53 protein-coding genes (1 of these 53 running past the window's edge) are annotated in these 56525 nt (G+C 74.1%); 29 read left to right on the forward strand and 24 right to left on the reverse strand.

The features are described 5' to 3' along the window. Positions 1–68 precede the first annotated feature (68 nt). Together treY and ACZ4SV_RS11760 are read left to right on the forward strand one after the other, a co-directional pair. Positions 69–2435 carry a malto-oligosyltrehalose synthase gene (gene treY, locus ACZ4SV_RS11755; protein ID WP_468003535.1) on the forward strand — a complete coding sequence of 789 codons (2367 nt, stop codon included), beginning with the start codon at positions 69–71 and terminating at the stop codon, positions 2433–2435. Positions 2436–2759: 324 nt separating this feature from the next. Next, positions 2760–4010 carry a M14 family zinc carboxypeptidase gene (locus tag ACZ4SV_RS11760; RefSeq protein ID WP_468003537.1) on the forward strand — a complete coding sequence of 417 codons (1251 nt, stop codon included), beginning with the start codon at positions 2760–2762 and terminating at the stop codon, positions 4008–4010. A gap of 39 nt (positions 4011–4049) precedes the next feature. Here the strand turns inward: ACZ4SV_RS11760 and ACZ4SV_RS11765 are convergent, their stop codons facing one another. The 3 genes from ACZ4SV_RS11765 to ACZ4SV_RS11775 form a co-directional block, all read right to left on the reverse strand. Beyond that, complete coding sequence (locus tag ACZ4SV_RS11765) at positions 4050–4463, reverse strand: SSI family serine proteinase inhibitor (protein ID WP_468003539.1); 414 nt, start codon at positions 4461–4463, stop codon at positions 4050–4052. A gap of 143 nt (positions 4464–4606) precedes the next feature. Then, complete coding sequence (locus ACZ4SV_RS11770) at positions 4607–5398, reverse strand: class I SAM-dependent methyltransferase (protein ID WP_468003541.1); 792 nt, start codon at positions 5396–5398, stop codon at positions 4607–4609. Positions 5399–5558: 160 nt separating this feature from the next. Continuing rightward, positions 5559–6110, reverse strand: a complete 552-nt coding sequence (locus ACZ4SV_RS11775; protein ID WP_365871819.1) for a DUF1707 and FHA domain-containing protein — start codon at positions 6108–6110, stop codon at positions 5559–5561. A gap of 176 nt (positions 6111–6286) precedes the next feature. Here ACZ4SV_RS11775 and treZ point away from each other — a divergent pair, with 176 nt between their 5' ends. After that, entirely contained in the window at positions 6287–8032 is a 1746-nt protein-coding gene (gene treZ / locus ACZ4SV_RS11780) for a malto-oligosyltrehalose trehalohydrolase (RefSeq protein ID WP_468003543.1), read from the forward strand. A gap of 8 nt (positions 8033–8040) precedes the next feature. On the opposite strand, the gene ACZ4SV_RS11785 is transcribed toward treZ, so the two are convergent. From ACZ4SV_RS11785 to ACZ4SV_RS11810, 6 genes are all read right to left on the reverse strand, one after another. Next, positions 8041–8970: a phosphotransferase family protein gene (locus tag ACZ4SV_RS11785; RefSeq protein WP_468003545.1), complete on the reverse strand. Its 930-nt coding sequence runs from the start codon at positions 8968–8970 to the stop codon at positions 8041–8043. A 53-nt stretch (positions 8971–9023) separates the two neighbouring features. Continuing rightward, complete coding sequence (locus ACZ4SV_RS11790; RefSeq protein ID WP_397948005.1) at positions 9024–10151, reverse strand: M24 family metallopeptidase; 1128 nt, start codon at positions 10149–10151, stop codon at positions 9024–9026. Positions 10152–10695: 544 nt separating this feature from the next. Further along, positions 10696–12870, reverse strand: coding sequence for a germacradienol/geosmin synthase Cyc2 (gene cyc2, locus ACZ4SV_RS11795; protein ID WP_468003548.1), 2175 nt, complete (start codon positions 12868–12870; stop codon positions 10696–10698). Positions 12871–13154: 284 nt separating this feature from the next. Next, entirely contained in the window at positions 13155–14345 is a 1191-nt protein-coding gene (locus tag ACZ4SV_RS11800) for a damage-control phosphatase ARMT1 family protein (protein WP_468003550.1), read from the reverse strand. Positions 14346–14369: 24 nt separating this feature from the next. Then, positions 14370–15017 carry a ScbR family autoregulator-binding transcription factor gene (locus ACZ4SV_RS11805; RefSeq protein ID WP_365883776.1) on the reverse strand — a complete coding sequence of 216 codons (648 nt, stop codon included), beginning with the start codon at positions 15015–15017 and terminating at the stop codon, positions 14370–14372. Between the two features lie 593 nt (positions 15018–15610). Then, complete coding sequence (locus ACZ4SV_RS11810; RefSeq protein ID WP_468003552.1) at positions 15611–16261, reverse strand: Tat pathway signal sequence domain protein; 651 nt, start codon at positions 16259–16261, stop codon at positions 15611–15613. 648 nt (positions 16262–16909) lie between these two features. Here ACZ4SV_RS11810 and ACZ4SV_RS11815 point away from each other — a divergent pair. From ACZ4SV_RS11815 to ACZ4SV_RS11830, 4 genes are all read left to right on the forward strand, one after another. Continuing rightward, on the forward strand, positions 16910–17608 hold the full coding sequence (locus ACZ4SV_RS11815; protein ID WP_468003554.1) for a DUF6230 family protein: 699 nt from the start codon (positions 16910–16912) through the stop codon (positions 17606–17608). A gap of 5 nt (positions 17609–17613) precedes the next feature. Beyond that, on the forward strand, positions 17614–18075 hold the full coding sequence (locus ACZ4SV_RS11820; RefSeq protein WP_468003556.1) for a DUF6114 domain-containing protein: 462 nt from the start codon (positions 17614–17616) through the stop codon (positions 18073–18075). Positions 18076–18372: 297 nt separating this feature from the next. Further along, the gene (locus ACZ4SV_RS11825; protein ID WP_468003558.1) at positions 18373–19371 is read left to right on the forward strand and encodes a sporulation protein; all 999 of its coding nucleotides are present in this window, start codon (positions 18373–18375) and stop codon (positions 19369–19371) included. 165 nt (positions 19372–19536) lie between these two features. Continuing rightward, positions 19537–19992, forward strand: coding sequence for a tellurite resistance TerB family protein (locus ACZ4SV_RS11830; protein ID WP_365871183.1), 456 nt, complete (start codon positions 19537–19539; stop codon positions 19990–19992). A gap of 110 nt (positions 19993–20102) precedes the next feature. Here the strand turns inward: ACZ4SV_RS11830 and ACZ4SV_RS11835 are convergent, their stop codons facing one another. The 8 genes from ACZ4SV_RS11835 to ACZ4SV_RS11870 form a co-directional block, all read right to left on the reverse strand. Further along, a complete protein-coding gene (locus ACZ4SV_RS11835) occupies positions 20103–21044 on the reverse strand; it encodes an ABC transporter substrate-binding protein (protein ID WP_365871181.1) in 942 nt (313 codons plus the stop codon). Between the two features lie 155 nt (positions 21045–21199). Beyond that, positions 21200–21868 carry an ABC transporter permease gene (locus ACZ4SV_RS11840; protein ID WP_468003561.1) on the reverse strand — a complete coding sequence of 223 codons (669 nt, stop codon included), beginning with the start codon at positions 21866–21868 and terminating at the stop codon, positions 21200–21202. Then, positions 21865–22518 carry an ABC transporter permease gene (locus tag ACZ4SV_RS11845; protein WP_397948011.1) on the reverse strand — a complete coding sequence of 218 codons (654 nt, stop codon included), beginning with the start codon at positions 22516–22518 and terminating at the stop codon, positions 21865–21867. The genes ACZ4SV_RS11840 and ACZ4SV_RS11845 overlap by 4 nt, the downstream gene beginning before the upstream one ends. Next, complete coding sequence (locus ACZ4SV_RS11850) at positions 22515–23645, reverse strand: ABC transporter ATP-binding protein (RefSeq protein ID WP_365871172.1); 1131 nt, start codon at positions 23643–23645, stop codon at positions 22515–22517. Before ACZ4SV_RS11850 ends, ACZ4SV_RS11845 begins: the two co-directional genes overlap by 4 nt. Positions 23646–23899: 254 nt before the next feature. Then, positions 23900–24307 carry a peptide-methionine (R)-S-oxide reductase MsrB gene (msrB, locus tag ACZ4SV_RS11855; protein WP_468003564.1) on the reverse strand — a complete coding sequence of 136 codons (408 nt, stop codon included), beginning with the start codon at positions 24305–24307 and terminating at the stop codon, positions 23900–23902. Positions 24308–24328: 21 nt separating this feature from the next. Then, complete coding sequence (gene murC / locus ACZ4SV_RS11860) at positions 24329–25729, reverse strand: UDP-N-acetylmuramate--L-alanine ligase (RefSeq protein WP_468003566.1); 1401 nt, start codon at positions 25727–25729, stop codon at positions 24329–24331. A gap of 113 nt (positions 25730–25842) precedes the next feature. Beyond that, on the reverse strand, positions 25843–26316 hold the full coding sequence (locus tag ACZ4SV_RS11865; RefSeq protein ID WP_365871164.1) for an indole-3-glycerol phosphate synthase: 474 nt from the start codon (positions 26314–26316) through the stop codon (positions 25843–25845). Positions 26317–26447: 131 nt separating this feature from the next. After that, positions 26448–27275, reverse strand: a complete 828-nt coding sequence (locus ACZ4SV_RS11870) for a pyrimidine reductase family protein (RefSeq protein WP_468003568.1) — start codon at positions 27273–27275, stop codon at positions 26448–26450. Positions 27276–27311: 36 nt separating this feature from the next. Here ACZ4SV_RS11870 and zapE point away from each other — a divergent pair, with 36 nt between their 5' ends. The 9 genes from zapE (at position 27312) to ACZ4SV_RS11915 (ending at position 35808) form a co-directional block, all read left to right on the forward strand. Further along, positions 27312–28409 (forward strand): cell division protein ZapE, encoded by a 1098-nt coding sequence (gene zapE, locus ACZ4SV_RS11875; RefSeq protein ID WP_397943120.1) that lies wholly within the window; start codon positions 27312–27314, stop codon positions 28407–28409. A gap of 196 nt (positions 28410–28605) precedes the next feature. After that, positions 28606–29001: a hypothetical protein gene (locus ACZ4SV_RS11880; RefSeq protein ID WP_468003571.1), complete on the forward strand. Its 396-nt coding sequence runs from the start codon at positions 28606–28608 to the stop codon at positions 28999–29001. Positions 29002–29106: 105 nt separating this feature from the next. Further along, entirely contained in the window at positions 29107–29685 is a 579-nt protein-coding gene (locus tag ACZ4SV_RS11885) for a carbonic anhydrase (RefSeq protein WP_365871155.1), read from the forward strand. An 8-nt stretch (positions 29686–29693) separates the two neighbouring features. After that, a complete protein-coding gene (locus ACZ4SV_RS11890; RefSeq protein WP_468003574.1) occupies positions 29694–31172 on the forward strand; it encodes a SulP family inorganic anion transporter in 1479 nt (492 codons plus the stop codon). Between the two features lie 130 nt (positions 31173–31302). Then, positions 31303–32133 carry a slipin family protein gene (locus ACZ4SV_RS11895; protein WP_468003576.1) on the forward strand — a complete coding sequence of 277 codons (831 nt, stop codon included), beginning with the start codon at positions 31303–31305 and terminating at the stop codon, positions 32131–32133. A gap of 117 nt (positions 32134–32250) precedes the next feature. Next, on the forward strand, positions 32251–33117 hold the full coding sequence (locus tag ACZ4SV_RS11900; protein WP_468003578.1) for a PPK2 family polyphosphate kinase: 867 nt from the start codon (positions 32251–32253) through the stop codon (positions 33115–33117). Between the two features lie 28 nt (positions 33118–33145). Next, a complete protein-coding gene (locus ACZ4SV_RS11905) occupies positions 33146–34699 on the forward strand; it encodes an FAD-dependent oxidoreductase (protein ID WP_398213225.1) in 1554 nt (517 codons plus the stop codon). 62 nt (positions 34700–34761) lie between these two features. Beyond that, positions 34762–35607 (forward strand): polysaccharide deacetylase family protein, encoded by an 846-nt coding sequence (locus ACZ4SV_RS11910; protein ID WP_468003581.1) that lies wholly within the window; start codon positions 34762–34764, stop codon positions 35605–35607. An 18-nt stretch (positions 35608–35625) separates the two neighbouring features. Next, positions 35626–35808 (forward strand): hypothetical protein, encoded by a 183-nt coding sequence (locus ACZ4SV_RS11915; protein WP_365871140.1) that lies wholly within the window; start codon positions 35626–35628, stop codon positions 35806–35808. Here the strand turns inward: ACZ4SV_RS11915 and ACZ4SV_RS11920 are convergent. The 3 genes from ACZ4SV_RS11920 to ACZ4SV_RS11930 form a co-directional block, all read right to left on the reverse strand. Then, a complete protein-coding gene (locus tag ACZ4SV_RS11920) occupies positions 35800–36471 on the reverse strand; it encodes an ABC transporter (protein ID WP_468003584.1) in 672 nt (223 codons plus the stop codon). The genes ACZ4SV_RS11915 and ACZ4SV_RS11920 overlap by 9 nt on opposite strands. Continuing rightward, positions 36468–37331, reverse strand: a complete 864-nt coding sequence (locus ACZ4SV_RS11925; RefSeq protein ID WP_468003586.1) for an ABC transporter ATP-binding protein — start codon at positions 37329–37331, stop codon at positions 36468–36470. Before ACZ4SV_RS11925 ends, ACZ4SV_RS11920 begins: the two co-directional genes overlap by 4 nt. A 100-nt stretch (positions 37332–37431) precedes the next feature. Next, on the reverse strand, positions 37432–37869 hold the full coding sequence (locus ACZ4SV_RS11930; protein WP_468003588.1) for a DUF6086 family protein: 438 nt from the start codon (positions 37867–37869) through the stop codon (positions 37432–37434). 142 nt (positions 37870–38011) lie between these two features. On the opposite strand from ACZ4SV_RS11930, the gene ACZ4SV_RS11935 reads away from it, so the two are divergent. Further along, on the forward strand, positions 38012–38722 hold the full coding sequence (locus tag ACZ4SV_RS11935) for a peptidyl-tRNA hydrolase (protein WP_468003590.1): 711 nt from the start codon (positions 38012–38014) through the stop codon (positions 38720–38722). A 140-nt stretch (positions 38723–38862) separates the two neighbouring features. Here the strand turns inward: ACZ4SV_RS11935 and ACZ4SV_RS11940 are convergent, their stop codons facing one another. Next, on the reverse strand, positions 38863–39594 hold the full coding sequence (locus ACZ4SV_RS11940; protein WP_468003592.1) for a helix-turn-helix domain-containing protein: 732 nt from the start codon (positions 39592–39594) through the stop codon (positions 38863–38865). A gap of 68 nt (positions 39595–39662) precedes the next feature. Here ACZ4SV_RS11940 and ACZ4SV_RS11945 point away from each other — a divergent pair, with 68 nt between their 5' ends. From ACZ4SV_RS11945 to ACZ4SV_RS11965, 5 genes are all read left to right on the forward strand, one after another. Further along, positions 39663–40316: a flavin reductase family protein gene (locus ACZ4SV_RS11945; protein ID WP_365871127.1), complete on the forward strand. Its 654-nt coding sequence runs from the start codon at positions 39663–39665 to the stop codon at positions 40314–40316. Between the two features lie 251 nt (positions 40317–40567). Then, entirely contained in the window at positions 40568–41956 is a 1389-nt protein-coding gene (locus ACZ4SV_RS11950) for an MbnB/TglH/ChrH family RiPP precursor modification enzyme (protein WP_468003595.1), read from the forward strand. Between the two features lie 294 nt (positions 41957–42250). Then, positions 42251–43018, forward strand: coding sequence for a DUF4142 domain-containing protein (locus ACZ4SV_RS11955; RefSeq protein WP_468003597.1), 768 nt, complete (start codon positions 42251–42253; stop codon positions 43016–43018). A 98-nt stretch (positions 43019–43116) separates the two neighbouring features. Next, entirely contained in the window at positions 43117–43896 is a 780-nt protein-coding gene (locus ACZ4SV_RS11960) for a TIGR04222 domain-containing membrane protein (RefSeq protein ID WP_468003599.1), read from the forward strand. Between the two features lie 170 nt (positions 43897–44066). Next, positions 44067–45746, forward strand: a complete 1680-nt coding sequence (locus ACZ4SV_RS11965; RefSeq protein WP_468003601.1) for an alpha/beta hydrolase — start codon at positions 44067–44069, stop codon at positions 45744–45746. Positions 45747–45813: 67 nt separating this feature from the next. Here ACZ4SV_RS11965 and hemQ read toward each other — a convergent pair whose 3' ends face one another. Then, entirely contained in the window at positions 45814–46545 is a 732-nt protein-coding gene (gene hemQ, locus ACZ4SV_RS11970) for a hydrogen peroxide-dependent heme synthase (RefSeq protein ID WP_365871116.1), read from the reverse strand. A 5-nt stretch (positions 46546–46550) separates the two neighbouring features. After that, positions 46551–48002 carry a protoporphyrinogen oxidase gene (hemG, locus tag ACZ4SV_RS11975; RefSeq protein ID WP_468003603.1) on the reverse strand — a complete coding sequence of 484 codons (1452 nt, stop codon included), beginning with the start codon at positions 48000–48002 and terminating at the stop codon, positions 46551–46553. Between the two features lie 110 nt (positions 48003–48112). On the opposite strand from hemG, the gene ACZ4SV_RS11980 reads away from it, so the two are divergent. Next, positions 48113–49513, forward strand: coding sequence for an FAD-dependent oxidoreductase (locus ACZ4SV_RS11980; RefSeq protein ID WP_468003605.1), 1401 nt, complete (start codon positions 48113–48115; stop codon positions 49511–49513). Between the two features lie 94 nt (positions 49514–49607). After that, positions 49608–50432 carry a rhomboid family intramembrane serine protease gene (locus ACZ4SV_RS11985; protein WP_397943148.1) on the forward strand — a complete coding sequence of 275 codons (825 nt, stop codon included), beginning with the start codon at positions 49608–49610 and terminating at the stop codon, positions 50430–50432. A 1-nt stretch (position 50433) separates the two neighbouring features. On the opposite strand, the gene hemE is transcribed toward ACZ4SV_RS11985, so the two are convergent. Continuing rightward, positions 50434–51501, reverse strand: a complete 1068-nt coding sequence (gene hemE / locus ACZ4SV_RS11990) for a uroporphyrinogen decarboxylase (RefSeq protein ID WP_468003608.1) — start codon at positions 51499–51501, stop codon at positions 50434–50436. A gap of 86 nt (positions 51502–51587) precedes the next feature. Here hemE and ACZ4SV_RS11995 point away from each other — a divergent pair, with 86 nt between their 5' ends. The 5 genes from ACZ4SV_RS11995 to ACZ4SV_RS12015 all read left to right on the forward strand — a co-directional run. After that, positions 51588–52259, forward strand: coding sequence for a DUF3000 domain-containing protein (locus ACZ4SV_RS11995; RefSeq protein WP_365871106.1), 672 nt, complete (start codon positions 51588–51590; stop codon positions 52257–52259). Between the two features lie 258 nt (positions 52260–52517). Then, the gene (locus ACZ4SV_RS12000) at positions 52518–53177 is read left to right on the forward strand and encodes a response regulator transcription factor (RefSeq protein WP_365871104.1); all 660 of its coding nucleotides are present in this window, start codon (positions 52518–52520) and stop codon (positions 53175–53177) included. Between the two features lie 302 nt (positions 53178–53479). Beyond that, positions 53480–54775, forward strand: a complete 1296-nt coding sequence (locus ACZ4SV_RS12005; RefSeq protein ID WP_468003610.1) for a ribonuclease D — start codon at positions 53480–53482, stop codon at positions 54773–54775. Positions 54776–55066: 291 nt separating this feature from the next. Beyond that, positions 55067–56284 carry a thiolase family protein gene (locus tag ACZ4SV_RS12010; RefSeq protein WP_468003612.1) on the forward strand — a complete coding sequence of 406 codons (1218 nt, stop codon included), beginning with the start codon at positions 55067–55069 and terminating at the stop codon, positions 56282–56284. Continuing rightward, positions 56281–56525 carry the 5' end (the start) of a 3-hydroxyacyl-CoA dehydrogenase NAD-binding domain-containing protein gene (locus tag ACZ4SV_RS12015; protein WP_468003614.1) on the forward strand. Its footprint extends 1885 nt past the window's final position, so 245 of the gene's 2130 nt are visible here — the first part of the coding sequence; it begins with the start codon at positions 56281–56283; the stop codon falls past the right edge of the window. The genes ACZ4SV_RS12010 and ACZ4SV_RS12015 overlap by 4 nt, the downstream gene beginning before the upstream one ends.

Consider the following 56525-nt stretch of genomic DNA (forward strand, 5'->3'; position numbering starts at 1 on the left):
GACACGCCCGCGGGATCCGGGGGCCCGTCGGTGACACGAAACGCGGCGAGCGGGGTACGTAGGTTCCCATGACTTCTGCGCGACCCGGGCCGGGGGTGCCCACGGCCACCTACCGGCTGCAGCTCCAGCCCGCGTTCCCGTTCGCCGCCGCCGAAGCGGCCGTACCCTACCTGGCGTCGCTCGGCGTCTCCCATCTGCACCTGTCCCCGGTCCTGGAGGCCGTCCCGGGCTCCACGCACGGCTACGACGTCGTGGACCACTCGCGCGTGCGCGAGGAGCTGGGCGGCGAGGCGGGCCTGCGCGCGCTGGCCCGCACCGCGCGGGAGCACGGGCTCGGCCTGGTGGCGGACATCGTGCCGAACCACATGGCGCTGGCGCCCCGGCACAACCGCGCCCTGTGGGAGGTGCTGCGCGACGGCCCCGAGTCGCCGTACGCGCGCTGGTTCGACATCGACTGGGAGGCGCAGGGCGGCCGGCTGCTGCTGCCGGTGCTCGGCGGCCCGGTCGGCTCGCAACTGGCGCACCTGGTGGCCGACGGCGACGTGCTGCGCTACCACGACCACGTCTTCCCGCTCCGTCCGGGCACCGCGCACCTGCCGCTGCCGGAGCTGCTGGACGCCCAGTGGTACCGGCCCGTGTGGTGGCGGCTGGCCCGCACCGAGCTGAACTACCGGCGGTTCTTCAGCGTCTCGGAGCTGATCGGGCTGCGGGTGGAGGACCCGGAGGTGTTCGACGCCACCCACGCCACGATCCTGCGGCTGCTCGCGGACGGCGTGTTCGACGGGCTGCGGATCGACCACCCCGACGGGCTCGCCGACCCGGACGGCTACCTCGCGCGGCTGCACGAGGCGACCGGCGGGCGCTGGACGGTCGTGGAGAAGATCCTCGCCGAGGACGAGCACCTGCCGCCCTCCTGGCCCGTGGCGGGCACCACGGGCTACGACGCGCTGCGCCACATCGACGGCCTGTTCACGGACCGCACCGGGGCGTACGAGCTGCTCGGCCGCTACCGGGCCTTCGCGGCGCCGCAGACGGACCGGGGCGGCAACTGGGAGGCCACGGTCCGGCGGGCCGCGTACAAGGTCCTCACGCACGAGCTGGCCGCGGAGACCGACCGGCTCACCCGGGTGGCCGCCCGGCTGTGCGCCGTCTCGCCCGACCTGTCGCTGCGCGACCGCGCTCCCTGGGCACTGCGCACGGCCGTGGAGGAACTGCTCGTCCGGATGCGGGTCTACCGGCCGTACGCCTCCGGTGACGCCGCCGCCGTGATCACCGAGGAGGCCGCAGCGGAGGCCCGGCTGGCGTTCGTGGTGCCTCAGGAGGCCGAGGCCGTCGGCATCGTGCGCCGGCTGCTGGTGGAGCCGCCCGACCCGTCGGCGCCGGACCACGCCGACCGGGTGGAGTTCCGCACCCGGTTCGCGCAGACCGCGTCCGCGCTGCGCGCCAAGTCGGTGGAGGACACCGCCTTCTACCGCTACGTGCCGCTGCTGTCGGCGACCGAGGTGGGCGGTGACCCGGGCAGCCCCGGGACGTACCCGGAGGACTTCCACACGTACTGCGCGCGCGTGCAGCGCGACTGGCCGCTCACCGGCACCGTCGTCACCACGCACGACACCAAGCGCAGCGCGGACGTGCGCGCCGCGCTGGCCGTGCTCACCGAGTGCCCGGACCGCTGGGTCCGGCTGCTCGCCGAGGTGAGCGGGGCCGAGGGGGGCGCGCCGGACGGGCAGCTCGCCTGGGCGGCCTGGCAGACGGTGTTCGGACTGGGCCCGGCGGAGGAGGACCGGGTACGGCAGGCGCTGCTGAAGCACGTGCGCGAGGCGGGCATGTACACGAGCTGGACCGAGCAGGAGCCGCCGTACGAGGAGGCGGTGGCGGCCTTCGTCGCCGCCGGTCCGTGCGGGCCGCCCGGCGAGCGGGTGACCGCCTTCCGCAAGGCGCTGGAGCCTCAGGTGCGGGCCAACGTCCTGGGCACCGCGCTGGTCCACCTGACGATGCCGGGCGTACCGGACGTGTACCAGGGCGCGGAGGGCGAGTTCCGGGCGCTGGTGGACCCGGACAACCGGCGGCCGGCGGCGTTCCCGCCCGAGGTGCCCGGCGAGAAGGACGCGCTGACGGCGGCGGCGCTGCGGCTGCGCGCCCGGCGCCCGGAGGCGTTCGGCGCGCGCGGGACGTACGAGCCGCTGACCGCCGAGGGCCCGGCCGCCGAGCACTGTGTGGCGTTCGCGCGCTCGGGCGAGGTGGTCACGGTGGTGACCCGGCTGTCGCTGCGGCTCGCGGAGGCGGGCGGCTGGCGGGAGACGCTGCTGCCGCTGCCGCCCGGCCGCTGGGCGGACGTGCTCGCACCGGGCCGGGAGTTCACCGGCCACGCGCGCGTGGCGGACCTGCTGGACGCGCTGCCGGTGGCCCTGCTGGAGCGGATCGCGGAGGACTGAGAGGAACTGGCGGGACGGCTTGAGGCGGGTCGCGGCGGGTCGCGGCGCGGAAAGAAGGCCGGGCTCGCGGGCCCGGACCCGCGTCGGCCTCCGGCGGGACGGAGCGCGTCGATCGCCGAGCGCACCGGTGCGCGCCGGAGGCGCGCTCACGCGCCGCCCGTCGCAGCCGTGGTCTGCCGCACCAGTGGTGCGCTCCCGGCCCGCGGGGACCCGGACGCCCGCGGGTCCCCGCTTCCGGGCGCCCCGGGGAGGCCCGCCGACTGCTTGACAGTTCACCCGCCGCGTGCGGGACTGGGAGGGCGAAACCGGGCGGACGAGTCGGGGGTGAGTCCACTGCCGGAGCCGCGCTATCCCAGTGTTCCCGAACTGGTCGCCCACGCCGCCGCGTTGGCGGCCCGGGAGCCCGGGCTGTGCGCGCTGCGCCAGGTGGGCGTCTCGCGCGCGGGAAGACCCCTGCACCTGCTGTCGGTGGGGCACGCCCGCCGTGCGGTGCTGGTCGTCGCCGGCGCCCACGCCAACGAGCCGACGGGCGGCTCCACGCTGCGGGTGCTCGCCGAACGCGTCTCGGGTGACCGGGAGTTGCGGGCGGGCACCTCCTGGCACTTCCTGCTGTGCGCGGACCCGGACGGCGCAAGCCTGCATGTGACGCCGGCGCCGCGCAGCCTGCTCGACTACCACCTCGGTTTCTACCGGCCGACGGGCGCGGAGCAGCCGGAGTGGTCGCCGTCGGTGCTGCCGCCGGACCGGCTGCCGCCCGAGACCCGGACGCTGACCGGGGTGATCGACGAGCTGCGGCCGTACCTCCAGGTGACGCTGCACGGCACCGATCTGGGCGGCAGCTGGGTGCAGTTGACCAAGGACGTGCCGGGTCTGGCCGAGCCGTTCGCCAAGTCCGCGGCGGAGCTGCGGATACCGGTGGAGACGGGTGCCTCGGACGCGGCGGGCTGGCCGGCCTCGGGTCCCGGGGTGCATGTGATGCCCGGCCCGGAGTCCGGCGCGGCCTATCCGAGCATGCCGGACGACGCCCGGCACAGCACCTGGTACCACGCGCACCGCTACGGCGGTCTGACGGCCGTGGTGGAGGTGCCGATGTGGGCCAGCGACCTGGTGGACGACCCGGCCCCGCATCCGGCGCCGGCGGCGGCGCTGCGGCAGCTCGCGGCCCGGCTGCTGCGGGACGCCCGGGAGGTGGAGCGGATCCTCGCCGAGTCGCTGCCCCGGCTGGAGGGCCTGGACGGGCCGCTGCTGCGGGCCGCCCAGTGGGCGCTGGAACTGATCCCGGGCCTGGCCGAGGACTGGACGCACACCGCCCCGGCGGGCTCCACGATGGCGTACGTCGGCAGTGTGGACGCCTTCGGGCGGCGGCTGCCGCTGCGGGCCGCGTCGATGCTGCTCCGGGTGTTGCGGGAGGCGGACGACCGGGCGGCGCCGCGTCTGGAACGGCTCGTGGCGGCCTGGTGCGACGCCTTCGCCCAGCGGTTCCGGGCCCGCTGGGTGCCGTTGGAGCACCAGGTGGAGCACCAGTCCCGGACGGTGCTGGTGGCGGCGCGGCAGGCGCGGGAGCGGGTGGCGTGAGCCGGGGCCGGCCCGCGCCACCCGGCCGGGGGCCGCGGGTCAGCCGTCGAGGGCGAAGACGTGCCGGGTGCGGGCCTTCAGGACGCAGGCGCTGGTGTAGGTCTCGCGGAAGTCGACCGCGTGGCCGTTCCACTGCCCGCGGGCCCGGGCGGTGACCGGGGCGTAGATCAGCGGGCAGAACACGTTCTGGGCCGGGATGCGGCCGATGTCGCCGCGGGCGGTGGTCAGTTCACGGCACGCGTCGGCCGCGTGGGCGTGTCCCCGGGGCGGGTCGCACAGCAGCAGCGCGCGCTGGGGAGCGCCGGTGCGGGGTTCGCCCTTGGCGACCGTCAGGTGGAGCCAGGTGCCCCGGAGGGCGTCGGGGGAGGCCGCCTGGGCGGGGCCCGTGGTGAGGAGGGTGGCGGCGGCCAGCAGGGCGCCGGCCGCCGCTGCCGCTCGGGTGAGGAGAGTCATGTCCGTTGCATCGGCACGGCGGCCGGTCTTCCGCAGCGCGGCTCACCCGATCGGGAGGATCCGCACCCGCGAGCGACCGTCCGTTCGAAGAGAACCGGCCGCGGGCCCGGCACTCCCCTTGGCCATGCGGTCCCACGGCCGGGTCAGCCTGGCTTGACCGCCAGCGTCGCGAAGTAGTTCGACATGTATGAAGCGGATGCGTTGGACTGGTGCGGCGCTTCCGCGAAGCCGGTGAGGACGAACCCCGCGGCGAGTTGCCCGCCGATCTGGTCGGTGAGGGTGTGGCTGTATTCGAGAGCGGCATCCGCGCCGAACTTCGTGGCGCGTTCCTCGGCGGAGTACTGCGTGACATCGCTGTAGGGCAGCTTGTGCACGACGATCATCTCGCCGCGCTCGTCGAGCGCCTCGTGGTCGAACAAGTACACATCGGGGTTGAGGAAGCCCGCGAGCAGAGTCCCGCCCGGTCGCAGGACGCGGAAGCACTCACGCCACACCGGTGCCAAGTCCGGTACGAACAGGTTGGAGACCGGATGGAACACGACGTCGAATGACGCGTCGCCGAAGGCGCTGAGGTCGCGCATGTCGCCCAGGACGGTGCGCAGTTCGAGTCCGTCGCGCGCCGCCACCATCCGGTCCTGGCCGAGCTGGCGGGGCGAGTTGTCGAACACGGTGACCCGTGCCCCTGCGGCGGCGAGGATCGGACCCTGCTGGCCACCGCCGGAGGCCAGGCACAACACGTCCTTGCCGGTCAGGTCCGTCGGCAGCCAGGAGCGGTCGACTGGCTCATGCCCGACGAGAACGACCGACCAGTCGCCCCTGCGGGCGCGCTCGACCACCTCGGCGCTCACCGGCCTCGACCACTCGCCGCCCTCTTGGACATACCTGTCCCAGGCCGCCCGATTGTGGGCCACGGGGTCGACAACAACGTCCTGCACGTTCAACTCCCTGCTACAGCCGGCAGACACCTGCGGTACTGACAGTCCGGTGCCGCCAGCCAACACGATGGCAGGGCGTGGGCTCAACGAAATTAGCGGGCACCCTGGGGACCAGGCCGGATCAAGGTCCGCAAGTCCGGTGTGGTCCGCACGAGAGGCCCTAGTGCAGTGCGAGCCGGAACGCCATTCTGCCGAAGGCGACCTGGTCGCCCTCGCGGACGACGACCGCGCCGGTCACCCGGCGGCCGTTGACGGTCGTGCCGTTGGTGGAGCCGAGGTCCCTGAGCACCCACAGGCCGCCCTGGCGGCGGAGTTCGGCGTGCACGCGGGAGACCGTGTCGTGGTTCAGGCGCAGCCCGTTGGCGGGGTCGCGGCCGATGCGCAGCGGATGGGTGTGCTCGGGATGCGGCAGCAGCAGCTTGGGCAGCCGCTCGGCCTGCCAGGCGCGGCGCAGCCGTACGGTGAACCCGGACACGGCCTCGACGGTGCCGAGGACCGCACGGGAGAAGCGATTCTCCTGGGGCAGGTCGGCGACGAGGACGGCGAGTTCGTCGGAGCGGCGCGCGGTGAGCGCCAGCTCCATGCGGCGCACGAACGTGTCGTGCGAGAGCCGGCCCATGGCGACGCCGTCGCGCAGCACCCGCAGCGCCTTGTCCCGTTCCTCGTCGGACAGTCGCGCGGGGTAGGTGGAGAACTCGAAGGACGACGTCACGCTGGTGATTGTCGGACAGCGGGGGGCGGGTGTCCAGAAAGGGGGAACCGGTGCGGGTGTAGGGGCACTTCCCGACGCCGGTCGGTGAAGGGCGGCGATTCGGGAACGGATTGATCGTCCCGGACGGCACGATGAGGTGCGGGACATCACGGTGAACAGACGAAGGGGAACCGTCCGTGCAGTTCGAGGTGTGGGCACCGCAGGCAGACCGAGTGACGCTCCATTGCGAGGGCGCCACGCACGCGTTGGCGCGCGATCCGGCGCGTGAGGGATGGTGGACGGGTGAGGCGGAGGCGGCGGACGGCGCGCGGTACGGGTTCGCGCTGGACGACGGCCCCGTGCTGCCCGACCCGCGCTCGCGCCGCCAGCCGGACGGCCCGGACGGGCTGAGCGCGGTCGTGGACCACGGCCGGCACGAGTGGCGCGCGCGCTGGTCCGGGCGCGGGCTTCCGGGTGCGGTGCTGTACGAGCTGCACGTGGGCACGTACACCCGCGAGGGCACCCTGGACGCCGCCGCGGAGCGGCTGGAGCACCTGGTGGACCTGGGCGTCACCCATGTGGAGCTGATGCCGCTGTGTCCGTTCCCGGGGCGGCACGGCTGGGGTTACGACGGCGTGTCGCTGTGGGCGGTGCACGAGCCGTACGGCGGGCCCGCCGCGCTGAAGCGCTTCGTGGACCGGGCGCACGGTCTCGGGCTGGGGGTCGTCCTGGACGTGGTCCACAACCACCTGGGCCCGTCCGGCAACCATCTGCCGCGGTTCGGGCCGTACTTCACGGACACGCACACCACTCCGTGGGGCTCGGCCGTGAACCTGGACGCGCCCGGGTCCGACGAGGTGCGCGCGTTCCTCCTCGGCAGCGCGCTGGCCTGGCTGCGGGACTACCGGCTCGACGGGCTCCGGCTGGACGCGGTGCACGCGCTGTACGACACGCGCGCGTGCCACTTCCTGGAGGAGCTGTCGGCGGCCGTGGACGCGCTGGCCGCCGAGGTGGACAGGCCGCTGTTCCTGATCGCCGAGTCGGACCTGAACAACCCGCGGTTCATCACCGCGCGCGCGGAGAACGGCCTCGGACTGCACGCGCAGTGGAACGACGACTTCCACCACGCCGTGCACACCACGCTGACCGGTGAGTCCCAGGGCTACTACGCCGACTTCGCGCGGGAGCCGTTCGCCGCGCTCGCCAAGACCCTCACCGGCGGCTACTTCCACGACGGCACGTACTCCTCCTTCCGGGGCCGCCGCCACGGCCGTCCGCTGGACCGCTCCCGGACGGCCGGGCACCGTCTGGTCGGCTACAGCCAGACCCACGACCAGATCGGCAACCGCGCCCAGGGCGACCGGCTCGCCGCGCGCCTCTCCCCCGGGCTGCTGGCCTGCGCGGCCACGCTGACGCTGACCGCGCCGTTCACGCCGATGCTGTTCATGGGCGAGGAGTGGGCGGCGGGCACGCCGTGGCAGTTCTTCACCGACCACCCCGACCCGGAGCTGGCGGAGGCGGTACGGCGGGGCAGGCGGCGGGAGTTCGCGGCGCACGGCTGGGCCGAGGAGGACGTGCCGGACCCGCAGGACCCGGCGACCCGGGAGCGGTCCTGCCTGGACTGGTCGGAGCCGGAACGCGAGCCGCACGCGCGCGTGCTGGCCTGGTACCGGCGGCTGATCGCGCTGCGCCACGCCGAGCCCGACCTCACCGACCCGGACCTCGCCGACACGAAGGTGGCCTACGACACGGAAGCCCGCTGGCTGGCCTTCCGGCGCGGGGACGTGCGGGTGGCGGTGAACCTCGGCGCGGGGACCGCGGCGATCCCGCTGGGCTCCGGCCGGGCGGAGGTGCTGGCGGCCTGGGAGCCGGTGGCGGCGCCGGGCCCGGACGGACTGCTCCAGGTGCCCGGGGAGTCGTGCGTGGTGCTCAGGCAGCTCTGAGCGGCTCCCTACGGTTCCGGCTCGTCCGCCGGGAGGTCGGTGACCCGCTCCAGCAGGATCGGCTCCCAGGCGCGCCGCAGGCGGCTCCGCAGCAGCGCCGGGGAGCCGCCCGTGCGGCCGTCCAGGCGGCCGGTGAGGGCGATGACCGTGTCGCAGCGGGCGAGCCACAGGCCGCGCAGGCAGGGGCGGACGCCGTAGCCGGCGAGGGTGGCGGCGCGGACGGCCGCCGGGGAGCCGACGGCGACGGCGAGCCCGGCGATGTCCTCGGCCGGGTCGCCGAGGGCCGCCGCGGTCCAGTCCAGGACGCCCCGCACCCGGCCGTCGTCGCTGACCACCACGTGCGCTCCGGTCAGCCCGTGGTGGGTGAGGACGGCGGTGCCGGCCTGCGCGGCGAGCTGGGCCGCGCCGGGCGGGGTGAGCTGGTGCAGCCGGCCGGCGTCGAACTCGTCGGCGGCGGCGAGCCGGCCGGCCGCGTGCACGGCCATCCGGCGCAGCGCCTCCAGCGAGCGGGGCGCGGCGCGGGGCACGCCGAGGGCCTCGGCCTGGCGCACGGGCACCGCGCGCAGTCCGCCGAGCAGCCCGGCCAGGTCGGCCTCGCCGACGGCGGAGACGTCGTGCTCGTCGGCCGTGCCGCCGGGCACCCGGGTGTCCAGGGTGTAGGCCAGGCCGGGCGCCCAGTCGCCGTGGGCGACGCTGACCGGGAGAGCGACCGGCACGTGCGGGCGGACCAGCTCGCGCAGGCGCAGTTCCCGGCGGCGGCGGACGGACGCCTCCCGGTCGGGCGCGAGCCGCAGCACATGGCGGTCGCCGACCCACCAGATGTGTGCGCGGTCCTCCGCCACGGGCCGCACCTCGGGTCCCACGCCGCCGCTCTCCTTGAGCAGCGAACGGACCAGTCTGCGGACGGTGTCCACGGTGGGGGTCGGTGCCTGGGTCATGGGTGCGCGCGTCGCCGTTCCGGTGTCGTCGGGGAGGGGTCGCCCTGGCCGTCTCACTCCACTATGACCATCTCGCGGGTGGTGTTGTTCAGGCGGCGGCCGCCGTCCTCGGTGACCGTGACGATGTCCTCGATGCGCACCCCGAACCGGCCGGGCAGATAGACGCCGGGTTCCACGGAGAAGCACATGCCGGGCACGAGCGGCTGCTCCTCGCCCTCGATCAGGTACGGCGGCTCGTGCGTGGTGACGCCGATGCCGTGCCCGGTGCGGTGGATGAAGTGCGCGCCGTACCCGGCGTCGGTGATCACCGCGCGGGCGGCGCGGTCGATCTCCTGGCAGGGCACCCCGGGGCGCACCGCCCGGTATCCGGCCTCCTGTGCGGCGCGCACGACGTCGTGGACGCGGCGCTCCTCCTCGGTGGGCTCGCCGACGTGGACCGTGCGGGTGGTGTCGGAGCCGTAGCCGTCCTTCAGGCCGCCGAAGTCGAGGACGACCATGTCGCCGGGCCGGATGACCCGGTCGCCGACCTCGTGGTGCGGGTTGGCGCCGTTGGGCCCGGAGCCGACGATGGTGAAGTCGACCTGCTCGTGGCCGAAGCGGCGCAGCAGCCCGGCCAGGTCCCGGCCGACGTCGGACTCGCGGCGGCCGGCGAAGGGCACCTTCCGGATCTCCTCGAACGCCGCGTCCGCGGCCGCGCCGGCCGCCGCCAGCAGCTCCCGTTCGGCGGGGTCCTTCACCGCGCGCAGCATGGGCAGGGCGTCGGTGAGGGCGGCGTACGAGGTGCCGGGCAGGGTCCGCTGGAGGCCCAGCAGGTGCATCGCCCAGGTGTTGTCGCTGATGCCGAACCGGCCGTGGCCGTCGAGGAGGGCGGCGGTGACGGCGTAGGGGTCCTTGCCGTCGGTCCAGTCGCACAGGGTCAGCGCGGCGGCGCCGGGCGCCCGCTCGGCGTCCGGGGCCTCCAGGGTGGGCACGACGAGCACGGGGTCCCGGCCGGGGGCGAGGACCAGCACGGTGAGCCGTTCCGTGACCGCGGTGGGCGTGTAGCCGGTGAGCCAGGTCAGGTCCGGGCCCGGGGCCACGAGCAGCCCGGCGAGGCCGGCGCCGGCCGCGGAGCGCACGGCGCGCTCCATGCGGGCCCGGTAGTCGGCGACGGTGAAGGGCGCGGGCGTGATACCGGTCATCCGGACCTCCGGGCGCTGCCGGGGCAGCGGGTCGATGGCGTCTCGGGCAGCATCCTGCCCGCCCGGACGGGGCCACGCGAGCCGGTCGCCGGAACAGGTGTTCCTCGATCCGCTGCGAAGAGGTGCGGCACGCACTCATGATGATCCGTGGGACGGAGGGTCACCAGCGGGTTTCGCGTCGTGCAGGGGGGCCGTTGGTGCGTGGCCGTCCGGCGCCTCGGGCGGCGCCGGGTCACCGGCGCGCCCGCCTCCCCGCCGCCGGTGTCCCCGCGCCCGGGGCGGACGGCGGGGCGTGTGCCGCCTCCGGGCGGCGCGGGTCGCGGCGAGACACGAAAGGGTGAGTCTGCCCGGCGGGCCACGCCCCCGCGCCTGCTTGCCGCCGTACGCCCCGCGGAAGCGGCCCCCCGCGACCGGCCTCCCCGCGCCGGGGAAGGCGTCCCGGGGGCCGCGCCCGGCGGGTGCGGGCGGTGTCGCCGTCCGCGCGCCGCACGGACGGTGTCGCCGTCCGCGTGCCGTACCGGACCGGGGTCCGTAGTGCCCTGTGTCAGCCGAACGACGGGGCAAGGGGCAGTCGCGGCGCGGCGGGCGGGCTGCCGGGCAGGAAGCCGTGGGCGCGGCGGCCGAGCCACTCGGCCTTGTAGCGGTTCACCTCCCGGTGCCAGTTGAGGATTCCGGCGAGCCAGTTGCGCAGGTCCGCCACATAGCCGTCCAGCGCGGCGCGGGCTTCGGCCGACAGTCCCAGGTCGTCGTGGAGCACGGGCAGTTCGTGCGTGGTCACGTGCTCGAACTGCCGCATGCGCTGGGTCATCAGGTCGTGGACGACGCCGAGCGCGGCCGGATAGCCGACGCCGAAGAAGTTCTGCACGACCAGGATGGCGTTGTGGATCTCGCCCTCGTACTCGATCTCCTTCTGGTAGGAGAAGACGTCGTTGAGGAGGCAGGCGTAGTCGATGGCGGCGTTCTCCAGGGAGCGCACCGGGCCGCTGGCGTACACCTCGGCGGGGATCGCGGGGCCGTGGCCCATGCGGCACAGGCTCAGGGTGAGGTCCGAGCCGAAGGTGGCGCGCCGCATCTCCAGGTAGTCGACCGGGTCCGGGACGCGGTTCTGGAGCTGGTTGGACAGCTCCCACACCCAGCTCTCGGTCATCTTGTCCACGGCCGTCTTCAGGGTGCGCCGCTGGGCGGTGGTCATGGCGGCCGTGGTGCGCGCCCACAGGTCGGTCAGCGCGCGTTCCATGGCGTTGCCGGGGACCAGGGACGGTTCGCCCTCGACGGTCATGCACGCCGAGAGGCGGGCCGTGGTCAGCCGGGCGGCGGCGAGGTCCCGGCGGTGGCCGTACACCAGCGGGTAGTAGTCGTCGCCGTAGGTGCCCCAGGCGAGCCAGCAGGCGCTGAGGTCGAGGGCCTCCGGGGTGGCGTCCGGGTCCAGGCCGGCGGAGCACAGCGCGAGGTCGTAGGCGGCCAGCTTGTCCTCGTCCCAGACGCCCTCCTGGAGGATGCCCATGCGGTGGCACCAGCCCACGAGGTGGTGCCGGGCCGCGTCCAGGTGCGGGCTGAGCCGGAGTTCGAACGGCATGTACAGGTCGGGGATGCGGGACGGGCCGACCTTCTGGTACGGCACGTGGGAGTAGGCGCGCAGGCGGTCCCGCGCGGCGGCGGCGAGGAGGGCGCCGATGTCGGCGGCGGAGGTGCCGGGGCCGCCGGGCGTCTGCCAGGGCGCGGCGGGCCGCGCGCCCTGGTTCATGTACCGGCTGGAGCGCAGGTGCCACTCGTGGCCGCCGGACTGCCAGTCCTGGAGTCCCTTGGTGTAGGCGGCGACCGCGGCGATCTCGCCGGGCGTGAGGCCCTTCTCCAGGGCGAGGGCGGGGACTTCGGTGAGCGCGGTGTGTTCGAACTGGTACAGCCGGGAGGTGAGGACGTCGTTGACGGTGTCGGCGGCCTCCTGCGTGGTGCAGTCGAAGAACGTCTCCAGGACGAGCACGCCGTTGCTGTTCTCGCCCTCGTCCTCGACCTCGCGCTGGTAGGAGAACAGGTCGTTGCGCAGGTGGACAGCGTCGGAGAACGTCTCCATGAGCACGCGCAGCGGCCGGGTGCCGGCGACGGCGGCGGGCACCTCGGCGGTCGCGTACTCCACGAGCCCGGCCGACCAGGGCGCGCCGCCCACCTTGCGGCGCATCTCGATGTACTCGACGGGGTTGGCGATCCGCCCCTCGTTGATGTTGGACAGCTCCCACATCGACTCGTTGAGCAGGTGCTCGGTGGAGACGGCGAAACGGCGGCGCCAGTGGTCGGACATCGCCGGCACCGTCCGCGCCCACAGGTCCTTCAGGCCCGCCTCCACCGGGTTCTCCGGCTCGGGCACGGGCGTGTCGGAGTCGAGCGGCATGAACAGCGGCAGGCGGTCCAGGTGCGCCTTGCCGGCGGCGCGGTCCTGGGTGCGCTTGAACATGTCGAGGAAGTGGTCGTCGAAGAAGAACACCCACACGTACCAGTCGGTGATGAGCGAGAGGGCGGTCGCGTCGCAGTCGGGATGGGTGTAGGCGCACAGGAGCCCGTAGTCGTGCGCTTCCAGGTCGGCCTGGTCCCAGATCCCGGAGCCCTCCAGCATGCCCATGTCGCGTGCCCACCGGGTGGAGTGGGTCCGGGCCTCGTCCAGGTGCGGGTTGAGCCGCGCGGGATACGGCATGTAGAAGCGCGGGAGTTCGAACGGCTGCGTCATGGCCGGGCCCTACCCGTGGTCCGGAACCCGCATCCGTCCGGCGGCACATGATCACACCATCGCGTGAACCGCCCGGGAAAGCGGGAACTCCGCCGGGGCGGTGTGGCGTTGGTGCCCTTGCCGGGTCCGCGCGCAGGCCACGGAGGGCGCATGGCCTGCTTCGTGCCGCCCCGCGAGGTGCGCGGCGACGGCGCCCGCGAGGTATCCGCCGTGGACGGCCGGTCCGCCCGCGCGCCCGGACCCGCCCGCGAGGGGCGGCACGGCGGCGCCCGGGGCGCGTCAGGTCACTGCCGCGGGCCGGCCTGGATCAGCGCGTGTGTGCCGCTCGTCCGCCAGCGCTGCCCCTCGGCCGCGACCAGCGCGGCCTCGGTCGCGGCGGACAGACCGGTGATCACCTCGGACTTCAGGGTGCGCAGCGCGACGACCGGGCCGGGGAAGTAGGCGGTGGTCTCCTGGAAGGACGTGGTGGGCGGCCAACGCCGGTCGCCCACCAGGCGACGGTAGTTGAGGTCGCCCTTGACGACGGTCACGGTGGCCGCGGCGAACTCCGCGCGCAGGTCGTCCGGCATCTCGGCGTACGGCAGCGGGGCGCAGGAGAAGGGATGGGCGCGGACGGTGAGCCGGCCGTCGGCCATGGCCGACCAGAGCACGCGCGCATGGCCGGCGGCCGGGCCGGGGGCCGCGCGCAGCCGGCGCAGGGCGTCGGCCACATCGGCGGTGGTGGCGTCGGAGACGTAGTACGGGTACGGCTTGACGTGCAGCACCGCCCGCGCCGCACGGCCCTCGGCCAGGAGGTGGGCGATCAGCAGGAGGTCGGGGACCAGTTCGCGGCCGGCGTTGTCGGCGACGAGCACGAGGGTGCCGCTTCCGCCGGGCGGCAGCAGCGACCACAGGGTCTCGCTGTCGTCGGCGACCAGCGCGGGAGCCGGTTCCCCCGCGTCCACGCCCGCGCTCGCGGCGGAGAGCCGGAAGCCGAGGTCGGCGCGGTTGCCCCAGAGCGAGCCGTGCAGCAGGGCGCGGGCCCGCTCGGGCTCCGGCAGGCCGGTGAGGTCCTCCAGGGCGGCCAGTTCCTCTGTGGTCTCCGGGGCGTCGAGTTCGGCGCGCTTGGCGGGACGGAAGGGGTCGACGCCCTGCCAGGCGCCCGGACCGAAGTAGCCGACGGCGTCGAGCAGCCGGCGGTAGAAGTAGCTCTCCGACCACAGCCAGGGCACGTCGTACCAGGACCGCCCGGTGTGCTCGGGCAGGCCCCACTCCCGCCACCGGTCCCGGTCCGGGGCCGTGTCGGCGAGCGGCTCGACCGTGCCCTCGGCGCAGCCGTGGAGCAGTGCGTCCAGCGCCCGGTGCTGTGCGGGGCCGTACGGGAGGTCGTCGCGCACCTGCCGGATGATCGCGGGGTGCCGCTCGGCCAGCACGCTGTGCGGGAAGGAGCCGGGTTCGTTGCCGAGGATCACGGGCGCGGACACGGTGTCGGGCATGCCCGTCACCGTACCGCTCCGGCGTCAGCAGGCACGGACCTCCCGTTCGAGCTGCGTGGCGAGGGTGACGTAGCGGGGGCGGCGGTGCACCGGGACCAGACCGCGGATCACCAGGTGCCACATCTCGGTGACCCGGCGCGGCAGCCGTCCGACCGGTTCCAGCGAACGGCCCGCGACCCGGGTGCCGATGAAGAAGCAGACGAGGGAGTGGGCGACGATCCCGACGTCCAGGTCCCCGTGCACATCGGCTTCCCGGACGGCTCCGCTGAACTTGCGGGTGGCGAACTCCAGCCACTCGGTGAACGGATGCCGCAGCGGCGGCCGTACGGTGATGTCCGCGGTCGCGAGGCGCAGCCCGGCACGCGGCACCGGGTCCTCCACGGCGAGCCGGGCGATCCCGAACGTGGTGCGCATCAGGGTCTCCAGCGACGAGCCGCCACGGCTCTCGACGTCGGCCACGAGCTGTCGCGCCGCTTTGGACTGGAGTTCCAGGATGGCGTGGGCCAGGTCCTCCTTGGCGGCGAAGTGGAAGTACAGAGCGCCCTTGGTGACCTTCGCGTGTGCGACGATATCGCTCAGGCTGGTGGATTCGTAGCCATGCCGGTCGAACAGGTCGGCGGCGGCCGTGATGATCGTTGCGCGGGTCTGTTCAGCGCGTAACTGCCTCGCCATCCCCGGACCCCTCCTCGCACCTCAAAAGAACGGGACATGCGGTTTGTTTCCAACCCCCCGCATACGATAACTCACCGCAGGCGTATGGGGATCCAGTGGCCCGCATCCGCCGGAACGACACGCGTCAGCGGCACACCCGGAAAGCGGCCGGCGCCGCGACAACCCGGGAAACAGGCGGGAACACCCCGATTCCTCCCCCGGTCGACGGCCACGGACCGCGGGCCCGGGGCAGCGGGTGCCGCATCCTTGATCGTCACGATACGAGGCGGACGCCCGGTCTTCAACGGGTCGTCGGAACAGACCCGAAACAGCAGAGCCGGTCGGTGTTCCCACGCCTCCGCAATTGCACGCGCCCGTCCGGGCGGACGGGGCGGCGGACGCACGGACCGCGGGAACAGCGACGCGCCGGACACGTGACGCTGGTGTCCGGCGCGTGGAGGTTCTGGAGCACGAAAGGCGCGACGACGGGCCGCGCGGGGCGGCCCGTCGGGTTGCGGTGCCGCCGACGGGCGACGCCGCCGCGGTGCCGGTGGGCACCGGGGGGCGCCGCCCGCCTGTCGCGGCGGTGACGCTGAACAGATGGTGCCGGGTGGTCAGTTCACGTAGACCCGGACGCCCGCGTCGGTGACGGGCGCGTACTTGGCCGTGAAGTAGCCGTTGGCGAAGCACAGCGACGAACCGGAGACCTTGGTGAACTGCTGGTTGGTGAAGGTGATGCTGCTGTCGGCGTTGTCGGCCTTGCCGGTCAGGCTGGGCGCCTGGTACACGCAGGTCACGGTGCCGAGCAGGGTACGCAGTTGGACCGTGGCCTGGATGACGGACCCGCTCGGGGGCGTGACGGTGAGGGTGCCGGCCGAGGTGACCGTCGCCGCGTAGGGCAGGTTGTTGATGGTGATGCCGTTGACGCCGACGACACCGGTGACGTTGCTGGTGCAGGTGCTGCTGTCGAAGGTGTGCCCGGTGACGGACTCGGTGGCCGTGCCGGGTGCGGTGGGGTTGCCGGTGACCTTGGCCGTGAACTGGGAGGCGGTGCACTTGACGCCGCTGGTGCCGGTCGCGCTGGAGTAGAACGTGGCGGGCGTGCCGGTGGCCAGCGGCGCGGTGAGGGTGTCACCGACGGCGACCGCGGTGCCGCCGGCGCTGCCGGTGGTGAGGACGGTGCCGGCCGCGGAGGCCGGGGTGGCCCAGGCGAGACCGAGGGCGGTGACGGTGCCGGCCAGGGCGAGGAATGAGCGCTTGCGCATGCGGGTGCCTCTCTTCCGAGGTGGGGGACGGACGAGGTGACGTGGGGGGTGGCGGTTCGGTGCGGGCATGCCGCCGGCACGGGGCCGTAGCGCCTTCTCCTTACGCGGCGGATCCGCGACGGCGGCACACCGGGCACCGGCCGGAGGTCTCGGGGGACGGCCTCCGGGCGGGCCGGACAAGGGGGCGGCGGGGCACGGGGAGAGCGAAGAAGAAGAGGAGCGATCCGTGCCGGAGCCGCGCTGCGCGATGGAGCGGTTGCCGTACCAGGGCCGGGAACACGGCTGGTGTGCGCCGCGGGACGCGGCCGGTGAGCGCCGCGGGACGCGACGGACGCGCTGCCGGATCCGGCGCCACGGATCCGTGGAAACAGGGGAAGTTGTAGACCTGATCGCCCGTCAGCGTCAAGGCCGTTAACGGGAGTTGTCGCACACGGGTGTGGCCGGTGCGCGGCCCACACCGTTTTCCCACATCTCCCTTGACCCTTCAAAGTAACCGGCGGTAACTTCCTCGAAGGCTACTGCCGCGTAACGTTGAAGCCCTTGCACCCGCCGGGGGTCGCGAGGAGCGTGCGCGGCATCCGCTGTCCGCGCCAGGACACCGCGCCACTGAAGCCCAACCCGCATTCATCTATGCACATGGGAGCAGCCATGGCCTCGTCCCCGGACATCCCGTCCGCCGGCAACACCCCCGAGAACCCGGGAAGCGACACCCCGCCCGAAGCCCCGCACACCGCCGGCACCAATGCCGGCGGCGCCAGACGAGGGCGGGTCAGGGCCCGCCGCGCCGCGGTGATGGCCGTACCCGCCACCCTGGTCGCGGCCGGCCTGGCGGTCCTCACCGCGCAAGGCGCGCTGGGTGTGCAGTTCGCCATCTCCGGCATGCCGTTCACGGTCACCGCGACGGAACTGAACGGCACCGGCTTCGAGCAGTTCGGCGCGCTCGACAACATGGCGGAGGGCAGTCCGAACGCCGGGGACAGCGGCGGACAGGTGCTCGTCGTCACCTCCGCCATGAAGAACGCCACCCTCACCAAGCTGTGTCAGAGCGTCGACCTCGGCGGCACCAACCTGCTGATCACCGCGGGCAGCGGGGCGCAGAAGGTCAGCGCGACCGATCTGACCACCGACTCCACCGAGCTGTCGGGCGACGCGGCGTTCGACAACATCGAGCTCGGCAACGACGCCAGCACCCTGACCAAGGCACGCGTGAAGGGCCCGATCGGCGTCTTCAGCCAGCAGGCCGACACGGTGCGGATCGCCCATCTGCGCCAGGTCAACTACGCGACGACGGCAGGTGTGTTCAAGCTGCCCGGACTCAAGCTGCGCTTCAGCGACTCGGGTTGCTGACGGCCGTGCCCGACCGTCCGCGTCCGGGACTCTCCTTCCGCGACTGGCGGGCCCGCCGGCCGTTCTGGGGCGGGCTGCTGCTCGCCCTCGGCGGCGGCGAGGTCCTGCTCACCGAGAAGGCCTCGCTGAAGGTCGTGCTGCACATCGGCATGCAGGGCCTGGCCGGCTATCTGCTGCCGGCCCTCATGGTGCTGCTGGGCCTGCTCATCCTCTTCAACCCGGCCCAGCGGCTGTTCTACTCCCTCACCGGCATCCTGCTCTCCCTGGGCACCTGGCTCACCTCCAACCTGGGCGGCTTCTTCATCGGCCTGCTCCTCGGAGCCGTCGGCAGTTGCCTCACCTTCGGCTGGCTCCCGGACCAGGAACCCCGCGCGAGCCGCCGGGAACGCCGCGCGCGCCGCCGGCGGGCCCAGGCGTCGGCGGCGGGGACGGTGGCGCCGGACGGGACGGAGAGGTCCACGGCCTGAGAGAACCGGCTCCGGAGGGGGCGCCGCGCCGAGACGCGGCGCCCCCTCCGGCACACGGCCCGCCGGCACACGGCCCTTCGGCACGCGCTCCTGCGGTCCTGCGGCCCTGCGGGCAACGCTGACGGCTCATCACTTACGGCTCGGCTCACGGCTCACGGCCGGTGCCGTCAAGTCGGTGAGTACGGGTCCTTCGATCAGGTGACTTGGGAACTTCTGCGCCGGCGTCGCGAGTTCATCGGGCAGCCGGACGGGTACGGAGCACCGTCCGGATGAAGCGATGAGCGAAGGAGCGACGGCATGGTGTTCAAGAGGCTGCTGGGTGCGATCGGGGTCGGCGGCCCCTCCGTGGACACCGTGCTGGACGGCGGCGCGGCCCTGCCCGGCGGCGCCCTGACGGGCCGGGTGCTGCTGCGGGGCGGCGGATCGGCCGTGGAGATCGAGCACATCGGCCTGGAGCTGATCGCCCGGGTGGAGGCGGAGCACGCGGAGGGCGAGAGCCAGGGTGCGGTCGCCTTCGAGCGGTTCACCGTCGGCGGCGGCTTCCGGCTCGGCGAGCAGGAGGAGCGCGAGCTGCCGTTCAGCGTGCCGCTGCCCTGGGAGACCCCGGTGACGGAGCTGTACGGCCAGCCGCTCGGCATCGTGCTGGGCGTGCGCACGGAGGTCGGGGTGGCCGGCGCCCGGGACAAGGGCGACCTGGACCCGCTGGCCGTCCGCCCGCTGCCGGTGCAGGAGGCCGTGCTGGAGGCGTTCGGCGGCCTGGGCTTCGGTTTCCGCTCGGCGGACCTGGAATACGGCCGCATCGGCGGCACGGGCCAGCAGTTGCCGTTCTACCAGGAGATCGAGCTGACCCCGGCCCCGCAGTACGCGCACGCGCTGAACGAGCTGGAGCTGACCTTCCTCTCCTCCCCCGGCGGCGTCGAGGTCGTCCTGGAGGCGGACAAGCGCGGCGGACCGTTCTCCGCGGGGCACGACGCGCTCACCCGTTTCGTGGTGCGCCATGAGGACGCGCGGGCCCTGGACTGGCAGACCGAGGTGGACGGCTGGATCCGCCGGATGACCGAGCACCGCGAGGTGTACGGCAGCCATGCGGCGTACGGCCACCCCGGCGCGCCCGGGATCGGACACCACTCCGCCGCGCACCACTCGGGCCCGGGTCTGGGCACGGCCGTGGCCGCGGGTGTGGCGGGCCTCGCCGTGGGCGTGGTGGGCGGCATGGTGGCCGCCGAGGCCGTCGATGAGATCGGGGACTTCTTCGAGGGAGAAGAAGACGAGGGAGATGAGGGGGACGAGGGGTAGCGGGACGACGACGCCTGACCGCTCGGCCGTCGGGCGCCCGCCGGCCGCGGCGGGACCCGGGCCGGTGCTCCGGAACTTTCCGGTCACCCTGCTAGTTTCTACAGTGTTGTAGAAGATTTGACCGGACGCCGTGCGGGCGTCCGGCGGCCGATACGAGGAGTGGGCATGGCCCTGTGGGACCGCATCAAGGACTCGGCGTCACAGATGCAGACGCAGTTGACGGCGAAGAAGAACGACCTGAAGAGCGGCGCGTTCCGCGATGCGAGCATGGCGATGTGCGCGCTGGTGGCCGCCGCCGACGGCACGGTGGATCCCTCGGAGCGGCAGCGGGTCGCCCAGCTCATCGCCTCGAACGAGGTGTTGCAGAACTTCCCGGCGGACGACCTCCGGCGCCGTTTCGACGACAACCTGAACAAGCTGACGGCCGACTTCGCCTTCGGCAAGGTGAGCGTGCTCCAGGAGGTCGCCAAGGCGAAGAAGAAGCCGGCGGAGGCGCGGGCGGTGATCCAGATCGGCATCGTCATCGGCGGCGCGGACGGCCACTTCGACAAGGACGAACAGGCCGTGGTGCGCGAGGCGTGCTACGCGCTGGATCTGCCGCCGCACGAGTTCGACCTCTGAGCGGTGCGACGGGCCCGCGGCCGGGTTCGTCGGCCGGACGCGGGTGGTCCCGGTGACCCGGGGCACCCGCGGTCCGGCCACGGGCAGGAGAGGCGGTGGGCGGTGGGGCGTCAGACGAGTCCGGCGGACTTCAGCCAGGCCTTGGCGACGTCCAGCGGGTCCTTGTCCTGCGCCTGCACCTCGGTGTCCAGCTTCAGCAGGGTCTCGGTGTCCAGCTTGGCGGAGACCGCGTCGAGCGCGTCGGCGCCCTTCTGCGACAGGGCGCCCTTGTGGACGAGCGGCTGGACGTTCTGGAAACCGAAGAGGTTCTTCGGGTCCTGGAGGACGACGAACTTCTCCTTGGTGATGTTCGGGTCCGTGGTGAAGATGTCCGCGACCTGCACGGCGTCCTTCTTCAGCGCCGTCCGCGTCAGCGGGCCGCCCGTGTCCAGCGCCTTGAAGGACTTGAACTCCAGGCCGTAGACGGACTTCAGGCCCACCAGTCCCTGCTGCCGGGCCTGGAACTCCGGCGAGCCGCCGATGACGAGGTCCTTGGCGACGGGCTTCAGGTCGGCGATGGTCGACTCGCCGGTGAGGTGGTACTTCGCCGCGGTGGCCGCGTTGACCGTGACGGAGTCCTTGGACTGCGCCGACGCCGGGTCCAGCAGGGTCAGCTTGGAGTCCAGCCCGGCGTTGATGGCCTTGGTGGTCTCCTCCAGCGTCTTCGGGGTGGCCTTCTTGTCCAGGTAGGCCAGCAGCGCGCCGTTGTACTCGGGCATCACCGAGACGGAGCCGTTCTTGATCATCCCGTAGGTGGTCTCGCGGCTGCCGATGTTCAGCTTGTAGGTGACCTTGACGCCCTTGGCCTTGAGCGCCTCGCCGTAGATGTCGGCGAGCAGGGTGCTCTCGGGGAAGTTGTTGGCTCCGACGACCACGCTGTCGCCGCTCGCCTCGTCGCCCGAGAGGGGGTTGTCGTCCTTGGAGGAACAGCCCGCCAGCAGAGCCGTCGCCGCCGCGAGGGCGACCACCGCCGCGCCCCTGCTCCTTCGGATGGATCCGCTGATCTGGGTCATATAAGTCACCCATCGATCCAAGCCAGCCGGTTCTCGGTCAGTCAAGTCCCATAGATCACCAATCGGTGTCGATCTGCGGTCACTTACGCGCACCGGCCTCGCGGACCCCGCAGCGGGCGGTGGCCGTCAGCGGGCCGCGCACCGGGCGGTGGCCGTCAGCGGGCCCGGCGTACGCCCGGTGACACCGTGAACCGGGCCGCGGCCCAGAACACGGCCAGGGTGACGAGGGCCAGACCGGCGACCAGGGTGGCGCCGCCGACGACCTTCTCGTAGTCCCTCTGGTAGAGGCCGTCGATGATGTAGCGGCCGAGTCCGCCGAGACTGACGTAGGCGGCGATCGTGGCGGTGGAGACGATCTGGATGGCCGCCGTGCGCAGACCGCCGAGGATCAGCGGCAGCGCGACCGGCACCTCCACCTGGAACAGCACCCGCGTCTCGGGCATCCCCATGCCTCGCGCGGCGTCCACCGGGGAGGGGTCGACGGAGCGGATCGCTTCGTAGGTGGTGACCAGGATGGGCGGTACGGCGAGCACGACCAGCGGGATCATCACCGGCAGCAGGCCGATGCCGATCCACATGAACATCAGCACCAGCAGGCCGAAGCTGGGCAGGGCCCGGCCGGCGGTGGCGAGGAGGGCGAGGGCGTTGCCGCCACGGCCTGTGTGGCCGGTGAGCAGGCCGACGGGCAGCCCGATCGCGGCGGCGATCAGCAGGGCCTCCAGGGAGTACCCGGCGTGCTCGGCGAACCGGGTGGGGATGCCGTCGTAGCCGTGCCAGTGGGCGCCGTCGCCGAAGAAGGCGCGCGCGAAGTCCAGGATGTTCACCGGCGGACCCCCTTCCTCGGCATCCACGGCGTGAGGAGGAGCCGGAGGGCGACCAGCGCGGCGTCGGCGAGCATGCCCAGCACCCCGATGGTCAGGACCGCGTTGACGGCCAGGGCGGGCCGGTCGTAGGTCTGGGCGGCGTACAGCATGTTGCCGAGGGCGCCCTGGTTGCCGATGAGCATGCCCACGCTGACCAGGGAGATGCTGGACACGGTCGCCACCCGCAGGCCGGCGATGATGGCGGGTACGGCGATGGGCAACTGGACCTGGAAGTACCGGCGTACGGCGCCGAAGCCCATGGCCTGGGCGGCGGCCAGGGTCTCCGGCGGCACCGAGCGGACGCCGTCCACGATCGCCGGGACCAGCACCACCAGGCTGTAGAGCGCGAGCGGGACCATCACCGTGGTCTCGCTCTGCCCGAAGTAGTCGATGAGGACGACGAAGAAGGCGAGCGAGGGGATGGCGTAGAGCACCGTGGTGATGCCGAGGACGGGCGGGTAGATCCAGCGGAACCGCACGCACAGCTGGGCCGCGGGCAGCGCGATCAGCAGTCCGGCCAGCACCGGCAGCAGGGCCTCGCGCAGATGCAGCGCGACGAGCCCGGACCAACTGTGCTGGAGGTCGCTCGGGAGGTTGAAGAAGCCGCTCATCGCCCGGCCTTCACGTCGGCCTGTTCCGCGACCCGGCTGTGGGCCTCGCGGATCGCCTCGCCGATGACCTGCTGGGAGACCACGCCGACGGCGCGTCCCTCGCCGTCCACCGCGACGGCCCACCCGGTCGGCGAGAGGACGGCGCCGTCGAGCGCGGTGCGCAGCGAGTCGGTGCCGGGCACGAACGGCCGCCCGAAGTCCAGCAGCCGGTCCCGGTCGACGGCGCCGGCGGTGAGCCGGTCCGGTTCGCTCCAGCCGAGCGGCCTGCCGTCGGCGTCGGTGACGAGGAGGTAGGGAGCCGTGGCCCGGGCGGCGATCCGGTCGGCGCCGGCGTCGGCCGCGACGATGGGCGCGGTCTGCAACTCCAGGCCGGCGGACGGGAAGAAGGAGAGCCGGCGGATGCCCCGGTCGGCGCCGAGGAAGTCCTCCACGAAGGAGTCGGCGGGTGCGCTGAGCAGTTCGGCGGGCGGCGCGAACTGGGCGAGCCGGCCGCCGGTGCGCAGTACGGCGACCTTGGTGCCCAGCTTGATCGCCTCGTCGATGTCGTGCGTGACGAAGACGATCGTCTTGCCCAGTTCGTCCTGGATGCGCAGGAGTTCGTCCTGCAGTCCCTTGCGGACGACGGGGTCGACGGCGGAGAACGGCTCGTCCATCAGCAGCACGGGCGGGTCGGCGGCGAGCGCGCGGGCCACGCCGACGCGCTGCTGCTGGCCGCCGGAGAGCTGGTACGGGTACCGCTTGGCGAGCGCGGTGTCGAGTCCCACCCGTTCCATCAGCTCCGCGGCCCGGGCCCGCGCCTTCTGCCTGGTCCAGCCGAGCAGGCGGGGCACGGTGGCGATGTTGTCGAGGATGGTGCGGTGCTGGAAGAGACCGGCGTTCTGGATGACGTAGCCCATGGACCGGCGCAGCGTGTTGACCGGCTGCTTGCGGATGTCCTGACCGTCGAGGAGGATGGCGCCCTCGGTGGGCTCCACCATCCGGTTGATCATCCGCAGGGTGGTCGTCTTGCCGCAGCCGGACGGTCCGACCAGGACGGTGATCGCGCGGTCGGGTATCTCCAGCGACAGCCGGTCGACCGCGACCGTGCCGTCCGGGTACCGCTTCGTGACTGCCTCTATCCGTATCAAAACGCCGCGTACCCTCCGGGTCCGACCGTGCCTGGGCTGGTGGAGGGAGAGTCTAGACGGCGAGTGTTGCGGCACTTCGACGCGCGGGTGCGCGACACCCTCCCTCCACACCACCACGCCACCACGCCCGCACGGACGGCCGGCCGCCGGCACCCGGTGACGGGCCGGGCGCCGCTCCCCCGGTCCTACGGCGCACCGGCCCCGGAGCGCTCCGGTGCGCGCGGGCGTGGCCGGGCCGGGTTCGGGGCGGAGGCTCAGCTCTCCCGGGGTTCCAGGCGCAGGGAGACCGAGTTGATGCAGTACCGCTGGTCGGTGGGGGTCGGGTAGCCCTCGCCGGCGAAGACGTGGCCCAGGTGGGAGCCGCAGCGGGCGCACCGGACCTCGGTGCGGACCATGCCGTGGGAGCGGTCCTCGATCAGTTCCACGGCGTCGGAGTCCTTCGGGTCGAAGAAGGACGGCCAGCCGCAGTGCGACTCGAACTTGGTGTCGGACGTGAACAGTTCCGCGCCGCAGGCACGGCAGGAGTAGACGCCCTTGGTCTTGGTGTCCGTGTACTCACCGGTGAAGGCCGGTTCGGTGGCGGCCTGGCGCAGTACGGCGTACTCGGCGGGGGTCAGCTCCGCGCGCCACTGCTCGTCCGGCTTCTCGACGTCGTACGACATCAGCTCTCAGCCCCTTCGCTGCTACTGCTGCTCCTGCGCAAGGCGGTCCAGGATCAGCGGGCCCAGGTCGGTCACATCGCCCGCGCCCATGGTGAGAACGAGATCACCGGGCTTCGCCATTCCCGCGATCACGGCCGGGATCTCCGCCTTGTCGTGCACGGCGGTCGCGCCGGCGCCGGCCGCGCGCGCGGCATCCAAGATCAGCTCGCTGGTCACACCGGGGATCGGGTCCTCGCGGGCCGGGTAGATGTCGAGGACGACGGAGGCGTCGGCGAGGGCCAGCGCCTGTCCCATCTCCTTGCCCAGCTCCTGGGTGCGGGAGAAGAGGTGCGGCTGGAAGACGACGAGGATACGGCCGTCACCGGCGGCGGCGCGCATGGCCTCCAGATCGGCCGTCATCTCGGTCGGGTGGTGGGCGTAGGAGTCGATCACCTGGACGCCGGCCGCCTCGCCCTTGAGCTGGAGGCGCCGCTTGACGCCGGTGTAGGCGGCGAGCGCGGGCGCCAGTTCGGCGGCCGGGATGCCGAGGGCGGCGCCGGCGGTGAGCGCGGCGACGGCGTTGAGCGCGTAGTGCCGGCCGGGGACGGAGACCGTGAAGGTCAGCTCCTGTCCGTCCAGCACCACGGTGACCCGGCTCTTCAGGCCCTGCGGGACGATCGACAGCACGCGCGCGTCGGCGTCCTCGGCCTCGCCGTAGGTCACCACCCGCACCGCGCCCGCGCGCACCCGCCGGGTCAGCTCCCGGGCACCCTCGTGGTCGGCGGAGACGACCAGCGTGCCGCCCTCGGTGATCTTGCCCACGAACGTCTCGAAGGACTCGTAGATCTCGTCGATGGAGGCGTAGTTGGCGTGGTGGTCCAGCTCGACGTTGAGGACGATGGCGACCTCGGGCGCGTACTTGTGGAAGCTGCGGTCGGACTCGTCCGCCTCTGCGACGAAGAGGTCGCCCGCGCCGTGCAGCGCGTTGGAGCCGGGCTCGTCCAGGTCGCCGCCGATGGCGTACGACGGCTTCAGGCCCAGCTCGGCCAGGGAGACCGCCAGCATGGAGGTGGTGGTGGTCTTGCCGTGGGTGCCGGCCACGGCGACCGGGCGCAGCCCGTCCATCAGCGCGGCGAGCGCGTCGGAGCGGTGCACCACCGGGATGCCCAGCTCGGCGGCGCGGGCCAGCTCGGGGTTGTCCTCGCGGATCGCCGACGACACGACGACACAACTGGCGTCGTCGGCGAGGTGCGCGGCGGCGTGCCCGATGTGCACGGTGACGCCGAGCGCCCGCAGCGCCCCGGCGGTCGCCGACTCCTTGGCGTCGCTGCCGGCCACCTCGGCCCCGCGCTGGGCCAGGATCTTGGCGATTCCCGACATTCCGGCGCCGCCGATGCCGATGAAGTGCGGTCGGTCCATGGCGGTAGGAAGGCCGGGTGCCATGCGTTTCTCCCCAGAGACGGTACGAGCCAGAGCATGCCTAGCCTATGCGCTGGAGGCCGGACCGCCGTGCAGCGAGGGGGCCGGCCCCGCCGCGGGGGCGCGGGGGCGCCGCATCACGCCTTGCTGTGCGAGAACAGCTTCAGCACCGGCACGCCCACCTTGTGCCGCGCCCGGGAGGCCCAGTCCCGGTGGAAGAACTCTTCCACGTAGTGCGGATCGGTCAGCACGATCACCTCGTCGGCGCCCACCTCGGCCACGAGCCCCTTGAGCGCGTCCAGCGGATGCTCCTCCACCAGCCGCCCCTCCGCCCCGCTCCCGGCCGCGCGCAGCGCCTGGAGCGACACGTCGAGGGCCTGCCGCCCCACGCTGAGCGCCTCGTGCCCCTCGGGCGTCCCGCCCTCCCGCACCGCCTCGTCGAGTTCGCCGAGCGCGATGTCGTCGATGGCCCGCAGCAGCCGGTCCGCCTGGTCGCCGCGCGGCTGGAGCAGTACGTGGAAGGAGACGGGCTCGTCTCCGTGCAAGGTGGTGACGAACTCCACGTCGGCGGACGTCAGGGCCTTCTCGATCATCAGAACGCTTGTGAACACCAGGCGCCTCTTCTTCCTAGAGGGGCCCGCCAGGGGCCCGTGCGGAAACCATCCTTCCCCGTGATCGCACGGGTACTGCCGCACTTAAGTCTGCCCGCCCGAAGCTGACCGGAACGGCAGATTCCGCTCCTTTAGGACCGGCAGTAGCGGCTGAACAGGAATCCCTCCTCCTCCAGCAGGGACACGAGGGCGAACCGGTGCGGGACGGCGACCGCCGGCCCGCCCGCGATGCGCTGCGCGCCGCCCGCGGTGAGCGTGGGCGAGACGGTCAGGCACAGCTCGTCCAGCACCTCGGCCGCGATGAGCTGGCCGAGCAGCCGGGGGCCGCCCTCGGTGAGCAGCCGGGTGTGGCCGAGTCCGGCCAGGGCCTGGACGGCGCGCGCGGGCTCCACGCCCATCCCCTCGCCGGCGACCACCACCCGCGCGCCGGCCTTCTCCGCGGCGGCGACCCGGTCGGGAGCGGCGGCGGCTCCGGTGAGGATCAGCGTCGGGACCAGGGGCGAGGTGAACAGGGGCAGCGTGAAGTCCAGCTCCAGACCGGCGCTGACGATGGCGACCGCCGGGACCGGGGCCTGCCCGGCGGCCGAGCGCGCGCCGGCGAACTCGGCCCGCACCCGGGCGGGGCGGTACCCCTCCTGCCGTACCGTTTCCGCACCCACCAGGATCACGTCCGCCAGCGCCCGCAGCGTGCCGAAGATCCGCATGTCGGCGGCGCTGGAGAGGGGCTGCGAGCGGCCCTCGTGCTGGGCGGCGCCGTCGAGCGAGGAGACCATGTTGGCCCGCAGCCACGGCCGCGGGGCGCCCGGCGCGGGTTCCGGGTAGGCGTAGGCGGCGGCCAGCTCGGCGAGGTCCCACTCCCGGTTCGCCGCGGCCCCGGCGGTGCCCGGTGCGGCCTGCGCTCCGCCGGCGGCGGGGGCCTGGGCTGCTGTTTCTTCGGTCACAGGGAAGAGGCGTCGCATCCGTGCAGTGTGACACGGCGCTTAGCATGGATAACCGTGTCGTCCTCCACCAGCACCCCCGGTCCTCTGCCCGACGCGGGCCCCCTCTCCCTGTGCGCCCGCGAGCCGCACGTGCCCGCGGACCGGCTGGTCGCCGAGATGGTGCCGCCGCCGCGCTTCGACTCGGTGCGCTTCGCCACGTACCTCCCGGACCCGGACCAGCCCAGCCAGACGGAGGCCGTCCGGGTGCTGGCGGACTTCGCCGCCGGCCTGGGCGGGGACCGGGCCGCCGGCGCCGGCCGGCGCGGCTTCTTCGGCTTCGGCCGGGCGAAGGCGCCCAAGACCCCGGCCGGGCCGCGCGGGGTGTATCTGGACGGCGGCTACGGCGTCGGCAAGACCCATCTGCTCGCCTCCCTGTGGCACGCCGCCCCGGCCGATCCGTCCCGCAAGGCGTTCGGCACCTTCGTGGAGCTGACCAACCTGGTCGGCGCGCTCGGCTTCCAGCAGACGGTGCGCACGCTCTCCGGGCACAGCCTGCTGTGCATCGACGAGTTCGAGCTGGACGACCCGGGCGACACGGTGCTGGTGTCGACCCTGCTCGGCAAGCTGGTGGAGGCGGGCGTGGCGCTCGCCGCGACCTCCAACACGCTGCCCGGCAAGCTGGGCGAGGGCCGTTTCGCGGCGGCCGACTTCCTGCGGGAGATCCAGGGTCTGTCGGCCCACTTCCGCGCCCTGCGCATCGACGGCGAGGACTACCGCCACCGCGGCCTGCCCGAGGCGCCGGCGCCCTTCTCCGACGAGGAGGTCATGAAGACGGCCTTCGCCACGGAGGGCGCCTCGCTGGACGACTTCCCCGGCCTGCTGGAGCACCTGGCCAAGGTGCACCCGAGCCGGTACGGCGCGCTGACGGACGGGGTGCGGGCGGTGTGCCTGACCGGCGTGCGGCCCGTGCCGGACCAGTCGACGGCGCTGCGGCTGGTGGTGCTCGCCGACCGGCTCTACGACCGCGAGGTGCCGGTGCTGGCCTCCGGGCTGCCGTTCGACAGGCTGTTCAGCGAGGAGATGCTGAACGGCGGCTACCGCAAGAAGTACTTCCGTGCGATATCCCGGCTCACGGCGCTGGCCCGGGACGCGAAGGGGCTCGTCGGCTCCTGACCATCCCCCAATAACGGATCAACGAGCGCGGGTCAAGGGCGGGTTTCCGCCACGCGACCCGCGCTTTTCACGCTCTCTTCCGCGCGTAACGTGCCGTTAACCCGGCGTGGGGCCGCATCCCGCTAACGTATTTCTTGACCAACCGTTGACCAACCCTTGGTACGGACTAGAACGTGAACGGAGCGGAGGGGGGCTCATGTTCCGCGGTACGACGGCCCGCATCCTGCTCGCCCTCCTCGGCGTGCTCCTGCTCGCGCTCCAGCTCCGCGCTCCCGCCGCGCCCTTCGCGGCCGCGGACACCGCCGGTCCGGCGCTGACCGCGACGCAGACCGGGAGCACCTCCCTCGCGCGCTCGGCGCACGAGGACGCGGAGACGGTCCGCACATCCGGCCGGGCGGGCGGACCCGCGGGCGTCCCGCAGATGCGCGACCGGCACCGCGGCCCCGTGCCCGCCGGCGCCCCGGCACGCCCCGGGATACCCGTGCGGGCCGCCGGGACGGAGCCGGCGCGACCCGCAGGAGTCCCGCACCGCCCCGCCGCCGGAGCCCTCAGAGCCCACACACCGGCCGCGCTCCAGGTCTTCCGCTGCTGAGGGCCGGGCTCCCGCCCGCCTCCCGTCACACCCCCGCCTCTCCCCCACACGACCGTCGTCCGAGTCCGACGCGCCGGACAGGCGCGCCAGGAGGAACCCACACACATGCAGCCCCTCATCGACAACGCCCGTACCTTCGGACAGCGCCCTGAGGAGTTCGCCAAGCTGGCCGAAGGGCAGTCCCCGCAGGTGCTCTTCATCACCTGCTCCGACTCCCGGGTGGTCCCGGCCCTGATCACGGGCGCCCGCCCCGGCGAGCTCTTCGAGCTGCGCACCGCGGGCAACATCGTCCCGCCCCACGCCTCCGCGCACCCCACCAGCGAGGCCGCCACCATCGAGTACGCCGTGGAGGTGCTCGGGGTCCGCGACATCGTGGTCTGCGGGCACTCGCACTGCGGCGCCGTCGGCGCGCTGGTGCGCGGCGACGACCTGACCGCCGTACCGGCCGTGCGGGACTGGCTGGTCTCCGCCACCCCGCGTCCGGCCGGCCCGGCCGAGGACCCGGAGGTCGCCGAGGGCGTGCAGAGCCACGTCCTGACCCAGTTGCTCCGGCTGCGCTCGTACCCGTGCGTGGAGCGGAGACTGGCGGACGGCCGGCTGGGCCTGCACGCCTGGTACTACGAGGTGCACACCGGCACCGTACGGACGCACCGCCCGCAGTCCGACACCTTCGAGGCCCTGTGAGCGCGCCGATGACCGACCACTCCGCCCGTATATCCCGTTTCCCGTACCTGCGGCAGGACTTCGCCGCCTCCCTCGTCGTCTTCCTGGTCGCGCTGCCGCTGTGCGTGGGCGTGGCCGTCGCCTCCGGGGTGCCGGCCGAACTCGGCCTGGTCACCGGCATCGTGGGCGGCATCGTGACCGGGCTGATGCGCGGCAGCAGCCTTCAGGTGTCGGGCCCGGCCGCCGGCATGACCGTGCTCGTCTTCGAGGCGGTCAAGGAGTTCGGCCTGCCGGTGCTCGGCGTGATCGTGCTCACCGCCGGAGTGCTCCAGGTGGCCATGGGCCTGCTGCGGCTGGGCCGTTACTTCCGTGCCATCTCCGTCTCCGTCGTGGAAGGCATGCTGGCCGGAATCGGTCTGGTGATCATCGCCGGACAGCTCTACCCGGCGCTGGCCACGAAGGCTCCCGACTCCGGTCTGGGCAAGATCACCGGGCTGCCCGGCGCCTTCCTGGACGCCTTGGGCGACACCGGCGCCCTGGCCTCGCTGGCGGTGACCGCGGGCACCGTCGCGGTGCTGCTGCTGTGGAAGCACACCCCGGCCAAGGTGCGCGCGCTGCCCGGCCCGCTCGCCGCGGTCGGGCTCGCCACGCTGGCCGCGTTCGCGCTGGACCTGCCGGTGGCCACCGTGGAGGTGCAGGGGCTGCTCGGCTCCGTCCAGCCGCCGCCGCTGAGCGCCTTCGGCGAACTGGCCGGCGCCGGACTGCTCGGCACCGTCGTCGCCTTCACACTGATCGCGTCCGCCGAGTCCCTGTTCAGCGCGGCGGCCGTGGACCGGCTGCACTCGGGGCCGCGCACCCAGTACAACAAGGAACTCGTCGCCCAGGGCGCGGGCAACGTGCTGTGCGGGGTGCTCGGCGCGCTGCCGATGACCGCGGTGATCGTGCGCAGCGCGGCCAACGTGCAGGCCGGCGCCCGGACGAAGGCATCCCGCGTGCTGCACGGCGTGTGGCTGCTGCTGTTCGCGGCGCTGCTGCCCGGTGTGCTCGCCTACATCCCGATCCCGGCCCTCGCGGGCATCCTGATTTACGCGGGCGCCAAGCTGGTCCCGGTCCGGGCGCTGACCGGGCTGTGGCGCGAGCACCGCGGGGAGGCGCTGGTCCTCGCCGTCACGGCCGTCTCCATCGTGGCGGTCAGCATGTTCGAGGGCGTGCTGATCGGGCTGGCGCTGGCGGTGGTGAAGACCGCCTGGGACGCCTCGGCCGTCAGGCTGGAGGTCGTGGACAAGGGCGCCGGTCCCGTCGAGGCGCATCTGTCGGGCAACGCGACCTTCCTGCGGCTGCCGAAGATCCTGGACAGCCTGGAGTCGCTGCCCCAGGACCGCCCGGTCCGGCTCGACCTGTCCGGGCTGCACCACCTGGACCACGCCTGCCGTACGGCGCTGGACAACTGGGCGGAGCGGCACAGCGCGGCCGGCACGGAGCCGGTGAAGCTGCTCATGGCCGCGTGACCGGGCAGCCGCTCACGGCCGCGTGACCGTCCGCCCGTGGGGTCGGGACGCCGGGACCTCTCGGCATCCCGGCCCCACGGGCCTATCGTGGCAACAACGGATAAAACGGGCCTCTGGTGAGGAGGTCACCATGGTCGAGTACCTTGTGGTGGCCATTGCGACGGTGGGTTCCCTCGGTGTCGTGTACCTGGCGGCGGCGGCGCGGGTGGTGAAGCAGTACGAACACGGGGTGCTGTTCCGGCTCGGCCGGGTCACCGGGGACGTACGGACGCCGGGCCTGAACCTGGTCATTCCCTTCGTGGACCGGCTGCGGAAGATCAACCTCCAGATCGTGACCATGCCGATCCCGGCCCAGGAGGGCATCACCCGGGACAACGTCACCGTCCGGGTGGACGCGGTGGTCTACTTCCGGGTGGTCGACGCGGTGAGCGCCCTGGTGAAGGTCGAGGACTACAAGTTCGCGGTCTCGCAGATGGCGCAGACCTCCCTGCGGTCGATCATCGGCAAGAGCGATCTGGACGACCTGCTCTCCAACCGCGAACAGCTCAACCAGGGCCTGGAGCTGATGATCGACAGCCCGGCGGTGGGCTGGGGCGTCCAGGTGGACCGGGTCGAGATCAAGGACGTGTCCCTGCCGGACACGATGAAGCGGTCGATGGCCCGCCAGGCCGAGGCGGACCGCGAGCGCCGGGCCCGGATCATCAACGCCGACGCCGAGCTGCAGGCCTCCAAGAAGCTGGCCGAGGCCGCCCAGCAGATGGCCGACACCCCGACCGCGCTCCAGTTGCGGCTGCTGCAGACGGTGATGGCGGTGGCGGCCGAGAAGAACTCCACCCTGGTGCTGCCCATCCCGGTCGAGCTGCTGCACTTCCTGGAACGCGGCGCGCAGCCGCCCGTCGCGGAGCCGGACCGGACGCCCCACCCCCTGCCGCACACCGACGGCGGCCCGCGTCCCGGATAGCGGCACACCGCGCCGGGGCCGGCGCGCACCGCGCCCCGACGGGCACGCGGGCCGCATCCCGGCCGGCGGACCGGGCACCCGTGAGGGCACCCGGCCCACCGGACGAGAGGAGCGCCCGTGCCCAAGCACCCGGCCGAGAAGGACAGCACACTGGGGGACCTGCTGCGTCTCCCGCCGGGCGAGCGGGTCGACCTGGGCGGGTACGACCCCCGGGCCACCCCCGGCGCCCCGGACGGCAAACAGGCCGCGCTGGCCGACACCGACCGCATGGGCCGCCGCCTGGCCAAGCTCCAGGAGCGGCTGTGGGCGGCGGGCACCGCGGGCGACCGCCGCCGGGTGCTGCTCCTGCTCCAGGGCATGGACACCAGCGGCAAGGGCGGCACGGTACGGCACGTGATCGGCCGGCTCGACCCGGCGGGCTGCCGGGTCAGGGCGTTCAAGGCGCCCACCGAGGAGGAGCGGCGGCACGACTTCCTGTGGCGGGTGCGGCGCGCGCTGCCCGGCCCCGGCGAGATCGGCATCTTCGACCGCTCGCACTACGAGGACGTGCTCGTGGCCCGGGTCCGGCATCTCGCGCGGCCCGCCGAGATCGGCAGCCGCTACGGGCTGATCAACGACTTCGAGCGGGAGCTGGCCGAGGACGGCGTGACCGTCGTCAAGTGCTTCCTGCACCTGTCCTACGACGAGCAGCGGCGCCGGCTGCTGCGCCGCCTGGACCGCCCCGACAAGCACTGGAAGTTCGACCCGGCCGACCTGGAGGGACGCGCCCTGTGGCCGGCCTACCAGGAGGCGTACGAGACGGCCCTGGAACGCTGCGCGGCGCCGCACGCACCCTGGTACCTCGTCCCGGCGGACCGCAAGTGGTACCGCAACTGGGCGATCAGCCGGCTGCTGCTGGAGCGGCTGCGGGAGCTGGACCCGCGCTATCCGCCGGCCCGCTTCGACGTGGCGGAGTGCCGGGAGCGGCTGCTGGAGGGGACGTGAGGCGGGCGGGCCGGGGTACCCGACGGGCATGCGCGAACAGCGGAAGGTCACCGATTCGTACTGGCTGCGGACCGCTCCCGGGCCGGATCACCCGGTCCTGGACGCGGACCTCGACGTGGACGTGGCCGTCGTCGGCGCCGGCATCGCCGGGCTGAGCACCGCCCACGAGCTGGCCCGGGCCGGGCGGCGGGTGGCGGTGCTGGAGGCCGGGCGGGCGGTGGCCGGGGTCACCGGCCACACCACCGCGAAGCTGACCGCCCAGCACACCCTGGTCTACGACCGGCTGCGGCGCACCCGGGGACCGGAGGGGGCCCGGCTGTACGCCCGCTCGCAGTCGGAGGCGATCGCGCACGCGGCGGCGCTGGCGGCGGAGCTGGGCGTCGACTGCGAGTGGGAGACCCGGGACGCGTACACCTACGTCCGGGACCCCGCGCGGGTCGCGGAGGTGCGCGCGGAGGCGGAGGCCGCCCGGGAGGCGGGGCTGCCGGCCGCGTTCACCACGGAGACCGGGCTGCCGTTCCCGGTGGCGGGCGCGGTCCGGGTGACCGGGCAGGCGCAGTTCCACCCGGTGAAGTACCTGCGGGCGCTCACCGCGGACCTGCTCGCGCACGGCGGCCAGGTGTTCGAGCACACGCGGGTCACCGGGCTCACGGAGGGCGAGCCGTGCCGGCTGACCACGGAGGCGGGCCTCACGGTGACCGCGCGGGACGTGGTGATCGCCACCCACTACCCCGTGTTCGACCGGGCCCTGCTGTTCACCCGGCTGTCCCCGCGCCGGGAACTGGTCGTCGCCGGACCGCTGGGCGACGGCCCGGACCCGGGCGGCATGTACATCACCCCGGACGAGAACACCCGCTCGGTGCGCACCGCGCCCTACGGCCCGGACGGGCAGCGGCTGCTGGTGGTCACCGGGGAGCACTTCACGCCCGGCACCGGCGATCCACAGGCCGGCTTCGACCGGCTCGCCGCCTGGGCGCGGGAGCACTTCCCCGGGGTGAGCCTGGACCACGCCTGGGCCACCCAGGACAACGAGTCCACCGACTCCGTCCCGCTGGTCGGCCCGTTCCACGCGGGCGCCCGGCACACCTATGTCGCCACCGGCTTCGGCGGCTGGGGCCTGAGCGGCGGCATCATGGCCGGACTGCTGCTGACCGCGCTGATCACCGGCCGGGAGTGCGCCTGGCGCGAGCTGTACGACCCGCGCCGGCTGAAGTCGGTGGCCCGGGAGGCGCCGACGCTGCTGAAGACGCAGGCGGAGGTGGCCCGGCACTTCGTGGGCGACCGGCTGAAGCCGCCGGGTTCGGTGGCCGGCCTGGAGCCGGGCGACGGCGCGCTGGTCCGGTGCGGCGGCGAGCGGCTCGCGGTGCACCGCGACGACGAGGGCGCCCTGCACGCCGTGTCCGCCCGCTGCACCCACCTCGGCTGCCTGGTCTCCTTCAACCGCGCCGAACGGGCCTGGGAGTGCCCGTGCCACGGCTCGCGGTTCGCGGTGGACGGCACCGTGATCCAGGGCCCGGCGGTCGAACCGCTGGAGCGGCGCGAGCTGGACCAGGCGACGGAAGAAGGCCCGCCGGCCGGGTGACGGCAGCACCACACCCGGGACGGATCGTCATATAAACGTACTTTCCGTCCTACGTTGGTACGGTGATCCCACCAGCACACCGTCTCGCCACCGTCACCGCCCTCTGCGCCCTCGGCGCGGCGCTCGCCTCCTGCGGCACCGCGACCGCCCCGCGCCCCGCCCCGGCCGCCTCCTCCCCCTCCGCCTCCGCGCGCACCCCCGTCCTCGCGCCCGGTCCCGGCGGGCTGACCCCGGTGTTCGCGCACGGCCCGCGCACCCGGGGCAAGACCGTCGCGCTCACCTTCGACGCCGACATGACCGCGGACCAGGGGCCCCGCGCGGCCGCCGGCGAGCACTTCGACAACCCGGGCCTGATCACGGCGCTGCGCACGCTGAAGGTGCCGGCGACCGTGTTCATGACCGGTAGCTGGGCCGACCAGTACCCGGCCGAGGCCCGCGACCTGGGCCGGGACCCGCGGTTCGAGGTGGCCAACCACTCCTTCAGCCACTACGCGTTCACCGCCGACTGCTACGGCCTGCCGACCGTGGCCGCCGACCGCATGCGCGCGGACGTCCAGCGGGCCTACGACTCCCTGCGCGCGGCCGGCGTACCGCACCCCATGCCGTACTTCCGCTTCCCCGGCGGCTGTTACGACCAGCAGGCGCTGCGCGCGCTCAGCGGGCTCGGGGTGACCGCGGTGCAGTGGGACGTGGTGAGCGGTGACGCCTTCGCCACGGACGCCGACGCGGTGGTGCGACAGGTGCTGGACGGGGTGAAACCGGGCTCGGTGGTCGTCCTGCACTGCACCCGCAGCGCCGCCCCGACCACCGAGCGGGTCGTCCGCGCGGTCGTACCGGAGCTGCGCCGGCGCGGCTACCGCTTCGTGAAGGTCTCCGAGCTGATCGCCGAGACCCGCCCCGCCCGGTGACCGTCCTACGCTGGGGGCATGAGCGACGAGGACTACTGCACGATCACCGACGCGGCGCGGCCGGCCAAGGCCGACGGCCCGCCGTACGCGGCCTGTGTGCTGTGCCGGGAGCCGACCGAGTACCCGGAGTCGTACAAGGGCATCACGCTGTGCCCGGTGTGCGAGTGGCAGGAGGCCCAGCGCACCGCCTGTTCAGGGTGAGCGGCGGCCGGTGAGCCAGGCCGCGGCGGCGAAGGCGCCGGCCGTGACCAGGGCCGCGCCGGCCGTCGGCAGCAGCGCCAGGGGCGCCCGGCCGGTCTGCGAGCCGGTGACCAGACCGCTGACCGCGGCCTGCGCCGGGGAGCCGGCCCACACCACCGCGAGCAGCGCCCCGAGCAGCATCGCGGGCACCGCGCGTCCGGTGGAGCGCAGCACCGGACGGTGGGTGAGCGCGCCGACGGCCGTGCCGAGCAGGGCGCAGACGAGGACGGCCGGCAGCCCGGCGGCCAGCGCCCGCGGCGGCGCGATCCGCACGCGGTGGCCGTTGCTCGCGGGGTCGCTGACCAGGGTCACCACCGCGGTGGCCGCCAGCCCGAGCAGCACGGCCGCGAGCAGGGCGGTCAGCAGGCAGGCGAGGTGCGCCCGGGCGGGGCCGCGCGCGGCGGCGACGCAGGCGCGGGCCGCGGGCGGCTCGCCGGTGACGCAGATCCGGACCAGCCAGGCGGCCACCGGCAGCAGTGCGGCGGCCGTGTAGCCGAGCGAGTCCAGCACCGGCTGGCCCGCGCCCACGCCGACGGTGAGGAAGACGGCGTACAGGATCACCGGCGGCAGCCAGCGCTGGGAACGCAGCAGCAGGTCGGCCTGGTAGCGCAGCAGGGCGGTCACGGACGGCTCCCGGGTTCGACGCGCACCACGTGCCACGGCGGGCGGGCCGTGAGCAGGGCGCGCAGCAGGAGGTCGGAGTGGGAGGCGGGGACGGTGAGGCGGTGGCTGCCGGGCGCCGTCTCCTCCGCGCGGACGGCGGCCTGGAGCACGTCCGCCGGCAGCCGCCCGCCCGGCGGCCCCTGCGCGACGACGACGGTGAGCGGCCCGTCCGCCACGAGCGCCCGCTCGGTACGGCGGCTCAGCCCGCCGCCGGCCACGGTGTACGTCGCGTCCTCCGCCCCGGCGAGCCGTCGCGGGTCGTGGTCCACGAACACCACCGCGCCGCCGGCGGCGGTCCGTTCGGCGACCACCCGGTCCAGCTCGGCCCGCGCCGCCGCGTCGAGCCCGGTCCACGCCTCGTCCAGCACCAGCAGCTCCGGGTCGCCGACCAGGGCCTGGGCGACGGCGACCTTCTGGCTGCCGCCCTTGGACAGCCGCACCATCGGCGTGCCGGCGTGCTCCTGTGCGCCGAACCGCTCCAGCCACGCGTGCGCGGCGCGTGCGGCGGCGTTCCGGCCGAGGCCGTGGACGGTGCCGAGGTGGGTGAGGTAGCCGGCGGCCGTGAAGGGCAGGGCGGAGGGGAACCGCTCGGGTACGTACGCCGTGCGCGGCCGGCCGGTGATCCGGCCCTCGCTGGGCGTGTCGAGCCGGGCCAGGAGCCGCAGCAGGGTGGACTTGCCGCTGCCGTTCGCCCCGTCGATCCGGGTGAGGGTGCCGGGTGCGACGGCGAGGCCGACGCCGCGTAACACCCACGGGCCGCGGACGCCGTAGCGACGGCCTACGGCGGTCAGGCGCAGCTCACGCTCGTGGTCACGGTGCATGGGGGCCATTGTGGCGCGGCGCCCGCTCCCCGGGCCCCGCGCGGCGGGCCGGGTCCGGGGTGCCGGGGCCGCGTCCGGGGTGCCGGGGCCGCGTCCCGGCTCAGCGGGCCATGCCCCGGCCGAGTTCCGTCGCCCGGGCCCGCACCGCCGCGGCCCACGCGCCCCCGTCCCCCGGCCCCGACACCCCGGCCGCCGAGACCTGCACGTCCGCCGCGGGGCCGTCCGGGAAGGCCGCGAGCCGGGCCCAGTCGACGGCGATCCCGGCGCGCTCGGCGAGGGCGACGACGACGCCGGCGAAACCCTCGCCGAGGGCCAGGACGACGGCGTGGCCGGTCCGCCGGTGCCAGGCGAGGAGGGCGTGCACGAAGACCGCGAACGCCTCCGGGTCGATCCGGCACTCGTCGTTCTCCATCGGCCCGAAGCCGGACGGCAGGTCCAGTTCGGCCTCGAAGACCGCGACCTGCCGCAGGAAGAGCCGCGCGGCCCCGTTGGACGGGTTCCACAGCGTCTCGTCACCGATGTCGAAGTACTGGCTCACGCGCGCTCGCTCCCCGTCCGGCCGCGGCTCCCTCCGGCCGGGCCGGGTCAGCGTAGCCCGCGGGCGGTCCGCCGGTCGCCGGGGTTTCCCGCGGGGCCCGCGCGTTGATCGGGCCGCCCGCGGCTTCGTAGGCTGGGCTCCCGTGAGCCACGATCCCGCACCCGCGCCCGCCCGCCCCGCACCCGACGCCCGCGACGAGGCGCCGCAGTTCGTGCTGCCGCTCGTCGTCCGCATCGAGCGCGGCGACCCGCCCGCCCGTACCGACGCGCTGGAGACGGCCGCCCGGGCCGTGCTCACCCTGCTCGGCGACGAACGGGCACACGAGGACGGGGAGTGGGCCGAGGCGGTACGGAACTGGGAGGACGCCCGCATCCGGAAGGTGGTCCGGCGGGCCCGCGGCGCCGAGTGGCGGCGCGCCGAGGCACTGCCCGGGATCACCCTGACCGGCAAGTCGGCACAGGTCCGGGTCTTCCCGCCCGTCCCGCTGGACGGCTGGCCCAAGGACCTGGCGAAGCTCCAGGTGTCCGGCACCGAGCTGGACGACCCGGAGCCGCCGGCGGCCGCCGACCCGGCCGCCGAGCCGGTGCTCTGGCTCAACCCGGAGCTGGAGATGTCGGCCGGCAAGGCGATGGCCCAGGCCGGCCACGGCGCCCAGTTGGCCTGGTGGGCGCTGTCCGGGGCGGAGCGCGCCGCGTGGCGGGACGCCGGCTACCCGCTGGCCGTCCGCACGGCCGCCCCGGCCGACTGGCCGCGCCTGACCACGAGCGGCCTGCCGGTGGTCCGCGACGCCGGCTTCACGGAGATCGCCCCGGGCTCCTGCACGGTGGCGGCGGACCACCCGGCACTGCGCTGAGCCGGGCCTGCGGGGGCTCCCGGCTCCACCCGGTGAACGATTGCTCAGGCTCGGCGGAAGGAGCGTGTCTCGGTCACGCCGACCTGTGCGGCGGCATGAGGCGCGAGTAGTGACGGTGTCCGACCGGGTGGGAGCGGTGTTCATCTCCCCGTAGCCCCAGTAGGGCGCATCTCCTCGGACAGGCCGAGGTGGTCCCGAAGCGCGCGCCAGCCGATCTCGGTGAGAGCGACGGCGCGGCTGGTGCCGATCCGGGTGATCCACCCGGAGCCGAAGGCGTGACGGCACAGGGCCGCACCGACGGCGCCGGCCATATGAGGGCGGCGTTCGGTCCAGTCCAGGCACGAGCGGACGGGCGGACGCCGTGTGGCGGATGGCAGCACGATGCCGAGGTCGGCCAGCCAGGCGACCCCGTCGCCGGTGAGCGTCGGCCCCTGCTCCCAGTCCAGCAGCCCGCGGTCGGTCATCGCCTCGGTGATGGCGACCCCGAGGGCGCCCGCAAGGTGGTCGTAGCACGTCCGGGCGCGGGCCAGCGCCCGACTCCGATTCACAGCGGGCAGTGAGCGCGGCGGAGTGACGCGCCGGGGCGCCATGGAGGCAAGGGTCTCGATCAGTCGGGCCGTCTCGGGATCGGCGAGGCGGACGTAGCGATGACGACCCTGACGCTCCTGGGCGAGCAATCCTCCGCCGACCAGGAGGTTCAGGTGTTCGGTCGCGGTCGAGGCGGCCACCCCGGCATGACGCGCCAACTCGGTCGCGGTCCATGCCCGGCCGTCCAGGAGGGCCAGGCAGAAACTCGCGCGGGTGCCGTCCGCCAGGAGTCCGGCCAGAGCGGCCAGGTCCGGACCTTCCACATGCGCGTCACGGTCTCTCATGGTCGTCCATCATTCCCCGGCGATCCTTCGGCGAGGGCCGAAGAGTCCTCACTCTACGGTCGGCTCTCATGAACACCGCGACACCCGGCACCACGCCCGACAGCACGTCGGCCGCCCATGTGGCCGTCGAGCCGAGCATCCTGTACTTCGGCACGCCGGTCGTCCTGCTCTCGACAGAGAACGAGAACGGCTCCTTCAACCTGGCGCCGATGTCCTCGGCCTGGGCACTCGGCCACGTCATCGTCCTCGGTCTGGGCGCCGAGGGACAGACCGCGCACAATCTCCTCAGCCGACCCGATCTCGTGGTCAACCTCCCCGCGCCGGCCCAGTGGCCGGCGGTGGAGCGGCTGGCGCCGCTGACCGGACGCACGCCGATACCCGTGGAAAAGCGCGGCGCCTTCCGTTTCGAGCCGGACAAGTTCGCCGCCGCCGGCCTGCGACCCGAACACTCCGAGCTGGTCAGGCCCCCCAGGGCCGCCGAATGCCCCCTCCAGTTGGAGGCCCGCGCCGCACGGGTCCAACCCGATGCTTCCGGGGCCTTCCTCATCGTCGAAGCCCATGTGCTCAAGGTCCACGCCGACCCGCGCATCGTCGTCCCCGGCTCCCAGCACATCGACCCGGCCGCCTGGAGCCCACTGATCTACAACTTCCGCCACTACTACGGACTGGGCCCTGAACTCGGCCACAGCTTCCGCTCCCGTACACCCCGGCGAAGCCCCTGACCGACCTCGAAGCCGGTACACGGTCGAGGAGGATGGAAGCAGGGCCGCCACCGGCAACCCGGAGATCATGGTCAAGTCCGGGTCGCCCGGAGGTGGCCGGGGCCCCGGTCCCCTCCGCCGCCGGACCGCGTCGCGGGGCGGAACCTCAAATGTTGCTCTGAACGCCCTCCGAGGCGTGGTTCGCGGCCGGCCGGCCGGGCCATAGTGCCCTCACCCGACGCACGCGTACGGGGCGAGGAGGGGGAGGCGGCATGCGGGGACTGGGGACCGGGATCGGGTGGCGGCCGGAGATCGCGGACGCGGTGGAGGCGATGCCGGGCATCGACTGGGTGGAGGTCGTCGCGGAGAACGTCTGCCCCGGTCATCTGCCCGCGTCGCTGCTGCGGCTGCGCGAGCGCGGGGTGACCGTGATACCGCACGGCGTCTCCCTCGGCCTCGGCGGCGCGGACCGCCCCGACGAGGGACGGCTGACGGCGCTCGCCGAGCGGGCGGAGGCGCTCGGCGCCCCGCTGGTCACCGAGCACATCGCCTTCGTCCGGGCGGGCGGCACGCTCACCGCCTCCCCCGCGCTGGAGGCCGGCCACCTGCTGCCCGTGCCGCGCACCCGGGACGCGCTGGACGTGCTGTGCGAGAACGTCCGGATCGCCCAGGAGGCGCTGCCGGTGCCGCTGGCCCTGGAGAACATCGCCGCGCTGTTCTCCTGGCCGGGCGAGGAGCTGACGGAGGGGCAGTTCCTGTCCGAGCTGGTGGAGCGGACCGGCGTACAGCTGCTGATCGACGTGGCCAACCTGCACACCAACCACGTCAACCGGGGCGAGGACCCGGCCGAGGAACTGGCCGCGCTGCCCCTGGAGGCGCTCGCCTACGTCCATGTCGCGGGCGGTGTCGAACGCGACGGGGTCTGGCACGACAGCCACGCCCACCCCGTGCCGCGCCCGGTGCTCGACATCCTGACCGGCCTCGCCGCCCGGGTGGCACCGCCCGGCGTACTGCTGGAACGGGACGAGAACTTCCCGGAACCGGCGGAACTGGAAGGCGAGTTGACCGCGATCCGCCGGGCCGTGGCGGCCGGCCGGGCACGGGCGACGGCCGGCCGGGCACGAGCAGCGGACGGCCGGGCACGAGCAGCGGACGGCGCGTCCGCCGGGGTCCCGGTGGGGGCGGACACCGCCGGCACGGAGGCCGAGGGCACCGGAGTGCCGGCGCGGGCGGTGGCCGGGGCGCGCGAGCGGCTCGGGGTGGCCCAGGCCGCCGTGCTGTCGTCGCTGGTGGCGGGGACGCCGGTGCCGGAGGGGTTCGACCGGGTCCGGATGGGGGTGCAGGCCCGCACGCTCGCGGCGAAGCGCGCGGACGTGGTGGCGAAGGTGGCACCCGAACTGCCGGTCATCCTCGGCCCCGACTACCGGGAGACGTTCCTGGAGTACGCCCGGCGGCGCCCGATGACCGGCGGCTACCGCCGCGACGCGCTGGACTTCGCCGGACAACTGCTGGACCGGGGCCGGCCCTCCACGCCGGACACGCGCCGGGCGCTGCGGGAATGGTGGCTGGACCGGGCGGGCCCGGCCCCGCGCAAGCAGCGCCTCACCGCCCGGCTGCTGCACCGCCGGGGCACGGCGCAGAACGTCCGGAGCAGCGCGTAGAACGTCCGGGGCGCTGCGTGCAACGTCCGGGGCAGCGCGTAGAACGTCCGGCACTGCGCAGAACGTCCGGGGCAGTGCGGGCGAGGGCCGTTCCGCCGGGGGCGCGCAACCGCGCGGCCGGCCACCGCGCACCCGCACCCCGCCCCGGGTCCGCGTCCCGCGCGCCCCCGGCCCGGCGCTGCCCCGTCCCGCTCCCGCTCCCGCTCCCGCGCCGTGAGAACCCTCGCGGCGCACCAGTACTATGCCAACCCCGCACCCGCCCCCAGTTCCCCGGCGTGCGGTGCAGGAGGCACCATGCGACCGCGTCCCCCCGTCACCGGCCGAGGCGTGTTCAGCGGCACCGGGCTGATCGTCACCGCCCTCGCGGCCACGGCCGCGGCCCTGCTCGTGCCGCTGTGGTCCTACGCCGGCCGGCCGGACCCGGCGGCCGCGAGCCCCCGGAGCGCGCGGACGGTGACGACGCCGTACGGCCCGCTGTCCGCCGCGGACCGGGACTTCGTCACCAAGGTCCGGCTGGCCGGGCTGTGGGAGCTGCCGGCCGGGGAACTGGCCGAGCGCAAGGGCACGACAGCGGCGATCCGCACGGCCGGCCGGCACCTCGTCGACGGCCACACCGCCCTGGACGCCCATGTCCGCACTGTCGCCCTCCAGCTCGGCGTGCCGCTGCCCAACGAGCCGAACGCGCAGCAGAAACAGTGGCTCGCCGCCCTGGACGCGGCCGGCGGCCAGGACTTCGACCGGCGGTTCGCCGGTCTGCTGCGGCTCGCCCACGGCCGGGTGTTCTCGCTGGTCGCCCAGATCCGGGCCGGAACCCAGAACTCCCTGGTCCGCGATCTCGCCGACGACGCCAACGCGACCGTCCTGGACCACATCAGGGTCCTGGAGGCGACGGGCTACGTCGACTTCGCCGCGCTGGCGAGGGAGCTGGCGGTCTCCGCCTCCCCGGTGCCGGCCCCGCCCGCGGCCGATCCGGGCGCCGCCGTCCCCGTCGTACCGTCCTCGGGCGAGCCGTCCTCCCCGCCCCCGGGTGCCGGTGCCTCGCCGCCCCCGGGCGGCCCCTGACCGGCAGGGCGTAACGGAACGCCACATACCGGTCACCGGGCGTCCGGATCGTGAACAGGCCATGGCGTTCGCCCTGGTCCCTGGCATACAAACACGTCATGTTCTGGGTCCTTCTCCTGCTCCTGGCCTGGGGTTTCGCCGGTACGGCCTGTGCCCGTCTGTGTCTGGCGGCCGTGCGCGCGGCCGCCGCGGACGCGCGGGACGCGCCGGCGGACGGCGCGCGCGAGCTGTCGCTGTACGAGGCGGCGTTCCTCGCCGGCGGCCCCGCCCGGGTCGCCGAGGTGACCCTCGTCTCCATGGCCCGCCAGCGCCGGCTGCTGCTCGCGCACACCGGCTGGGCCACGGTCGTGGACCCGCGGGGCCGGGACGAGATGGAACGGTCGGTCATAGGGGCCATCGGGCCCGCCGGTCAGTCGCGGATCGCGGCGGCGCGGGCGCGGGCGGCCGGTGCCGAGGCGGTGCGCCGGCTGGCCGACGGCCTGGTCCGCGCGGGCCTCGCGGTGCCGGAGGGCGCGGGGACGACGGTGGGGTCCGCCGTCCGGCGGGTGCGGGCCGCCGCGCCGGTGGTGGCCGTGCTGGGTGTCACCGCCGTCCTGCTGCCCGTCCCGAGCGGGACGCCGCGCACGCTGGTCGGCGCGTGGTTCGCGCTGCCTCTGGCCCTGGTGCTGAGCTGTCTGGCCATCGCCCGGTTCGAGATGCATCCCTATCCGCGCCGGGCCTCGCCGGCCGGGCAGCGGCTGCTGAGCGCGCTGCCCGGCCGGCCGGCCGGCGACGAGCGGTCGTTCCTCACCTCGGTCGCCGTCCGCGGGGTCCGCGCGATCGGCGAGCCGGAACTGCGCGCGGCCTTCGCCCACCGCGACCGGCCCGGGTCCGAGTGAGCGCGGGAGACGGCGGGAGCGCGGCGGACCGCGGGGGCGCGTAGGGGGCATCGGCGCCGACACCGGCCGGGCGGTGCTTGCCTTCCGGCACCGCCGTACGAAACATCCCTTCTGTCGCCGCCGGGCCGTGGCAGCCGTGCCATCGCCGCCGCGCACCGAAGGGATACGCGATGAAAGCTGCCGCCCGCTGCTCGGCCGCCGGGTCCTTGCTGCTGACCTCCCTGATCGCGGCCCCGGCGGGCGGCGCGTCCGGCGCCCCGGGCGCCCCGGCCGCGGGCTCGGCCGAGCTGCGCGGCACCGCGGTGGCCGTGGCCCGCGCCCGCGCGGCCGGCATCGACTTCGGCCCGTGCGCCCCGGCCGACGTGCCCGGCACCCCGGCCGGGGTGCGGTGCGGCACGGTGAGCGTCCCGCTGGACTACGCCCACCCGGACGGCCGGCAGATCAGGCTGACCGTCAGCCGCGTCCGGGCCAGCCAGAAGGACCCGCACAACAGCAAGCGCAAGGTGCCCCGGCAGGGCGCCCTGGTCTTCAACCCGGGCGGACCCGGCGCCACCGGCATGTACTTCCCGCTGATCGGCGCCGTCCCGAAGTGGCAGCGGATCGCCGCCGCCTACGACCTCGTCGGCTACGCCCCGCGCGGGGTGGGCCGCTCGGCGCCGCTGTCCTGCGAGGACCCCGCGCGGTTCTTCAAGGCGCCCACCGCGTCACCGGAGCACCCCTCGGAGTCGTACAAGCGGCAGCGCATCGCCCAGGCGAAGGCGTACGCGCGCGGCTGCGCCACGCGCTCCGGGGACCGGCTGCGGTTCTACACCTCGCTCGCCAACGCCCGGGACCTGGACGTCCTGCGGGCCGCGCTGGGCGAGGACCGGCTGACCTACCTGGGCGCGTCGTACGGCACCTACTTCGGCGCGCTGTACGCGGCGATGTTCCCCTCGCACGTGCGGCGCATGGTGCTGGACGCGCCGGTGGACCCGGACCCGCGGGAGATCTGGTACCGCGGCAACCTGGAGCAGTCGGCGGCGTTCGAGGAGCGCTGGGCGGACTTCCGGGACTGGGCCGCCCGGCACGACGACGTGTACCGGCTCGGCACCACGCCCGCCGCGGTGCAGCGCTCCTACGACACCGCGCGCGAGCGGCTGGCCGGGCGGGCGGCGGGCGGGAAGGTGGGCCCCGGCCAGTTGCAGAACGTGTTCCTGTCGGCCGGGTACTACGACGACTTCTGGCCGAGCCGGGCCGCGGCCCTGTCGGCGTATCTGCGCGGCGACCCGGGGCCGCTGGTCCGGCTGGGCACGCCGGACCCGGCGACGGCCACCGAGGCGGAGAACGCCGGCGCGGTGTACACGGCCGTCGAGTGCAACGACGCGCCCTGGCCCACGGACTGGCGGGTGTGGGACCGCGACAACACCCGGCTCGCCCGGGTGGCGCCCTTCGAGACCTGGGACAACGCGTGGATGAACCTGCCGTGCGCCTACTGGCCGGCGCCCCGGCAGCGGCCGCTGGACGTGCGGACCGGGCCGGGCGAGCTGCCGCCGGTGCTGATCCTGGCGGCCGAGCGGGACGCGGCGGCGCCGTACCGGGGCGCGCTGGAGCTGAGGCGGCGGCTGGCCGGCTCGGTGCTGGTGACGGAGCGGGACGCGGGGACGCACGGCACCGCCGGCGGGCCCAACGGCTGCGTCAACGGACACCTGCACGCGTACCTGCTGGAGGGCCGGCTGCCGGCGCGGCACGCGTTCTGCGCGCCGCGCCCGGAACCGGTCGCCTCCGGCGGTCCGGCCGGCGCAACCGCTCAGCGGGGCGGCCTGGCGGCCGAGGCCGGCGGGCGCCGGGCCGCCCACGGGGGCGGCGTTTGACCGCGCCCGGGAGGCTCGGGGCGCGCCGTGGCTTCCCGCGCCGTTCCCCGCGCCGCTTCGGGCCGGCTCAGGCGAGGGTCGCCACCAGGTCCGCGATGTTCTTGCGGCGGCCCGTGAAGAACGGGACCTCCTCGCGGACGTGCCTGCGGGCCTCGGAGGCGCGCAGGTGGCGCATGAGGTCGACGATGCGGTGCAGCTCGTCGGCCTCGAAGGCGAGGACCCACTCGTAGTCGCCGAGGGAGAACGAGGCGACCGTGTTGGCGCGCACGTCCGGGTAGCCGCGGGCCATCTTGCCGTGGTCGGCGAGCATGCGGCGGCGGTCCTCGTCGGGCAGCAGGTACCACTCGTAGGAGCGCACGAACGGGTAGACGCTCACATAGTCGCGGGGCGTCTCGTCGGCGAGGAACGCCGGGATGTGCGAGCGGTTGAACTCGGCCGGGCGGTGCAGCGCCATGTTCGACCAGACCGGCTCCAGGGCGCGGCCCAGCCTCGTGCGGCGGAAGAGGTTGTACGCCTCCTGGAGCTGGTCGCTGGTCTCGGCGTGCCACCAGATCATGAGGTCGGCGTCGGCGCGCAGGCCCGAGATGTCGTAGGTGCCGCGGACGGTCACGTCCTTGGCGGCGAGCTGGTCGAACAGCTCCTGGACCTCGTCGGCGTATCCCGCGCGGTCCTCCGGCAGCACGTCCTTCAGCTTGAAGACCGACCAGAGGGTGTAGCGGATGACCTCGTTGAGGTCCTTGGCCAGCTTGCCCTTGTTCGGGATCCTGCCGGACTCGGTGGTGGGGGCGTCGTCACTCATGGCCCCTATTCTCCCGCGCCGCCGTGCAGGCTCTGCACCGGGTTGGCCGTCAGCTCCCGCACCCCGCGCGCGTCGCCGCCGAGCTGGTCGACGGCCGCGTACGCGCTCGCGACGCACGCCGGGATGCCGACGCCGTCGTACTGCGCGCCGCACACCGCGAGCCCCGGCAGCCCGGCGATCCGCTCGCGGACGCGGGCCACGCGCGCGTGGTGTCCGACCGGGTACTGCGGCAGGCCGTCGGTCCAGCGGGTGACCCGGGTGCGGACCGGCGCGGCGTCCAGGCCGGTGGCCTCCCGCAGGTCGTGCCGGGAGACCTCCACCAGGCCGGCGTCGTCCCGGCCGAGGATCTCCGTCTCGCCGTAGCGGCCCACGGAGGTGCGCAGCACCAGCAGGTCCGGGTCCTCCTCGGCGATCCAGCCCCACTTGTGGGAGGCGAAGGTGGACGCCTTGATGGTGCGGCCGTCGACGGGCGGGACGAGGAAGCCGCTGCCCTCGGGCAGGCGCACGTCGGCGCGCCGGTAGGCGAGGGTGACCAGGGCCATGGAGGCGTACTCGACGGCGGCCAGCTCGGCGGCGGCGCCCGGGGCCTCGGCGCGCAGCAGCGCGGCGGCGGCCGGCGCGGGTACGGCGACGATCACCGCGTCGGCGCGCAGCACCCGCTCCCCCGCGGTGATCCGCCAGCCGGCCGGCTCCCGGCGCAGTTCCCGGGCGGGCGTGCCGGTGAGGATCTCGCCGCCCCGGGCGCGCACCGACTCGGCGACCGCGAGCGGCAGCCGGCCGACCCCGCCGGCGATGCCCATGAACACCGGCCCGGTCCGCTGCTGTGCCGCGGTCTGGGCCTGGATCTCGCGGACGCCCTCGGTGAGGGAGGCGTGGGCGCGGGCGGCCTGGAAGAGCTGCGGGACGGCCGAGCGCATCGAGATGCGGTACGCGTCGCCCGCGTACACCCCGCCGAGCAGGGGTTCGACCAGCCGGTCGACGACCTCGCGGCCGAGCCGGGCCGCCACGTACTCGCCGACGGCCACGTCGTCGCCGATCTCGGTGCGGGGCAGGCCGGCGTCGCGCTCGATGCGGGCCACGCCCTCGTCGGAGAGGACGCCGCGGAGCGCGGCGGCGGTGCCGGGCACGCCCATCACATGGCCCTTGGGCATGGGCCGCAGGGCGCCCCGGGTCCAGATCGAGGCGGTCGCGGTGGCGGGCGGCTGGAGCGCCGCGCCGAGCCCGGCCTCGCGCGCGAGGGCGACCGCCTCGGGGCGGCGGGCCAGCATCGACTCCGCGCCCAGGTCGACCCGTACGCCGGCGATCTCGCCGGGCAGCAGCTTGCCGCCGACCCGGCCGGCGGCCTCCAGGACGGTCACCCGCGCTCCGCGCCCGAGCAGCCGGTGCGCGGCGGCCAGCCCGGCGATGCCGGCCCCGATGACGACGACATGCCCCAGATCCTCACCCGTTGTGCTCATGTCCCCACTCTCTCAGACCCCGCGGGACCGCCCTCGGGGACCCGGCCGGGGGCGACGGGGACGACAGGGGCGGCCGGGAGCGGGCGGGGCGCTGCCCGTAGCGTGTGCCCATGAGCATGAGCGGTGCGCGGGGCGGCGGCGGAGAGCGACTGGTCGTGATCGGCGGTGACGCCGCGGGGATGTCCGCGGCGTCACAGGCGCGGCGGCTGAGGGGTCCGGACGAGCTGGAGATCGTGGCCTTCGAGCGCGGTCACTTCGCCTCGTTCTCGGCGTGCGGCATCCCGTACTGGGTGGGCGGCGAGGTCCCGGAGCGGGACCGGCTGATCGCCCGTACGCCCGAGGAGCACCGCGCGCGGGACATCGACCTGCGGATGCGCACGGAGGTCACGGAGATCGACGTGGCCGGGCAGCGGGTACGCGCGCGCGACGTCGATTCCGGCGCCGAGTCCTGGACGCCGTACGACAAGCTGGTGATCGCCACGGGTGCCCGCCCGGCCCGCCCGGAGCTGCCCGGTGTGGACGCTCCCGGCGTGCACGGTGTGCAGACCCTCGACGACGGGCAGGCCCTGCTGGACACGCTGCGGCGCACGCGGGGCCGCCGGGCCGTGGTCGTCGGGGCCGGCTACATCGGCGTCGAGATGGCCGAGGCGCTGATCAACCGGGGTTTCGAGGTGACCGTCGTCAACCGCGGCAAGGAGCCGATGTCGACGCTCGACCCGGACATGGGCCGGCTGGTGCACCGGGCGATGGAGGGCCTGGGGATCACCATGGTGAACGACGCCGAGGTGACCCGGGTGCTCACCGGCGAGGACGGCCGGGTCCGCGCGGTGGCCACGCAGGACGCCGCCTACCCGGCGGACGTGGTGATCCTGGGCATCGGCGTCCGCCCGGAGACCGCCCTCGCGCGGGCGGCCGGGCTGCCGCTCGGCGCGCACGGCGGTCTGCTCACCGACCTCGCGATGCGGGTGCGCGGGCAGGAGAACATCTGGGCGGGCGGCGACTGCGTGGAGGTGCTGAACCTGGTCTCCGGGCAGGAGCAGTACGTCCCGCTGGGCACCCACGCCAACAAGCACGGCCAGGTCATCGGCACCAACGCCGGCGGCGGGTACGCCACCTTCCCCGGTGTCGTCGGCACCGCCGTGAGCAAGGTGTGCGACCTGGAGATCGCCCGCACCGGCCTGCGGGAGAAGGACGCCCGCCGGGTGGGCCTGCGGTTCGAGACGGTCACCGTGGAGTCGACCAGCCGCGCCGGCTACTACCCCGGTGCCGCGCCGATGACGGTGAAGATGCTCGCCGAGACCCGTACGGGCCGGCTGCTCGGGGTGCAGATCGTCGGCAGGGAAGGGGCGGCGAAGCGGGTCGACATCGCGGCGGTGGCGCTGACCGCGCGGCTGACGGTGGAGCAGATGACGTCCCTGGACCTGGGGTACGCCCCGCCGTTCTCACCGGTGTGGGACCCGGTGCTGGTGGCCGCACGGAAGGCCACGGCGAAGGTGCGGGACGCCGGGTAGCGGTCCGCCGCGTGCCGGGCCGGCTGTGGTCCGGGCCACGCCCGCCCGGCGGTGGGCGCCGGTTCGCCCGTCCGATCGGGGGCACACCTCCTGTGTGGTGATCCCCGTCCATGATGTGAACCCGGTGCGCCGCACGCCCTGGGTGACGTACGCGCTCATCGCCGCCAACGTGCTGGTGTTCCTCGGCATGCCCGGCATAGCGGCTTCCGTGACCGGCGGCGGCGACCTGGCACAGCTCTGCCGGCTGCGGGCGTTCATGGACCACTACGCGGCGGTGCCCCGGGAGCTGATCCACGATCAGCTGCCCCGGCTCGTGCCGACCGGACAGACCGGCGTGGGCCCGCACGGCCCGGGCTGTGTCGTGGCGCCGCCCGGCTACGACAAGTCGCCGGCGCTGTCGGTGTTCACCGCGATGTTCCTGCACGGCGGCTGGCCGCACCTGCTGGGCAACATGCTCTTCCTGCTGATCTTCGGCAACAACGTCGAGGACCGGATGGGCCACATCCGCTTCTTCCTCTTCTACGTCGTGTGCGGCTACGCGGCCGGATACGGCTTCGCGCTGCTCGACCCGGCCTCCCCGGACCCGCTGATCGGCGCGTCCGGGGCGATCGCCGGGGTGCTCGGCGCCTATCTGGTGCTGTATCCGCGGGCCAGGGTGTGGGTGCTGGTGCCGTTCCTGGTCTTCCTGCCGCTGCGGCTGCCCGCCTGGCTGGTGCTGGGCTTCTGGTTCGCGCTCCAGGCGGTGTACTCCTCCGGGCACGGGGTGTCCGGCGCGGGCACGGTGGCGTACGCGGCGCACGTGGCCGGTTTCCTCGCGGGCATGCTGCTGGCCTGGCCGCTCAAGCCCGGCACGCCGCCCCCGCCGGAGCCGCCCGGCCTGCTGTTCGGCAGGCGCGCGCGGCCCCGCCCCACCTGGTGAGTCAGCGCGCGGTGGCGGTGTGGACGTACTCCGCGAGCCGGGTCAGGGCGTCCGGGTCGGTGTTCGGCGGGACGCCGTGGCCGAGGTTGAAGACGTGTCCCTCCAGGCCGGCGGCGGCGTCCAGCACCTCGCGGGTCTTGGCGGCGACGGTGTCCTTGTCGGTGAACAGGACGGTCGGGTCCAGGTTGCCCTGGAGTGCCTTGCCGGGGCCGACGCGGCGCTGCGCCTCGTCCAGCGGGACGCGCCAGTCGACGCCGACGACGTCCGCGCCGGCCTCGCCCATGAGGCCCAGCAGCTCACCGGTGCCGACGCCGAAGTGGATGCGCGGGACGCCGTAGCCGGCGACCGCGTCGAAGACCTTCGCGGAGGCGGACATCACCGAGGTGCGGTAGTCGGCCGGGGCCAGGGCGCCGGCCCAGGAGTCGAAGAGCTGCACGGCGCTCGCGCCGGCCTCGATCTGCACCTTCAGGAAGGCGGCCGTGATGTCGGCGAGGCGGTCGAGCAGGTCGGCCCAGAGTGCGGGGTCGCCGTACATCATCGCCTTGGCGTTCTCGTACGTGCGGGACGGGCCGCCCTCGACCAGATAGCTCGCGAGGGTGAACGGCGCGCCCGCGAAGCCGATCAGCGGGGTGCCGCCCAGCTCACGGGTGAGCAGGCCGACGGCCTCGGTGACGTACGGCACGTCCTCGGGGGTGAGGTCGCGCAGCCGGGCCAGGTCGGCGCGGGTGCGCACCGGCTGCTCGACGACCGGGCCGACCCCGGGCTTGATGTCGAGGTCGATGCCGATGGCCTTCAGCGGGACGACGATGTCGCTGTAGTAGATCGCCGCGTCCACGCCGTGCCGCCGCACGGGCTGGAGCGTGATCTCGGTGACCAGTTCGGGCCGGGTGCAGGACTCCAGCATGGCGACGCCCTCGCGCACCTTGCGGTACTCGGGCAGGGAGCGGCCGGCCTGGCGCATGAACCACACGGGGGTGTGCGGCACGGGTTCGCGCCTGCACGCCTTGAGGAACGCGCTGTCGTACGTGGCGGCGGGCGGCTGGCCCGTGGAGGTGTCGTTGGCGGTCACGGGGCAAGTCTCGCATGACACCGGTGACCGGCGGCGCGGGGTGTCTTGCCCCGCACTCAGGCCCGCTTCCCCTTACTCTTCCCCGCATGGCTGCGGCTCAGGGACGACTGTCGGACGGCGCTGACGGAATGGACGACGCGGAGGACACCGCTCAGGGGCGGGCGGGCAGTTCGCTGCCGCCGGCCTTCCGGGCCGCGGTCGACGCGCTGCGGACGGCACGGCTGCGGCCGCAGGTCGAGGTGGAGCCGGTGCGCGCCCCGCAGCGGCTGGCGCCGTACGCGCACGCGTTGGAGGCGGTGGTGGTCGACGGGGAGCAGGAGCTGGCCGACGGCCGGCTGGTGCTGCTGCACGACCCGGCCGGGCACGAGGCGTGGCGGGGCACGTTCCGGCTGGTAACGCTGGTGCGGGCGGAGCTGGAGCCGGAGATGGCGGCCGATCCGCTGCTGCCGGAGGTGTGCTGGTCGTGGCTGACCGGGGCGCTCCAGGCGCGCGGGCTGGCCTTCGGCGAGGCGAGCGGCACGATCACGCGCGCGGGCTCGCACTACTTCGGCGGGCTGGCGGAGCGGCCGGCCGCCTCGCAGATCGAGATCCGCGCCTCGTGGACGCCGCGCGAGGGCCTGGGCGGCGTGCCGGACACCGCCGCGCACCTGGTGTCCTGGTGCGATCTGCTGGCGCAGGTCGCGGGCCTGCCGCCGGCGGGTCCCGGGGACGCGTCGGTGGTGACCCTGCCGCAGCGCCGGGGGCCGCAGTCCCGCTGAAACGGTCACACGAAACGCCGTATTGACCATCTCTTTGTCGATACGGCCACTTTCTGTACTCGAATCGCACCAGCTCGAACCGATTCGATCTTCGGATGATCGATCGCGTGTCCGAATTGCACAGATTGTTACTCACTAGATCGTGATCACTCTCTAAAGGCGGACGAGTTTGCTGCCGAAGACGACTGTGACCTTGAAAGCACGGTTCGTCCCGGCTTCATCCCCCAAGCCGGCCCCGTCCCCCACCCAGGAGGCCTGGTGTCCGTTCTCCTTGAGCAACCCGCAAGCCTGGTCGCCTACCGCCCGAACAAGCCGACCGCCATGGTGGTCGTGGCCGATCCGCGCGTCCGCTCCACCGTCACCCGCCACCTGTGGGCGCTCGGCGTGCGCGATGTCATCGAAGCCTCGTCCATCGCGGAGGCTCGTCCCCGCATCGGCAACCCGCGCGACATCTGCGTCGCCGACGTCCACCTCCCCGACGGCTCCGGCCTCACCCTGCTGTCCGAGACCCGGGCCGCGGGCTGGCCCAACGGACTGGCCCTCTCCGCCGCCGACGACATCGGCGCGGTGCGCAACGCGCTGGCCGGCGGCGTCAAGGGCTACGTCGTCACCGGCACCCGCACCAACATCGGCCTGCCCCCCAGGCCCGGCGCCGCTCCCCTCGGCGCCGCCGCCCGTATGCACCGCCGCCCCCCGGGTGCCCCGAGCCACCCGGGCGGCTACCGGGAGCTGTCCGGACGCGAGGTCGAGGTGCTGCGACTGGTCGCGGAGGGCCAGTCGAACAAGGCGATCGGCGTGTCCATGGGCCTGTCCGCCCTCACCGTGAAGAGCCACCTGGCCCGCATCGCCCGCAAGCTGGGCACGGGCGACCGCGCCGGCATGGTGGCCGTGGCCCTGCGCACCGGAATCATCCACTGACCCCGCCCACCACTCCCCCTGCCGTGACCACCCGCCGACCCGATCCGCCGCCCCCGCACCGAGCCCACCCGTCGAGCCCATCGAGTTCACCGAGCCCACCGAGTCCATTCAGCCCGCCGAGCCCACCGAGCACCCCGTACCGCGTTCGCCCACCGAGCCCGCCCGCTGCCCCCTTCGGCGCAATCCGCGTTCACCCGGGTGAAGCGGACCAGGCCCGGCACTGACTGGTTTACGCCCCTCCCGCGCCCGTCGGCGGAACGTTCCGTCGACGGGCGCCGTGCGCGCACGGATACCCTTGACAGGTGACCGACGCCCAAGACACCGCAGCAGACAGCTCCCTGCGCACCCCCGGAGGCACACCTCCGGACGACGCCGGATCTTCTGTGCCGGGGGCGCCGACTCCCTTGCTCGAACCCCGCGAGGGCATTCCGCCCGTGATAACCGACGAGGCGGCCCTCGCCCGGGTGACCGCCGCCTTCGCCGCCGGCACCGGCCCGGTCGCCGTGGACGCCGAGCGCGCCTCCGGCTACCGCTACGGCCAGCGCGCCTATCTGGTGCAGCTGCGCCGCGAGGGCGCCGGCACCGCGCTGATCGACCCCGTCGCCTGCCCCGACCTGTCCGGGCTCGGCGCGGCCCTGTCCGGCGTCGAGTGGGTGCTGCACGCGGCCACCCAGGACCTGCCCTGCCTGCGCGAGATAGGCATGACGCCGACCCGCCTGTTCGACACCGAGCTGGCCGGCCGGCTGGCCGGCTTCCCCCGGGTCGGCCTCGGCGCGATGGTCGAGGGCGTCCTTGGCTACGTCCTGGAGAAGGGCCACTCCGCCGTCGACTGGTCCACCCGGCCGCTGCCCGAGCCCTGGCTGCGGTACGCCGCGCTCGACGTGGAGCTGCTGGTCGACCTGCGCGACGCCCTGGAGAAGGAGCTGGACCGGCAGGGCAAGCTGGAGTGGGCGCTCCAGGAGTTCGACGCGATCGCGACCGCGCCGCCGCCCGAGCCGCGCAAGGACCCCTGGCGCCGCACCTCCGGGATGCACAAGGTGCGCCGCCGCCGGCAGCTCGCCGTCGTGCGCGAGCTGTGGGAGACCCGGGACCGGATCGCCCGGCGCCGGGACGTCTCGCCGGGCAAGGTGCTGAGCGACGCGGCCATCGTGGAAGCCGCGCTCGCCCTGCCGGGCAACGTGCACGCCCTGGCCGCGCTGAACGGGTTCGGGCACCGGATGGGACGGCGGCAGCTGGAACAGTGGCAGGCCGCGGTGGACCGGGCCAAGACCGTGCCGGAGACCGCGCTGCCGCAGCCGGGACAGCAGGTGACCGGACCGCCGCCGCCGCGGGCCTGGGCCGACAAGGATCCGGCCGCCGCGGCCCGGCTGTCCGCCGCGCGGGCGGGCGTCTCCGCCCTGGCCGAGCGGCTCGCCATGCCGCAGGAGAACGTGATCTCCCCGGACACCGTGCGGCGGATCTGCTGGGAGCCGCCGGCCGTGGTGGACCCCGGATCGGTGGAGGCCGCGCTGACGGGGTACGGCGCGCGGCCGTGGCAGGTGGAGCTGGTGACGCCGGTGCTGGTGGACGCGCTGGCGGTCAAGGGCACCGGGGCCTAGGCGGCACGGGCGCGGGCGGGTCCGGGCCCGCCGGGACGGCTTTCCGGCGGGGGCCCGCCGGGGTCGCGCAGCAGCAGGAGGAACGGCGATATCACGCCAAGATCCGGCTGCGGCCGGAACTATGACATGTACAGGTCGAGCCCGGCGGCGGCAGGCGGACACGATGGTGAACCCCGGTCCGGCGGTGTGATGTTCGCCGCTGGAAGCGAGGGGACTGGGCAGCTACATTACCGGCAAGTAGCATGGGCTTAAGCAAGCGCTCAGCGTCCCGCACCCTGGAGGAGAGCCATCGTGCCTCGTACCGTCAGGGATGTCGTCTTCGTCGACGGCGTCCGCACCCCGTTCGGCAAGGCGGGCCCGAAGGGCATCTACCACGAGACCCGCGCCGACGACCTGGTCGTGAAGGCGATCCGGGAGCTGCTGCGCCGCAACCCCGGGCTGGACCCGAAGCAGATCGACGAGGTCGCCATCGCCGCGACCACGCAGATCGGCGACCAGGGCCTGACCCTCGGCCGTACGGCCGGCATCCTCGCCGGCCTGCCGCAGTCCGTGCCGGGCTACTCCATCGACCGCATGTGCGCCGGCGCGCTGACCGCCGTGACGACCACCGCCGGTTCGATCGCGTTCGGTGCCTACGACGCCGTGATCGCCGGTGGCGTGGAGCACATGGGCCGCCACCCGATGGGCGAGGGCGTGGACCCGAACCCGCGCTTCGTCTCCGAGAAGCTGGTCGACGAGTCCGCCCTGTTCATGGGCATGACCGCGGAGAACCTGCACGACCGCTACCCGCACATCACCAAGCTGCGCGCGGACGAGTACGCGGTGCGCTCCCAGGAGAAGGCCGCCAAGGCGTACGCCGACGGCAAGATCCAGGCGGACCTGGTGCCGATCTCGGTGCGCCGGACGAGCCCGGAGGGCGGCGAGACCGGCTGGGGTCTGGTCACCGCCGACGAGCCGATGCGCCCGGGCACCACGCTGGAGAACCTGGCGGGCCTGAAGACGCCGTTCCGCGTGCACGGCCGGGTCACCGCCGGCAACGCGGCCGGTCTGAACGACGGCGCCACCGCGTCGATCATCGCGAGCGAGGAGTTCGCCCGCGAGAACGGCCTGCCGGTCAAGATGCGCCTGGTGTCGTACGCCTTCGCGGGCGTCGAGCCGGAGGTCATGGGCTACGGCCCGATCCCGGCCACGGAGAAGGCCCTCGCCAAGGCGGGCCTGTCCATCTCCGACATCGGCCTGTTCGAGATCAACGAGGCCTTCGCCGTGCAGGTGCTGGCCTTCCTCGACCACTACGGCATCGCGGACGACGACGAGCGCGTCAACCAGTACGGCGGCGCCATCGCCTTCGGCCACCCGCTGGCCTCCTCCGGCGTCCGTCTGATGACGCAGCTGGCCCGCCAGTTCGAGGACCAGCCGCACGTCCGCTACGGTCTGACCACCATGTGCGTCGGCTTCGGCATGGGCGCGACGGTCATCTGGGAGAACCCGCACTTCGAGGGGGACAAGTGAGCACCACCGCCCAGCTTCTGCAGCAGGCCTCGGACCTGTTCCCCGACGAGGTCGTCACCTCCGCGCACGTACGCCACTTCGACCTGCCGTTCGGCGCCGGCCGCTTCGCGCTGATCACGCTGGACAACGGCCTGGACCACACCAAGCCGACCACCTTCGGCCCGGCCTCGCTGGCGAACCTGGACGCCGCCGTCGACCAGGTCGAGAAGGAGGCGGCCGAGGGCGGGATCGTCGGTGTCGG

The organism is Streptomyces sp. NPDC027672 (assembly GCF_055566335.1).

Coding starts and splice junctions, on each gene's coding strand:
- ACZ4SV_RS11950 (WP_468003595.1), top strand. CDS start 40,568: ATGCGGGGACTGGGGACCGGGATCGGGTGGCGGCCGGAGATCGCGGAC.
- murC (WP_468003566.1), bottom strand. CDS start 25,729: ATGGCACCCGGCCTTCCTACCGCCATGGACCGACCGCACTTCATCGGC.
- ACZ4SV_RS11940 (WP_468003592.1), bottom strand. CDS start 39,594: ATGAGAGACCGTGACGCGCATGTGGAAGGTCCGGACCTGGCCGCTCTG.
- ACZ4SV_RS11995 (WP_365871106.1), top strand. CDS start 51,588: ATGGCTGCGGCTCAGGGACGACTGTCGGACGGCGCTGACGGAATGGAC.
- ACZ4SV_RS11800 (WP_468003550.1), bottom strand. CDS start 14,345: ATGCCCGACACCGTGTCCGCGCCCGTGATCCTCGGCAACGAACCCGGC.
- ACZ4SV_RS11960 (WP_468003599.1), top strand. CDS start 43,117: ATGTTCTGGGTCCTTCTCCTGCTCCTGGCCTGGGGTTTCGCCGGTACG.
- ACZ4SV_RS11830 (WP_365871183.1), top strand. CDS start 19,537: ATGGCCCTGTGGGACCGCATCAAGGACTCGGCGTCACAGATGCAGACG.
- ACZ4SV_RS11880 (WP_468003571.1), top strand. CDS start 28,606: ATGTTCCGCGGTACGACGGCCCGCATCCTGCTCGCCCTCCTCGGCGTG.
- ACZ4SV_RS11895 (WP_468003576.1), top strand. CDS start 31,303: ATGGTCGAGTACCTTGTGGTGGCCATTGCGACGGTGGGTTCCCTCGGT.
- ACZ4SV_RS11810 (WP_468003552.1), bottom strand. CDS start 16,261: ATGCGCAAGCGCTCATTCCTCGCCCTGGCCGGCACCGTCACCGCCCTC.
- ACZ4SV_RS11845 (WP_397948011.1), bottom strand. CDS start 22,518: ATGAGCGGCTTCTTCAACCTCCCGAGCGACCTCCAGCACAGTTGGTCC.
- ACZ4SV_RS11765 (WP_468003539.1), bottom strand. CDS start 4,463: ATGACTCTCCTCACCCGAGCGGCAGCGGCGGCCGGCGCCCTGCTGGCC.
- ACZ4SV_RS11915 (WP_365871140.1), top strand. CDS start 35,626: ATGAGCGACGAGGACTACTGCACGATCACCGACGCGGCGCGGCCGGCC.
- ACZ4SV_RS11815 (WP_468003554.1), top strand. CDS start 16,910: ATGGCCTCGTCCCCGGACATCCCGTCCGCCGGCAACACCCCCGAGAAC.
- ACZ4SV_RS11790 (WP_397948005.1), bottom strand. CDS start 10,151: ATGACCGGTATCACGCCCGCGCCCTTCACCGTCGCCGACTACCGGGCC.
- ACZ4SV_RS11955 (WP_468003597.1), top strand. CDS start 42,251: ATGCGACCGCGTCCCCCCGTCACCGGCCGAGGCGTGTTCAGCGGCACC.
- ACZ4SV_RS11885 (WP_365871155.1), top strand. CDS start 29,107: ATGCAGCCCCTCATCGACAACGCCCGTACCTTCGGACAGCGCCCTGAG.
- ACZ4SV_RS11785 (WP_468003545.1), bottom strand. CDS start 8,970: ATGACCCAGGCACCGACCCCCACCGTGGACACCGTCCGCAGACTGGTC.
- treY (WP_468003535.1), top strand. CDS start 69: ATGACTTCTGCGCGACCCGGGCCGGGGGTGCCCACGGCCACCTACCGG.
- hemQ (WP_365871116.1), bottom strand. CDS start 46,545: ATGAGTGACGACGCCCCCACCACCGAGTCCGGCAGGATCCCGAACAAG.
- ACZ4SV_RS11805 (WP_365883776.1), bottom strand. CDS start 15,017: ATGGCGAGGCAGTTACGCGCTGAACAGACCCGCGCAACGATCATCACG.
- hemG (WP_468003603.1), bottom strand. CDS start 48,002: ATGAGCACAACGGGTGAGGATCTGGGGCATGTCGTCGTCATCGGGGCC.
- ACZ4SV_RS11835 (WP_365871181.1), bottom strand. CDS start 21,044: ATGACCCAGATCAGCGGATCCATCCGAAGGAGCAGGGGCGCGGCGGTG.
- ACZ4SV_RS11870 (WP_468003568.1), bottom strand. CDS start 27,275: ATGCGACGCCTCTTCCCTGTGACCGAAGAAACAGCAGCCCAGGCCCCC.
- ACZ4SV_RS11945 (WP_365871127.1), top strand. CDS start 39,663: ATGAACACCGCGACACCCGGCACCACGCCCGACAGCACGTCGGCCGCC.
- ACZ4SV_RS11825 (WP_468003558.1), top strand. CDS start 18,373: ATGGTGTTCAAGAGGCTGCTGGGTGCGATCGGGGTCGGCGGCCCCTCC.
- cyc2 (WP_468003548.1), bottom strand. CDS start 12,870: ATGACGCAGCCGTTCGAACTCCCGCGCTTCTACATGCCGTATCCCGCG.
- msrB (WP_468003564.1), bottom strand. CDS start 24,307: ATGTCGTACGACGTCGAGAAGCCGGACGAGCAGTGGCGCGCGGAGCTG.
- ACZ4SV_RS11980 (WP_468003605.1), top strand. CDS start 48,113: ATGAGCATGAGCGGTGCGCGGGGCGGCGGCGGAGAGCGACTGGTCGTG.
- ACZ4SV_RS11965 (WP_468003601.1), top strand. CDS start 44,067: ATGAAAGCTGCCGCCCGCTGCTCGGCCGCCGGGTCCTTGCTGCTGACC.
- ACZ4SV_RS11925 (WP_468003586.1), bottom strand. CDS start 37,331: ATGCACCGTGACCACGAGCGTGAGCTGCGCCTGACCGCCGTAGGCCGT.
- ACZ4SV_RS11890 (WP_468003574.1), top strand. CDS start 29,694: ATGACCGACCACTCCGCCCGTATATCCCGTTTCCCGTACCTGCGGCAG.
- ACZ4SV_RS11905 (WP_398213225.1), top strand. CDS start 33,146: ATGCGCGAACAGCGGAAGGTCACCGATTCGTACTGGCTGCGGACCGCT.